This is a genomic window from Nostoc sp. (assembly GCF_036917155.1).
Classification (GTDB): Bacteria; Cyanobacteriota; Cyanobacteriia; order Cyanobacteriales; family Nostocaceae; genus Nostoc.
In genome coordinates this window covers 1-48,602 of sequence record NZ_JBALDZ010000242.1, presented here as the reverse complement: position 1 = coordinate 48,602, position 48,602 = coordinate 1, and the positions used below count along the sequence as shown (strand labels likewise).

Below are 48,602 nucleotides of genomic sequence, written 5' to 3'. Positions count from 1 at the left end.
TGGAGTTTGGAGTTTGGAGTTTGGAGTTTGGAGTTTGGAGTTTGGAGTTTGGAGTTTGGAGTTTGGAGTTTGGAGTTAGGAGTTAGGAGTTAGGAGTTTGGAGTTTGGAGTTTGGAGTTTGGAGTTTGGAGTTTGGAGTTTGGAGTTATTATTCTCCCTCATCTCCCTCATCTCCCTCATCTCCCTCATCTCCCTCATCTCCCTCATCTCCCTCATCCCAGAACGGTTCATTAAATAAACACCAAAGGTTTATCTTTTAAGGGAGCAAAAGCTTCAGCGTCAAACTTATACAAGCTAGCTGGACGACCAGCACCCCGCGATACCTTAATTCCGGTATCGCATAAAAAACCTAACTTGAGTAGACGCGCCCGAAAATTAGAATAATCGGAAAAATTGTCACCTAAAACTGTGGCGTATAACTGATATAAATCATTCAAGGTGAACATTTCTGGCAAGACTTCAAAAGCTACTGGGCTATACTCTAATTTATTTCGCAACCGCCTATGGCCATAAGCCAGAATTTCGTTATGGTCAAAAGCTAGTTGCGGCACTTGTTTTACTGGATACCAAGCTATACCAGTCATGCGATCGGCAATTAATTCGGCTTCTTCAAATCGCACTAGGGCAAAGTAACTAACTGATAGATAACGCACACCATAACTATCAGTTGCTTCCCGTGGATCGCGGTTCGGCCCGCCAAATGTATATAGTTGTTCTAAGTAGAGATTGTTGACCTTAATTTTCTCCGCCATAATGCGATAGGCAGCATCTTCTAGAGACTCTCCTGGACGCACCAAAGTACCAGGAAGACTCCAATGATTTAAAAATGGTTCTTGCTGTCGCATTACTAGGAGAACTAACAGCCGATTTTGTACAGTATCTACAGAAAAAATTACATTATCAACACCAACCTTGAAATCGGCCAAAGGTTGTTGGTTTAACGAAGTTGGTATCTTTTTTTGTGAACGTCCTGGCATTCGTACAAATGCTCTCGATTAATATAGGCAACTACAGGGGCTATGAGGGCTTGAGAATCTCCATGTTCGCGGTACGCTGTTGAGGAAACATCTAGACCGGTCAGACTGGCGATCACCATCTTCCCTCCCAGCTTTTGCACTACCTCTGAACTAGATTCATCTATTGCATATCCGGGTCGCGGTACAATCAGTAGTTGCACTTCCTGTAACAAATCTTCAATGCGATACCAACGTGGTAGCTGACTCAGTAAATCTGAACCAATGATCATTGTTAATTCAGCATCCTCACCCCAAATAAGCTTCGCTTTTTCTACTGTTTCCAGTGTTCTAAAGCTACTCAATTCTTGTTCCAAAGCAATATTGTGCCTTGGCGCGTCTATATCCGCAATCAACAGCTGCAACATTGCCGCCCGATGTTCTAAGGGCGTTTGATGGGACTTAAATGGATTATCCGCAGCCCAAACCGCTACCCAATCATAACGCTCAGACAACCAACTCAGAATTTTTTGATGTCCAGCAGTTGGTGGATCGGCGCTAGTACCAAACAAAGCAACTCTCATAATAATTCGTAATTCGTAATTAAGACAGACTGAAAGAGTAATTATTACCTCTGTGTACTCAGCGCCTCTGCGGTAGCCTATGGCAAGCCGCTGGGGCGTCTACGTTTCTTAGTTTCCTCCGTTAACTCTTGCAGTGCGGCAGAAATCTCCACTTGCACCGAGACAGGATCATTCAAACGCCGTGTCTCTTGTGGCAAACTAGCAACTGAGGCGGCGGTACGCTGACGAATTGTTGCCAACGATTCCAACGGCTGCACCCGTTTACCTTCTTGCACTACCAACTGCAACAAAGGTTCTTCTTCCACAGAACTTTCACCTAAAAGTCCCAACCTGTCTGCTTTTACCTTACCTCCCGTAAACGAGCGAAAAACCTGCTTGCGTCCTGGATAAGTAACTTTACCACTAGACTGCTTCATCACTGGGATACCATCAATGTCTACAAGTTTATAGACTCCATTTACAGGCGAACCTGTAACTAGTCGCGTTCCCAGTCCGTAACCATCAATTTCGGCCCCAGCAGCTTTTAATCTGGCAATTTCCCACTCATCCAAGTCGCCACTAGCAAAAATTGGCACACCGGGAAGGAGCGATCGCACCTGTTTTGATAAGGTAACTAAATCTCCTGAGTCCAATCGCACTCCTGTTAATTGCATTTCCCCGGAATTTACTTTTTCAGACAAGCGCCCGGCAGCAGCAATGGTATCGTAAGTATCAATCAGCAATGGCGCACCCGGAAAATATCGATGAAATGCACTAAAGGCTTGTTCTTCAGTGCCTTCTATTGCTGACAACGCCATCACCAGGGCGTGTGCCATCGTACCACTTGGTTGTTGTCCCAGTTGTAGCGCTGCTAACACATTGGAGGTGGCATCTAAACCACCTGCCAAAGCCGCCCGCGCCGCCCACAAAGACCCTTGGGGACTAAATGCTCGTCTTGTGCCAAATTCTAAAAGTGTTGCTGATTCCCCCGCAATATCTCGCAACCGTGCTGCTTTTGTGGCAATCAAAGTCTGGTAATTAATCGTATTTAAAAGATAAGTTTCTACTAGTTGCGCTTGCCAAAGAGGTGCTTCCACTCGCAACAATGGTTGATTGGCAAACACAGCCGTCCCTTCTGGTACTGCCCAAACATCACCCGTAAACTTTCCCTCAGCTAAAAGTGACCAAAAGCGATCGCCTGCGTGAGCGAAAATTCCCGTTGCTTGTAATGCCGCAATTTGCGCGGAACTAAAGCGGATTTTGGCTAAATATTCCAATGCCTGCATCAGCCCCATTGCAATTAAATAACCAAAATCCTCTGGCAATCGTCTGACAGACAATTCAAAGCTTGCCCGTCGTTGTTCTATACCTTCACCTGTGTAACAAGCTGCCATTGTTAACTGGTAAAGGTCGGTCAGCAAGCTGTAGTCATCGGCAGAAAGGTTTAGTTCCTGGTTCTGCTGTTTATATACATAATTCAAATCTGGCAAAGTTGTCATGCAAGAGCTTCCTTACAAGATGCTTCTGCTGATTATGGTAATATTTACCATAAATAATGTCAACTCCCAGCAAGTATATTTTCTGAAGTTGCCGTAAAACAGTAGATTTAGAGGTAAATTAATACTAACTTCATAGAATACTTAATATTTTTTAATAGTAATAGCTAGCAATAATGTTAATCGGATCGGGTGGCGAAGGAAAAAACAAGATTCTGTCAGAGAAAGTTTGTTTGCCAGCCTCTTTCACAGACTGGGGTTGAAGAAATAACTATGTTACAATTAGAATCGAAGAGAAAGGTTTGACTTTTTGACAAGCTAAAGTATTGCGAAGTTATCTAAATAAACATTGCATAAATTCTCAATATATTGAGAATTTCAGCGAACCAAGAATATTAGCGTTAGAGTGGAAGCATCACAATTAAATAGACTCGAAAAAAGGAGTCAAATATGATGGCTATTTCCAATATCATTGCTAAGATAACTGAGTATATTTCCGAAGCTGCAATGCGGATTTTTGGCCCTTCGGATGATGCTTATCCTGCTACTGGGGTACAACCTTTTACAGGTGAGCCTTACGATAAGCGTAAAGATGAGAATTCGTAGGTGCTGATATAGCATTTGAAAAATATTTATGAACAAAAAGATCCCCGATTTCTTCAAGAAGTCGGGGATCTAATTCTCTCGGTGGAGAGCCAATCAAATAGGAATGCTATAGTTGCGTGACGATTGACATAAACTAATTAGCAACAGGTTGTCCAGCCGAAAATATTTGTTGTGCCGTTAGTCGCAAGTTAGGAAAGATTGAGGAAATAAGTTGATCGTTGTTTTGAAACAACTGTTTTTGATACTCATCCTCTATGAGGTTGCAAATTGTCGCCGTTGGCTGTTTAGGTTTGCCAATATATTCTCTGCCACCAATACCCAGATAATCAACAATCCAATATTCAGAAACTCCTAACAGGGCGTAATCTTCAGCTTTACGAGCATAATCGTTCTGCCAGTTTGTGCTAACAATTTCAGCAATCAGTTTGATTGAGTTTCCTGATGTAATTATAGGTTGTTGTTGCCATAAAGGTTCATGAATTAATTGAGTTTGGTCTAACACAATCACATCAGGGCGAAAAGCTGTTTCTGTTCCTAAGAGTTTGATTAGACAGCGATGGGGGATAAAGTAGCTTAGATCCTGACGATCAATTTCTACATTCAGTTTTCGCCCAATCAATGCCGATACTTGCTCGTGTGGTCCGGTTGGTTCCATCTCAATTAATTCACCATCAATTAGTTCATAGCGATCGCACTCACCGTAATGGTTAATAAATTCATCAACGGTTAGAATTTTTGAGGCTGATTGAACCATTGCGATTATTCCTCATAATTTGGTACGAGCCAGTAAGGTAAGGTGTTATAGCGATGAATTCTGTTCAATATAAGAGCGGAGAGCGGAGTTAACTAGAGATTCGTAGCCTTTTCCTTTGCTTTTAAACCAATCCAGAATATCTTGATCTAGTTGAATTAATGCGGCTTCTTGGCTAACAGGTTTTACCATTTTGGCTGTTTCCCAGAATTGATGATCTAATTCAGGAATATCTGAAATATCAATCGCTGGATCAGGGATATTTTGGAGTTCTTTAAGTCGATTGAGCGAGATACTCATAGTAGGTTCTCCTTTCTTTAGGGGTGGCTTTTCGGGCAGAGATTAAGTATTTAAACTTTTTTCCCACCGACTGCTAAGAGTTCCAAAATGACTCCATTTGTCCAACCGAAACCAACTTCGTTGGAACTATATCCAAAGGAAATATCGTCGGAAACGTTGGCAGAACAGCGTTCAACATCATATTTCTCAACTAGGGTATTGTGACGCTCGAATTCTTTGATTACCATAGCCAGGAATTTGTTGGCAATGCGATCGCCTTCTGTATGATATCCATAGCGGTGAAGTCCCTGGACGGCAACTAATGTCAATGGCGCCCAGCCAAAGGGAGCATCCCACTGGTTGCCGGTGACGTGAGTACTGGTCAAAATTCCGCCTGGGGCTTCAAATAAAGAGAGATTTTTGACGACGCCTTGGGCTTGGGCTGGTGAAGCAATTCCCAGCCATAGGGGATAGAAGGTGGTCGCAAATTCGTAGCGGCGGCGTTCTCCACTCTGGAAGTGATAGTCTAAATATAATCCCTGTTCTTCATCCCAGAGAAATTGATCGATCCGATCGCGGCGGATATCTGCACGATCGCGCCATTGTTGTTCTAGTTCTTCGTTCCCCAAAATAGCGTTAATTTTCGCTAAATCTTGTTCTACCTGATACAGGAAACTGTTGAGGCACACAGGAGCGTAGTGGAGGATATCAGCACTGAAGGGGCCAAATCGGTTGGTGATATCAAAACCGGACTCGCGCATGGTGCGATCGCCCTTATAAAATAGATTGGTCAGTTCGTCATTTTCGCGATCGTAATAAAGATTAACGTCGTAATCTTTAACTTCAAAGGTTTGGTAATATTCCTTGACGCGATCGTAGTGGCTTTTTCCCTCCTCATCCCGCTCAGAAAACAAAACTTCTGGCGCGGGGCCTTCCCCAAAGGCATAAAATCTAGATAAGCCGGTTGCAGCATTTAGGTGGGGCGGTACTACCCAGTAATAATAAAATTGCTCTAACAGCGGGACGGTTGCTTTCAACCACTCTTCATCTTTGGTGTGCTGGAATAGCGCCAAAACCATCATACTGAGGACTGGGGGCTGCGATCGCGACAGCATATAAGTCCGGTTGGCATTGAGGATGGTGCCGTAATGCTTCACCTGGTACAATAATTGGTCTACCTGACTTTGTGCTAGCTCCAATTCTTCATCGTGCAAAAGTCCCAGTAATATAAAGTAGCTGTCCCAGCCATACATTTCGTTAAAGCGGCCGCCTGGTACGACATAAGGCCCTGGTAGGTATAGTAAGCCATGCTCTTCAATCGCTTCTACTGCCGATGGTAAGGTGCGAATTTCAATTCTCTGCATATCCTTGGGAGATAGCGATCGCTCCAACACAGTCTGAATGTTGGGACAATCTTCTAAGGGGGAAATGTAGACAATCCAGGGAGTATCGGTTTTGTGGTCTAGTTTGGTATCTTTGGCAGATTGTAATAAGTGTTCGTGCGATCGCGTTAGGGTTTTCCACGTTTTTTTGATATGGAGGCGCACTTTGTCTATCTGCGCGGTGGTAGGTGTTGGGGGAGTGGTCATTATTTTTTTTAAACGCAAAGGAACGCAAAGGGAACCGCAGAGGTACGCAGAGGTTTTATGAGGTTTTTACTCGGCGCTGCTAACTAATAAAGCAACTGGGAAATGGGCGAGGGCTGATCCGATAGATAGGGTTTCTGTGGTGTGTAAGGGTTGCTGTGTTATGACGTTTTTCCAGGTGTGGGGGGTTCCAGGGGGTAGTTGGAGGTGGGTATCTTGCCAAACTGACTCGCCTAAGGGGTTGTCTCCTGGCTGGATGAGGCTGGTTAAAAAGCGAGGTGCGATCGCGATCGCTGTTTGATTCCCCTCCCGTCGGGCGAAGGCGATAATATGATTGGCGTAGGTTCCTTGAAGTTCTAATGGTAAGTAGTCGCCGTCCTGGAATAATGAGACAAAGTTTGTTCTCGCTTGGAGTAATTGAGCCGTTAAAAACAGTTTGATTCTGCCGTCGGTTTTGTGGTTTAGTAACTCCTGAATTAGTCCGAGAATGTCTGTTTTTACTTGTTTGCGGATGGCGCTTAAGTAATTTCGTCGCTGTTCAAAATCCACGGGACGGCGATTGTCTGGATCGACTAGACTCAGTTCCCAAAGTTCGGTTCCCTGGTAAAAGTCGGGTACGCCGGGGGCGGAAATCTTCAGGAGAGTTTGGGAAAGGGAATTAAATATCCCATAGTCGGCAATTCGCTGTTGAAAGGGACGAAAGGCTTCTAGAAATTCACCGGAGATGGCAGGATCGAGTACTTTCTCAATAAAGGAGGTACAAGCTTCTTCATACTCGCTATCAGGTCGCAACCAGGCTGTATGCACTTTCGCTTCTCGTATTGCCTTAATTATATAGTCTTTTACCCGTTCTAGGAAGGATGCCTGTTCGTATTCGGTAAAGGGAAACGCCCCTACCAGGGTTTGATAGAGAAAATACTCATCGTTGCGATCGGGTATCGCGAACCCTTGGCGATGGCTACGATGTCCTCGATTAATGGCACTCCAAGTATTTACCTGCTGATCCCACTCATCGGGAATTTCTGAAAGGACATTCAATCTGGCCCGCACATCTTCGCCGCGTTTGGTATCGTGGGTGGCGGTGGTGTTCATTGTGTGGGGCCAAGTTGCTTGGTGCTGTTTGTTAAAACTGTGGAAGTCAGCTACAGAAATCCCAAAATGACCGGGATTACCTCCGACTTCATTCAACGATAGTAAGCGATTGTAAACATATAATGTGGTGTCTTCAACGCCTTTCGCCATTAGCGGGCCGCTGTATTGCTGCATCCGCAAGACAAAATATATCCACTGTTCGCGTTCTGTTTGAGTTAGAGAATTATCAAACTCTAGAAGCATTAACTTTTCAATAAAGGTTAGTTCGTGCTGCAACAGAGGCGTTTGTTCTTTGGCTTGGTGAATTACTTTCTCAATGGTAGCGCGATCGCTATCTCCAATTCCATCGGGCGTAATGTAGGTACGGTAAATTGGGAACAGGGTCAAAACTTCTGCGATCGCTCTTTTGAGTCCATTCAGGGTAAAATCATTGCCATAGCGATATTTGCTGGAAATGTTCTTTAACAAAAGAGCCAGATTGTCAATATCACCAGCTAAATTCTTTTCCAGTATTAGGTGTTTTTTATCCTTCACCACCGAGGCATAATCTACCCGTGAGCCAATAAAGTTCTGGTAAACTTTATCTAGCTGTGATTGATTTTCTGTTTGACAAAATACGCCATTTACGTAGTTTAAAAAGTCATATCCAGATGTACCTTCAATTCCCCAATCTTCCGGCAAATCTTCGGTGAGTTCTAAAATCTTCTCAACGGTGATATAAACATCACCCATTTTTTCCCGCAGCCTTTCAAGATACTGAATTGGGTTATAAAGTCCATCAATGTGGTCAATGCGTAAACCTGTAAATTTACCCTCCTCAACCAGCTTTTGAATTAGGCTGTGGGTATTATTAAAAACTCGCAGTTCTTCAACTTTCACAGAAATCAGTTCATTGACAGTAAAGAAACGGCGGTAGTTCATTTCCTCCGCGCCAACCTTCCAGAAGGCGAGACGGTAAAACTGGTCATTTAATAATTCATCTAGGAGATTAAAGCTTTCGGAATTACCAGGCTCTCCGTTGAAAGTTTCGATATTTTCGTCAATGAACTCATAGATAGCATCGTTTGTGGTGTAGAGTTCCCAAACCAAGCCTTTAATAAATGCAATCTGGTCTTGTCGCTGTTTACCCGCAACCTCTGAAGGCACGTTTTTGAGAATATAGAGAATCCCCAATAGCTTAATAAAATCGGGGTGATTGCGTCCCAGTGTACGGGTGAGCTTCCCTAAATTATGGGTAATAAATTTTGTGTAAGATTCTAAGCGGAGTGGCAGTTTGAAGCTGTAATAGTTGACAGTTAAACCGTTTTCTTCATATTGCAGTTGGATGTGTCCATTTTCCAGGGATGCACCATAGAAATCTCCCAGTAGCGGCGCGAGAATTCGCTCTTGGCGATCGCCAAAGGGAGCATTCCAAGAAAGGTCGAAGTAGTCGGTATAGCTGGAATCTGGCCCATGTTCTAATATATCCATTAAGTAAAGATTTTCGCTGGTATAGGCCATGTGGTTAGGCACAATATCTTGTAACCAGCCCATACCAAGGGATTGAACTTCATCAACTAATGCCTCAAAGGATTCATTAGTTCCCAATTCTGGGTTAAGTTGAGTGGCATCGACTATATCGTAGCCATGTGTACTCCCAGATCGGGCCTTAAAAATGGGGGAAGCGTATAAATCGGAAATACCTAAATCTGCTAAATAAGCTGCGATCGCTTTAGCGTTTTCAAAGCCGAACTGGGGTGTAAACTGAATTCGATAAGTGGCGGTAGGAATTCGCATATTTTTTTCGTGGGGAGTGGGGATGAGGGGGATGAGGGGGATGAGGGAGATGGGGAGGTTGGAGTTTTGAGCTTGGAAGTTGCACCTTTAAGCCTGAAACTTTAAGTTCTAACTTTCCCCCTCATCTCCTTTATTTATAAATTTTGAATTGTTAACTCCGTCATTCCCCTTCATACAGGACTAGACTAGTAGCTTTTACTGTCAGTCCTTGACCCGCAGACAGATGTTCCGCTGCTTCAGAACCAAGGCCAGACCATGAGGTATCTGCTGAGTCTAATAGTTTATGAACATCGTGTTGACTTGGCAAAGTCAGCGTCACTGGAGACGAATTGAAATTCATCACAAATATTAGTTCACTCGATTCACACCAACGACGCACGATGACCAACTGTTTATCTTCATCGCTAGTAGCTTCGATGAAATTGCGGTCTTGGTTGAGAAGCGCTGGATGCGTCTTCCGTAAATTAATTAACTGGCGATACCAATCCCACAGAACTTTGTGCTTACCTTCATTGCGTAATTGCCAATTGAGTTTAGAACTTAAAAAAGTTTCTGCCGATTCGGGATCTGGGGGATCATCTGCATAGTGAAATGCTTCAAATTCTTCTTTGCGTCCGGATCGAACTCCTTGAATTAAATCAGGATGGGAGTGACTGACAAAGTAAATAAAGGGTGCTGTTTCGCCATATTCCTCTCCCATGAATAACAGGGGTAAGTAGGGCGATAGTAACACAGCGCCAGCAGCTAACTTTAATCCTTCAAAAGAGATCCGTTGGCTGAGGCGTTCTCCTTTCATTTGATTGCCGATTTGATCGTGATTCTGAATGCAGACTGTAAACTGTGATAGGGAGCGATCGCGGCAAGATACACCATGAAATCGTTTGCGATCGGGCGAGTATTTCCAATCGTAGATAAAAGTATCATTGTAAGCTTTTGCCAAATCAGCCAACTGCCCAAAATCTTGATAATATCCTTGGCGATCGCCTGTCAAGAGTGTATGCAGTGCATGGTGAAAATCATCACTCCATTGGGCATCAATTCCATATCCACCCAATTCTGCTGGACGAATGATTTGCGGATTATTTAAGTCACTTTCAGCAATTAAATGACGTTTCCATTTTTGCCCTTGTTGTGAAAAATGATGAATTGCTTCCGCCAATTCCCATAAAAAATGCTTGGCTCCCAAATCGTAAATTGCTTGAATAGCATCCAGGCGCAAGGCATCAATGTGGAACTCACCCAACCAGTAAAGCGCATTTTGGATAAAATAATTTCGCACACCCTGACTATGGGCGTCATCAAAATTCAGCGCTTCGCCCCACGGCGTTTTATAGGTTTGGGTAAAGTAGGGTGCGAACTGACTCATATAGTTGCCTTCTGGCCCAAAGTGGTTATACACCACATCCAGCACAACGGCGATATTATTTTGGTGACAAGCATTTACCAGTTGCTTAAGTTCGGCTGGGCTACCGTAGGAATTTTGAACAGCAAAAGGATAAACGCCATCATAACCCCAGTTGCGGTATGTCAGAGCAGCCTCAACATGAGTGTCTCCCGGAAATTGGGAGATAGGCATAATTTCAATGGCGTTAATTCCCAGTTCTCTCAGTTCTGGTAAACGAGGAATAATGGCGGTGAAAGTTCCTTCAGGCGTGAATGTGCCAACATGAAGTTCATAAAAAATCATCGACTCGACAGGAATACCCGCCCATCCTTCATCAGTCCATTCAAAGTGATGATCGACAATTTGCGACGGACCATGTACCCCTTCCGGTTGATACTGCGATGCGGGATCGGCAAAAGTATCTTGACCATTCAAGACATACCGATAAAGCGTACCTGGATACACATCGTTGACCTTCGTGTGCCAGTATCCCTCAGACTGAGGCTTGAGGGGAATTAACTGCGGTTCTGGCGTCAAAACTTGTACCGTAACGCTATCCAATAGCGGAGACCAAACTGTAAATTCACACTCTCCGTTCCCCAAGTAGTTAGCACCAATTCTCACGCAGTATCCTCCCATCAGATTCTATGTTGTGGCGAATTGCAGCGCGATGGCGTACCCGCCTCGCAAATGTCATTGATTCCACAATGTTTACAAACACGCCAGATAGCATAATGCTTGGTCTACCGGGCTTTTTGCTAGCATCTGGAGGTGGATTTTTGACTAGAAAAAATTCTATCTAATGACAAATAAGCAAGCAGGGCAATACGGTTCGGTTAAGGTTTTTTGATAAAAATTCTAGCTCGCCAAGACCCAATAAATCGCCATATTCTTGTAGAGACGGCGATTCATCGCGTCTTTTGCCTTACCCAACAGCATTGGGAGCCAGGAATTTTGAAACCCACGGAGCTAGGATAAAGCCTAGTATAGCTGTGGTTTATTTAACTTAAGTTGGCTTGCAGTTCCCATCCACACAGTACGATGATTCATACGTGTTAGAACGCTTGCCAAAGAGTCCATAGCGATTATCGCGGATTTGTTCGTAAAAGCGATCGCCTGTCCATTTCATCCCCGGTAATGCTCGATAAGCGTCTACAAATATACTTCCTACTGGCAATAACCACCCAATTTTTTCTATTGCATTGCTACCTTGCCAACGTCTCTGAGGTTCATTGCCATCAATTAAAATCACCCCTTGTTCGCAATCTTGGGCTGTAATTCCCCATCCTAAAAGTGTCTGCTCATCTTGCATCGGAACGTAGCGAAATAACTTTCCCTTATCTAAAGTTTCTAGCGATCGCACTAGGGTAACGCAGAGATTACAATTCCCGTCGTAGATTACGTAGTAGTTCATTAAAATAACGGCTCTTTGGCAATGACAAATTATATGTGTATAAACACAACTTTAGTATTTTAGTTTAGAAAATCGTAGCTATAATGTCGTCGAGTTTAAGTTGTAAATTTGGGAAGAGATCAGACGAAATAGTATCTCCTAAGCGATATCGTTTTTGCTCGTACACACCGTTTACTAACTGGCAAACAGTGAATGTCGGTTGTTTGGGATTGCCAATAAACTGCAACCCACCCAAACCACGAAAGTCCACAATCCAATATTCTGGGATATTAAGAAAGGCATATTCTTCTACTTTTCTGGCATAATCGTCTTGCCAATTAGTACTCACAACTTCAGCAACAAGTTTGATCGTATTGCCGTTACAAATAATCGGTTCTTTTTGCCAGAGTGGTTCTTTGCTAAGTTCTGCTTTATCTAAAACAATTACATCAGGACGCAGTGCTGTGGCTTCAGCCGCAGGTAGTTTAATCAGACAAGTTTTTGGAACTAGCCAGTTGAAATTAGAATTAAAAATTTCGACATAGATTCTACCAGCAATACTACCTGCAATAGCTTCGTGTGTCCCTGTAGGTTCCATGTCTCTTAATTGCCCATCGATTAATTCATAGCGTGTATTATCACCATATTGGGCGATAAAGTCCTCGAAGGTAAGTAGTTTGGGCGAGGTGTAAGTCATGATCTCTTGTTTTGACTTTATTGTAGCGAAGGCGTTGGGTAGGGAGAGTTAAAATTTGAAGTTTCACCCTCAGATGCTCAAGTTTTAAGTTTTAATTCCTCCTGAATTTTGACTCTTGAATTCTGAATTCTGCTGTATCATTCCTTTGGAACGATATTTGCTTAGTTTTTTCATTAAGGAGAAAATATTCATGAAATACAAACTCCTGGGCAAAAGCGGGTTAAGAGTCTCTGAACTCTCCTTAGGAACCATGACCTTTGGTGAAGATTGGGGATGGGGTGCATCTGTTGACGAAAGTCGTAAAATTTTTGATAGCTATGTAGAAGCAGGGGGAAATTTCATTGACACCGCCAACGGTTACACCGATGGTAGCAGTGAAAAAATTGTCGGTGAGTTGATTGCTAAAGAACGGGAACGCTTTGTAGTTGCGACAAAATATTCCTTTCCCTTGCGGATGAATGACAAAAAGGGCGATCCTAACGCCAGTGGAAACCATCGTAAGAATTTAATTCAGTCTTTAGAAGGTAGCCTGAAACGGCTGAATACCGATTACATTGATTTATTCTGGTTGCACGCTTGGGATTTCACAACACCGATTGAAGAAGTCTTGCGATCGCTTGATGATGTCGTCCGTCAAGGTAAGGTACTTTACATCGGTATTTCCGATACTCCTGCTTGGATCGTTTCTCAAGCAAATACCATCGCCCATTACCAAGGATGGACACAGTTTATCGCCCTGCAAATTGAGTATAGTTTAATTCAGCGAACACCAGAACGAGATTTATTACCACTGGCCAAAGCCTTTGATTTAGCAGTAACACCGTGGTCGCCTTTAGGTGGTGGTGTGCTGACAGGTAAGTATAATCAGCCTCCTCAAGAGGGTAGCGAACAAGGACGATTAGCAAATGCAGCTTTAGGAACTATTTCAGAACGAAATTTAGCGATCGCTCAAGTTGTCAGTGAAGTTGCAGGAGAAATTGACCATACACCCTCACAGGTAGCATTAGCTTGGTTAAACGCTCAAAGTGGTGTGATTATTCCGATTATTGGGGCACGTAAATTAACGCAGTTTCAAGATAACTTAGCTTCCTTAGATGTCCGCCTCTCGCCAGAACATCTGCAACGCTTAGATGAAGTGAGTAAAATTGAATTGGGTTTTCCCCATGACTTTTTGCAGAATGATGCAATTCGCGATCGCCTTTTCGGTGGCACATTTAACACCATAGAAAACCATCGCAGTTAACCCAATAGTCATTAACAGTAACACATTCAGGCGTTAATATAATCTGTCGTCAGAGAGTTTCGCACAGCCAACCAAAATCTGTAAAGTTAGATATAAAAGGCATTAACTTAGAACTATGACCGACAACACCATTTCATCACGTCTGTACCCCACCCGCATTGACATTCCCGCCGAAGCGCGAGTGCAAATCGTGGTACTTCTCAACCAAACCTTAGCAGCCACTTCGGATCTAAAAACCCAAGCCAAGCAAGCGCACTGGAATGTTAAAGGAACTGACTTCTATCAGCTACACCTATTATTTGATGAAATTGCTGGGGAATTGGAAGAGTTCATCGATCTAGTAGCTGAACGCGTCACAGCTTTAGGTGGATACGCTTTTGGGACAGTTCGCGCCGCAGCTAGTAATTCGATCCTGCCAGAATACCCCTTAGATATTTTGGATGGCAAAGACCATGTGACAGCCTTGGCAGATCGCTTTGCATCCTATGGTAAACATCTCCGGGAAGCGATCGATAAAACTGATGAATTAGGCGACCTGGATACTGCCGACCTTTACACCGAAATTTCCCGCACCATTGACAAACGACTCTGGTTCTTAGAAGCTCATCTGCAAGTAGCAGAAATTAAGGCAGAGAATGGCAAAGCGGGTACTACTAAAACTCAAAAGATCCCTGCTGCTGTCAAATAAGCACTTTTGAGAAACACTAGATTTAGTAGTAGTCTGTCAATTAAATAAGTGATGGGTAAATTGCTTGTAGAGACGGCGATTTATCGCGTCTCTCTAACCATCAAAATGAATTTGACAGACTAGTGGCGTGTCAAGCAAAAAAATTGTAGGTTGGGTGGAGGCTTTGCGTAACCCAACATTCTGATATGTGTTGCGCTCCGCTCCACCCAACCTACGTCTAATGCACTATTTTAAGCTTGCCACGCCACTAGCAGCTAATCTTGTTGTTCACAAATTGAAATTGCAGTAATTTAGTTTTCAAAGAGTGTATCCCATTCAATTGAAAACATCTGTTAAATCTCACTAGAGAACCCTGACAGTATCTTTTTAGTAAGTACGCCACTTTTAAGTGCGTACTTTTTATTTTATATGTATATACTTTACTATTTAAATAGTTACAAATTAGGTCTAATCAATCAGAATTCTCAATCTAAATTCTTCTAAAAACAATTAACAACGAGGTAAACTTATGTCTCAAAATACAATTACCCACTTAATTCACGATCGCAATGCTCGCGGTCATGCTCAAATGGGCTGGCTCGATAGTTATCACACATTTTCATTTGGTAGTTTTTACGATCCCAACCGGATGGGATTTCGCTCTCTGCGCGTGATCAACGACGATCGCGTTGCTCCTGGTGCTGGATTCCCTACCCACAGTCATCGTGACATGGAAATCCTCACTTATATCTTAGAAGGTGCTGTAGAGCATAAAGATAGCTTGGGTACTGGATCGGTTATTCGCCCTGGTGATGCCCAAATTATGAGCGCTGGAACTGGGATCAGCCACAGTGAATTTAATCCTTCACCAACTGAACCACTGCACCTACTACAAATCTGGATTCTCCCCGATCGAGAAGGAATAACGCCAAGATATGAACAAAAAACTTTTCCTCTGGAAGAAAAGCAAGGCAAACTCCGCTTAATCGCTGCTAAAGATGGACGCGATGGTGCTGTGACAATTCACCAAGATGTTGATTTATACACATCTGTTTTAGAGTCAGGTGATGTTGTTAATTATCAAGTAAAAAGCGATCGCTATGCCTGGTTACAAATAGCGCGAGGTATAGTCAACTTAAATGGCGAGGAACTCAGAGCCGGCGATGGTGTACAAATCAACGGTGAAGAACAGCTAGAAATTAGCACCAATATCGGCGGCGAAATATTGCTTTTCGATTTAGGCTAATTTAAGTCTGTTTCCTGAAAAGCTAGCTGGTAGGGTGGACATTCTCGCAATGTCCACCCTGCTATCATTTGTGGGAGACAAATTTCTCAATGGGAGTGCGGATTTGCCATTGCATTGGGAATCCTTAAGTGAGGGATACAAAACTTTTATTATACTCAGTGCCTCGGCTTAGGAACGTGGATTGAAAAAGGGACTGGGGATTAGGGACTGGGCACTGGGAAAATTGTTCGGGGATTCAGACCACGACCCAAGTTTTGTTCGCGCAGCGTTCGCACGAGAAGAAAACTCTTCCTAGCCCCCAGTCCCGGAGCGCCTGACGCGACATGTTAAATAAGATGCAAAACTTCATCCTGTTTCTAGCTTCCCTCTCCAATATATCGGAGAGGGATTGAGGGTGAGGTAAACCAGGGACATAAATTGTATGTATCCCTTTTGTAGTAAAAAAGTACTACTTTGAAAATCCTTTTACTCCAACAGAAGCACTCAATTTGCTTGCAAACCATACCTGTAGCGAAATTCAAACGGCTGTAGCAAAACATCCGAAGACTTCAGAGCAAGCATTATTAAAACTATATCTAAATCACGGTTATACTTTCTCATAAAACCAACAAAACAACTGGGCGGCAATGTCCAAAAAGTTCTTAGTTTGGGAAAGATGTATCAGACTTTAATAATTATTAGAGGTGGCTGTAATGCCGACGATTCATTTTGTGGATGGTGAAAAAGGCGGGGTAGGAAAATCTCTCTTTACCAGGACAATGATTCAGTACTGCCTGGATAAGAAAATCCCGTTCGTACCAGTGGAGACAGATAGATCGAATCCAGATGTTGCGGGAGTATATAAGGAGATATGTAAATATGCCGTTTTTAGTGAAAATGAACGACAGTCAAATAAGGCAGATAGAATATTTGAGTGGGCGATAGAGAAGCCAGTAATTGTGAATTTAGCTGCACAATCCCATAGAGCAGTACAAGGGTGGATTGAATCTAATCAATTAATTGAACTAGGAAGTTCGCAGGGAGTGACGTTTTGCAAATGGTTTGTATCCACAGGAGGATATGACAGCATCAACCTATTTACTCAGTCAGTGAATACCTACGGTGATAAAATCCCCCATATTCTGGTGAAGAATTTAGGGCTGTGTGATGATTGGGAGCATCTAGAGTCAGACTCCAACTTTCAGAACATAGTCAATAAATATCAGATAAGAGTTATGGATTTTCCGAAGTTAGCATATAGAGAAAGAAACATAATTGACCAAAATCGCCTAACGTTTGCAGAAGCTAGAGAGTATAAAGAATTTGGGATAATTGGCAAACAGAGAGTGGTGAATTTTTTGAAGCTTGCTTATGGTGCTTTTGAGAAAGTAGGTATCTGGTATGAAAAGCTTGAATAGTTTTGCCATCAGCTTGTGTTAGTAGGTTTTTGATAAGCTAAAAAACATCTAATTTGCATAATCGAATTAAACATAACTCTTGTGGGGTGGGCATCTTGCCATTAGTGTCAACTTAACGCGAAACGGGCGGTTAGAAACCGCGTCTACACAAACAAAACCCACGGAGGTGGGTTTCAAAACCTTGATTTGACCTTAGTCCGCAGAGGCGGACAATGCCAGTGTAGCCGCGAATTCCATGACTCTGTTGGCGAATTAATAGGGGGTCTAACCCAATACTGCTCGGATAAGCAGGGGAAGCAAAACTCAACGCCAGCCTCCATTTCTCCCCCGGCTATTGAACAGCTTGCCTCAACCAAGAAATTCCAAAACCTACGCAGTATTGGGGTCTAACCCATCATTCCTCATTACTCTGATTTGGGTCCGTTGAAACGGACCCAAGCTCTTAGCCCGAAATTTATTTCAGGGGGGGAAAGCAACGCCAAACCAATGTTTTAGGGGTGTGGGGAGTGTGGGGAGAATGAGGAGGAATTGAGACACTGCGCTTCATATCGAGCGCTTTGTGCAACGCAGCACCTCCCACACCTCCCACACCTCCCCACCCAAAAGCGTGACAAATTCGGGGAAACTCTATCTTCCCCCTGTCTCTTGTGAATTTGACTACAATCCTTAGAAAGAGTAGTAAAAACCTAAATGTCTAAAAAGTCCGATTCTCAGTTCCAAAATCTCTTTAGTTCACCCAAATCAAGCAACTGGGACGAAAGATTAGCCCAAATAGCCTATCGCTTTAACCGCGAGTATCAACGTGAAACCTTTGAACTCCCAGAAGAAGTACAAGCGATGCCGATATTCCGCGAGTGGATTGCTGGGAGTTTCTCAGGGAGAATTGCTTCACCTTTCTGGGAAATTGCTAAACCTCAAAAAAACCAGCACTGTATAGATATTGGCTGTGGGATCAGCTTTTTAATTTATCCTTGGCGGGATTGGCAAGCATTTTTTCACGGGCAAGAAATCAGTAATGTGGCACGGGATACCCTTAATTCCCGTGGGCCGCAGTTGAATTCTAAGCTGTTCAAAGGTGTTGAGTTGGGAGCCGCTCATCAGTTAAACTACTCACCAGAGGAATTTGACATTGCGATCGCCACAGGATTTAGCTGCTATTTTCCACTCGAATATTGGGATGCTGTACTAGCAGAAGTCAAGCGGGTATTAAAACCAGGCGGACATTTTGTGTTTGACGTTCTCAACCCAGAACAGCCCTTAGCAGAAGATTGGGCAGTTCTAGAAACCTATTTAGGTGCTGAAGTGTTTTTAGAGCCTTTGGCTAAGTGGGAAAAAACCATTAAAGCGGCTGGTGCTAAAATAGTGACGCAGAAATCAGGGGAATTATTCGAGTTGTATAAGATCCGATTTTAAAAATCTTACAGCAGATTTCAAATTGGTGAGGTACACAAGCTAAGTCTATTACCCAAGTATAAAGCGTGTTTTACTCTTGAATTCTGTTAGCGCAGGGGGGCGTAGCCCATTCTGAATTCTGAATTCTGCTGTATTACTCAGGGATAAGTGGACTCATGGGATCTAAAGAAGTTGTAAAAACAAAATAGATTACCCCAGTTCCGAGAATCATCACAGCCAGACTGAACAGCAATACCCAACGGTCTGTTGGCTCATAAGTATCTTCTTCGATATCACGACGGACAGCGAAATAGTGTGACGTTGAGAGCCAGACTGTCAGTAAACCCACTAGCGAGAAGACTAAACCTAACTTCCAGCCGTTACCTGGACGGGGTACTAAAGGTACTTGGAAGGCACGCAAACGCACGATAACCACGCCAAAACCCAAAAGAGCAATCCCTGTCCGCATCCAAGCGAGGTAGGTACGCTCATTTGCCAAATGATCTCGCACTCTGGACGGATTCAGTCTTCCTGGCTTTTTTTTCTCTTTATCTTCTTCTGTAGGTTTCAATTTTAACTGCATCAATAACACCCTTATCCCCAAAGCGGCTCTTATCAAAAAAATGCGAAGGTAGTAGGAAATCTCTTTCCAAATAACTCGCACAGAGCGCAATATTTGCGCTACTGAAATATGCCTGTTGTGATTGTACATTTTTTTCAAAATTTATTTTAATGCAGATATCGAAAGAAAACAAGCCTGACTGAATAATTAGACATCTCCAGAAATTAAATATGCGTTATCCAGAATCCTTGTAGAGACGTAGCAGTGCTACGTCTCTACATTCATTTTCACCAGATGTCTATTCGGAATTCGTAATTGATGGTACAGAGCAACTGTCAGTAATCAGAGGTCATAAAAAAACAGCCAAGATCAGAGAGATTTTTCACCAGTATTTGTCCTGTTTTTTCTCTGAAATTGGCTGTTACCCTGTTGAAATTGAGAATAATCTATAAACATTTACAGTCTAAATCACCTATCATACGCTTAGTAACTGTTTAGTGTTCAATGATTTAAGACTTCATGGTAGGTGCATTGGGAACGCGTGTATCTATTAGAGACTGTGATACATTCGGGATAAACCAGTTAACCTCATTAGCTTTGACAATTTGAGCATTAGGAACATTGATTTCAATTGCAGCATTATCTGGATTAGTCTGAATCGCTAACTTGCTACCATCAGGTATCTTAATAGCTACTGGCTCTGTAAATTCTTGAGCTTGTCCGTCTGCGGTTAAACCTGCAATTATGACATCATTTGGGAGATAGAAACCATCACAATCCCAGTTATTTTTAGTGGACTGACCATCAGCGAGAAAATAGAGACCGTTGTCGTATACGGCATCTTCATTCTCTTCGCCATTTGGGACTTTACCATAGACTGCTACGGTATTACCTGTTTTGTTTTCGCATTGACCCCAGTTGATTCCCGTCTCTAAAGCATATTTTTGGAATGCTAAATCATCGATTTTCTGCTGAATTTCTTCCGGGGTGACGCCTTCTACTTGAGTTTGGGCTTCTTTTGCCTGAGTCAATTCATTAATTGCTTTCGTGACTTCGATGTAATCAGGGTTTTTGCTAAATTTTGGTCTATCAGCAAAAGAAGGTTGAACAAAGGCAAGATTGGCGATAATTATTAAGAGAATTAGCAGAGATTTCCAGATTTTCATGTTTTCATTCCTGTTGATGGGTAAGATATTTTGCAGTTTTAGATTTATTTAGACACTTAACTTTTCTTGCTCTTCACTCGACTGTTGAGTATTGAAGCCTAAAATCAATGAGAATATATAACTAGAAACTACAGATAAAAGAGTCCAAGTAACATTTTCGGTGACAATAAACACGCCCAAACCAATCAAGATACAAGGTACAAAAGTGTTACCATTTTCAGTTAAAAAGTTGGCGATCGCAGGCAAGTAGGTTAACTTATAAGCGGTATAACACCATACACCAACCATTGTAAAAAATACACCTAGTATTACCAGCAGACTATCTAATTCTGAGTTGGCAAACAAAGGCACATAGACGCTGATATTATCACTGCCATTAGCAAAGGCGATCGCGGCTACATTGCAAGTTTGTGGAGAGAGAAAATTGCTAATTATAGAAGGACAAGACGGCTCAGTTTCTTCTTCGGTTTCCTCTGCTGAATCCTCTTCGCCTTTTAGTAAACTGCTTACACCAATGATTATTGGCATTAAGCCAAGTAGTCTAATCCAGTCCTGCGGTATGATGAGTCCACCGAAGAAACCAGGAAGGCTAGCAACGATCAATGCTGCAAAACCGAGATACTGACCAGCCAGGATATGACGACTACGGAACGTTTTACTTATTTGTGAAAAAAGCAACGTCAGAATGACAATATCATCGATGTTGGTGGCAGTGAATGCGGTAATCCCTGTGGTAATTGCAGTTACTAAATCGCTCATTTTTGGAAATCCTTATTTTGATGCTTGGGCATTGGGCATTGGGCTTGGGGCATTTGGGCATTGGTTATTCTCCCTCATCTCCCTCATCTCCCCCTACTCCCCCTGCTCTCTACTTGGCCGTTTGAGTCCGTGCCGAAGCCTTGATTTATACTTTAGTCAAATTAACCGATAGAATCAAATGCTTTTATTTGTCAAAATGATAAATGAAAGTGATTAAAATTTTGACACCAAGTTGTAGGGATACCATAAATGGCAGGAATGACGCTTGAGCAGTTAAAAATCTTTCTAGCTGTGGCGCAACACTTACACTTTACTCGCGCAGCCGAGGAACTTTATATTACACAACCTGCCGTCAGTGCAGCGATTCACAACTTAGAGCAAGAATACGGTGTGAAACTGTTCCATCGGATTGGTCGCCATATCGAGATTGCTGAGGCGGGTAAATTACTGCAAGTAGAAGCGCAGAAAATTCTCGATCAAGTTTCCTTGACTGAAAGGGGATTGCGAGAATTGAACAATCTGCAACGAGGTGAATTGAAATTAGGGACGAGTCTGACAATTGGCAACTACTGGCTACCAAGTAAGATTAGTGAGTTTAAGAGCCAATATCCTGGTATCCAGATTGACTGCACCCTTGCCAATGCCGAAACGATTTGTGTCGGTACAGCGATGGGACAGTTTGATTTAGGTTTGGTGGAAGGAGATGTGAAGCCAGCGCTTCAGAATACTCTGGAGTACGAAATAGTGGGGAGCGATCGCTTGCAAATTGTGGTTGGTCAAAAACACCCTTGGTTTGAGTGGGGAGAAGTTGATTTAAGCCAACTAACTCAAACTCCTTGGGTGATGCGGGTGCGGGAATCGGGAACACAGCAAAGGTTTGAGGAAGCGTTGCAAAATTGGGGGATCAACCTCAGTGAACTGAATATAATTTTAGTATTTACCAGTGGCGAGATGGCAAAAGCTGCAATTGAAAATGGCGTCGGTGCAACTGGAATTTCTGAGTTGATGGTAAAAAAAGAAATCCAGTTGGGAACTCTGCGGGCAATTCGAGTTATTGATAATAGAGAAGGCAACGGTGCGATTGCAGAAATAGTCCGACCTTTTTTTAAACTCAAGCATCGTCAGCGTTTTCAAACTGCTCTTTCTAAAGTCTTTGAACAAATGTTGATATCGTCTATGTTAGATGGCTCATATCAGCATTTATCAAAATCAGTAAACATCTCCCAAAATTAAATAATGCATTACCTGAAACCCTTTGTAGGGACAATTCATGTAGACGCCAAGCGGCTTCCCGCAGAGTATTGTCCCTACGCCAATTCTTTAGATGTCTAGTTATTTAACGTTTTAACAAGAAAGAATTCAGAAATTAGAAGCCAGAATTCCGAATTGAATTCTGTGTGACTGGTGGACGCTGACGTGAATAGGAGAGGCTGTGCCAACGACATTAAGTCTAGGCTAATCCTCCCAAGCGAGAGTACGTTTCACAGCTTTTTTCCAAGTAGCAAAGTTGGATAAGGGAAAATCGCTCTTTGGCTCAAACACATACTCAATCTGTCGTTGTCCCACCAGTTCTTCATAGCTCTCCCAAAATCCTACAGCTAAACCTGCTGCAAATGCTGCACCCTGAACGGTCGTATCACGCATGATCGGACGTTCAACTGGAATACCTAACACATCAGCCTGAAACTGCATCAGGAAATTGTTCTCGCAAGCACCACCATCTACGGTTAATCGACCAACTGGAGTACTGCTAGATGCATTTATCGCTTGCACCACCTCCAGAACTTGATAGGCGATCGCTTCCAGTACGGCGCGAACTAGATGCTCTGGTTGTACGCTGGCGGTAATGCCAAAAAAGGCTCCCCTCGCGCTCATATCCCAGTAAGGGGCACCCAATCCACTAAATGCAGGCACAAAATATACTCCGCCATTATCTTTTACCTGATTTGCCATCGCTTCAGTTTCAGCAGCGGTTTTAATCAGTTTGAGGCGATCGCGCAACCATTGGATACAAGCTCCACTAGTAAACATACTGCCTTCTAGAGCATAGCCTACATCTAAATTTCCGTTTGGCTTTCTTTGTGTCCAGGCAATGGTAGAAATAAGTTGATGGTGCGATTGCACAATTTGATCACCTGTGTGAGCAACCAAAAAGCTACCAGTTCCGTAAGTACATTTCATCAAACTGGGGCGATCGCAGCCATGACCAAATAGAGCAGCTTGCTGATCTCCCAAAATGGCAGCAATGGGAATTTCAACGCCCAACAAGTTACTATCAGTAACTCCAAATACTCCTAAACTGGGCTGAATCTGGGGCAAAATATGAACCGGAATTTGAAACAGATCCAATAAAACTTCATCCCATTCACAGGTTTTGAGATTCATTAGCATTGTACGACTGGCGTTGCTGTGGTCAGTAGCATGGACTTTCCCACCTGTGAGGTTCCACAACACCCAGGTATCAATAGTGCCGACTAAGACATTCTTCAGGTTAACATCGGTAAACTTGTCTAAGAGCCATCTGAGCTTGGTAGCAGAAAAATAAGCATCGATAATTAATCCAGTGCGATCGTAAATTTCTTCAGCGTAGCCTTGCTGTTGTAACTGGTGGCAAAGGGGAGCAGTGCGGCGATCTTGCCAGACGATCGCTCTATGGAGTGGTTTACCAGTAGTTTTGTCCCAAATTAAACAGGTTTCACGCTGTACAGTTAGTCCCAAGGCTGCGATCGCTGATGGAGCAATTTGGGCATTCTCAATTGCAGTTTGCATCACCCAACAGGTATCCTGCCATATTTGTTGAGGATCGTGTTCTAACCATCCAGGCTGAGGATAATGCTGAGTTAGTTCTTTGTATGCCTGCCCAACAATCTTGCCGTCTGCGTTAAACACAAAGGCGCGGTTGCCTGTCGTACCTAAGTCCAGTGCTAAGATGTAGCCCGATGATGGAGTTGTGTTGCCAAGTGTGTACATAGCCGCTTTGAATGCTGCGTAGGCGTAGCCCGTCGTAGGCAATGCGTTCAACGAAGAGGCAGGGGGAAGGGGGCAGGGAGCGGGGGGAAATGACCCCTGACTCCTGCGGTGGAGCGGAGCGGAACATGTTCTTACGTCCCCCAATAAGAGTTAAGTGGTTCTCGTACCCTGCGGGAAGCTAACGCAACAGGTGGGGTCGAATCCCCCTTTCTGTTCCTTCTCCCCTGCTCCCTGCTCCCTTGCCTCTTTTTCAATCAGATATACATTATTTTGGGTACATTTTGAATTCCTTATTTGCATCGCATTGCCCTTACATTGCGTCCCTGTACATTTATAGTAAGGCAGTTATTGCGCCCTGCTTCCCCTGCTTCCCCTGCCTCCCCTGCCTCCTTCCTGCCTCCTTCAACGAATGCCATCATTATCAATAGCGCTGTAGCTGTCGCTGGGGAAAAGACCTAACCAAGGGTCAGAACTAGGAGTTAAAAATAGTTGGGCGTATACTTTGTCATTGAGCGCTTCCACACTCCTTGTTTGCTTATCCTGTATAAACCATTGATGAATTTGGCTGTGCAGCATGTATTCATTTCTGACTGTATCTAAAGCCATTGTGGCTTCAAATTTTTTTACTATTATCGGCAAGTTATCTTCCTGAGTGTTGGCAGATTGAGACTTTTTAGCTCTGATTAGAGAAATGCTGTTCTGATCTAGCTTGACATCAGTGGCATAGAGTTGAGCGATTTTGTCCCACACTTTTTGATCGGTTATTTCCGCTAAGGCGTTTTGATTCCGTTCAGCATCAGACTGTAAAGCACTTAGCATTGGCGTTTCAACTCTCATTTTAGAAACTGCTAGAGAGCTTGCTATTGCCGCTGTCGGTGGCTGACTGGGATTTTTCGGAATTTCCACCAACTTAGGGGGAGACTGGATACCTAGGCGAGATAAATCTGCAACCCATTGGGCTTGGATTGAATTCAGGCGATCGCTATGGTATTTTTTTAAAAAAGACTCGCGATCGCTTGGTGTAAGTTTGCTGTAACTTTTCACTGCTATTTCAGCCTGCTGTAGCTGGCGCAAAAATTCTTTGGGACTATATAACCCTGGAATTGCATCGATTGGACGACCTGATGCATCCAATATATAATGAATGCTATTGCCTGTAATCGTTCGCTCCAACTTGCGTCCGTCGCCAAAATCAATAGTTACTTTGGGTACAGGGCGCACTGATTGCCAGTGCAAAATGAAGCGGTCTTGAAGCAGTTTAGAAATTTCAACATTCGGATACAGTGCGACTCTGAAGAACCTACTATTCGCACAACTCAAATCTTGATCCAGCCTGCCCAATAACCGTAGAGATAAAATGGGTTTACCACTAGTTCTAGCAGCAGCTTTGGCTTGTTCTATATCAGTGTACCAGTACAGACGAGAGGCGTAACAGTCTCGTTGCTGGCAGAGTTCATCTAAGGCTACACGGAGTACAGGGGAAGGTAGAACTGTACCTGAAGAATCGCTATTTAAGTTATTGGCATGGGATTTGAGAAATACTTGTAACCCTGTTGGGCCTTGTTTCCGAAGTACAGAAACTTCTTGAGATAGCTTGGAGATTTCAGCTACAGGAGTTTGAGCATCAGCCGTCTGCAAAAAACTGAAGCTGATTAACATGAGTGCAAAAGGATATTTGAAGGTTCTAAATTTCATATATTTTCAGAGGTTACTAATATTTGATATGTGTGCTAATGGTTTTTATGAATCATTTTCAAGACCTTTATTAAAACCTTGTAAATTACAAATTCTGCAAATTATATTTTTTGGAATTTGTAATTTTTATAGTGTATCTGTACTATAACAGTCCTAAATCATTCGTGGCAATTAGAGGTAGAATTTTTACTGAGCCACCAATACGTGGGATGCTGGGGAAGCATCTGAGTGAAAGCAAATATACCTGGCAAATAGAAATCGCGGTTATACAAACTTTCGTCCGCCTGCGCGGACTCAAGGAATTTAAAGCCCACGGAGGTGGGTTTTGTCTGTATAGCTGCGTTCGCCCTTGGCGTGCCGGAGGCATCATTCTATTCGCCAGGGCTAGATATATTTTTACAAAAGTGAGATGCTCCCGGATGCTGGTTGATGATTAGTGAGTTTTACCAATGTCTGTTGTTTCTAGTATCACTGTTACTGTTCCCGCCACAACTGCTAATTTGGGGCCTGGTTTTGATTGCATCGGTGTAGCTTTAAAGCTATACAACCAATTCAAGTTCACTCGTCTAGAAGAGGGTGGGCTAACTATTCATGTTACTGGTACGGAAGCTGAACGAGTCCAAACTGATCAGAACAATCTCCTCTACCAAGCATTTGTCAAGTTCTATCAACATATAGAGCAAACGCCGCCCATTGTAAAAATAGAGATTAAGTTAGGTGTTCCGTTAGCAAGGGGTTTGGGTAGTTCGGCCACAGCAATTGTTGCTGGCTTGGTTGCTGCTAATCAACTTGAGGGTACGCCGATCAGTCAGTCACAGGTAATGGAGTTAGCGATCGCAATGGAAGGACATCCTGATAATGTAGTTCCAGCTTTGTTGGGAGGATGTCGTCTCGCTGCTACCAGTGGTACAGCTTGGGAAATTTGTGATGTTCCCTGGCATAAAGATGTTGTCGCAATTGTGGCTATTCCTGATTTTGAACTTTCCACTTCCGAGGCGCGGGATGTTCTCCCAACAGAGGTAAGTCGTGCCGATGCGATTTTCAATACGGCGCATTTGGGGTTATTGTTGCGCGGTTTAGAAACTGGTAACGGACAATGGTTAAAGACTGCTCTACAAGATAGATTGCATCAACCATATCGTAAAGCTTTGATTCCTGGTTATGATGCTCTTAACATCGCAGCTGTTAGCGCTGGTGCTTATGGTATGGTGATTAGTGGTGCGGGGCCAACACTGTTAGCTTTGGCAGATAAGTTACACTCAGAGGCAGTGGAGGCGGCGATGTTAGCTGCTTGGCAAGAAGAAGGAATTACAGCCGAGGTGCGATCGCTTTCTCTCGATACCCAAGGCGCAAAAATCTTTTAAAAAATCAGATAACTATTTTACTCAGCACTTAAAAGTCGATTTATGGAGCAAATTCAGGCTGAAATGGCGGCGCTTAACTCCCAAATACAGATTCTTTTAGAAGAACGCGCTGCACTCACTATTAATAATGTCATCTCTGGCGAGAGTGATTCACCCCAGGCAATGGTGGAAGCATACCGCCGTCAAGCCAGAGAAAATGCCCAATTATCAGTTGAACTCCAGGGCATAGATGCAGCGATCGCCGCCTTGGAAGCCCAGATCAAACAAAAACAAGGTAAGTTAGTGCGATCGCAAGGTGAATCAAAGCAACTTATCCTCCAGCAGCAGCTAGAGGAGGCGAAAGAAGTGGCACAGGTTCATGCTGAACGCATTAATCAACTAGCGGGAGAACTGGCCGCAGAAGTCCGTTTTCTTAAGGCTTGTGCCAATCAACTGAGTCCAATGTATTGGCAGATTTATTACAAGCCCTTCATTACTGGGTTTAAAACAATCTCTGTTCCCTATGTCCGCTCAGATGGGGAAGTGTGGACAATTGTCAACCGGATCGTTTAATGTCAGCATTTCTAAACTAGAAATACTTTACTAACATTAATTTTTTCAATAGACATCTCCAGAAATTAAATATGCGTTATCCAGAATCCTTGTAGAGACGTAGCAGTGCTACGTCTCTACATTCATTTTCGGAGATGTCTAATAACCATTTGACATCACAAGACAGTTGGTGAAGAAGGCAGAAGGCACGATTCCTTCTGCTTTCTGCCTTTCTTGCTAAAATCGTCCATATCGAGAGACTTTAACCCATGACGCAAGATTTTGCACTTTTAAAGCGGATATACAATGTTTTCGACCCATTTCGACCGACCAAGCACTAAAAATTCAACCTGATAATTACGAAGTTTGGAACAATCGGGGCAATGTGCTAGGAAATTTAAAAGGGAACAGGGAACGGGCAACAGGGAACAGGGAACGGGCAACAGGCAACAGGGAAATCCCCATAATTAAAATCAGGGGATTTGTACAAGGACACATTGAAACATCGTGGCTGACGCCATCTCGTTTCAAATATTTTTATCTCTTTTCATAAATAAATTTAGGGGCTTTAAACCCTGTATTCGGGGCTAATTTTTTTTCTGTTCCCTGTTAAGAGTTCCCTGTTCCCGCCCCGAAGGGGCTTGGTAACGATTTTGTAATGGTGACTTTAGCTACCGTTTTTTGTTGACGTTGCAAAAGTTTACATTTAAAATGGAAAACGTCAAAATCCGATAAGTATTTATTCTTATTTATCCTGAAAAACTGACATTTAATGAGTATATATTCTTGTCGAGAAGCAAAAATTTAATCTTTCAGAGTTCAAGAAAGGTTACAAAAGTACGAATTCCTTAATATAATGTAACTAAAAGCGAGAAAGCAAATTGATTGTCAGAAGTGATGAATGCTATTGAATTTCCCTGGCTAACAGCCATAATCCTCTTACCCTTGGTGGCTGCCTTAGCCATCCCCCTAATCCCAGACAAAGAAGGTAGAACTGTGCGGTGGTATGGTTTGGGAGTTGCGATCGCCGACTTTGCACTGATGATTTATGCCTTTTGGCATAACTACGACTTTCAGAGTTCAAAACTCCAACTTGTAGAAAACTATCCTTGGATACCGCAGTTAGGTTTGCATTGGGCTGTGGGGGTTGATGGTTTATCGATGCCCTTACTACTTCTGACAGGCTTAATAAATACCCTCGCAATCTTCGCGGCTTGGAAAGTTACCACCAAGCCGCGATTATTTTATGGTTTGATGTTAGCGATGTATAGCGCCCAGCTTGGTGTATTTGTCGCCCAAGATTTGCTGTTGTTCTTCCTAATGTGGGAAATCGAGTTAGTGCCGGTTTACCTGCTGATTTCCATCTGGGGAGGACAAAACCGCCGTTATGCAGCTACTAAATTCATTCTTTACACCGCCGCCGCATCAATATTTATCTTGATTGCCGGCTTTGCAATGGCATTCTCTGGAGATACCGTCACCTTCGACATGGCAACTCTGGGAATGAAAGAATATCCCAAAACCTTGGAATTATTAGTTTATGCAGGTTTCTTGATTGCCTTTGGCGTGAAGTTACCGATTTTCCCCTTACACACTTGGCTACCTGATGCCCACGGTGAAGCGTCCGCACCCGGTTCGATGATTTTGGCTGGTGTGCTGTTAAAAATGGGTGGTTATGCCCTCATCCGCTTCAATGTGGAAATGTTGCCTAATGCCCATGTGACTTTTGCGCCAGTGTTAGCGATTTTGGGTGTGGTGAACATTGTCTACGGTGCTTGCTGCGCCTTTGCCCAAACCAATCTCAAACGCCGCTTGGCTTACTCTTCAATTGCCCACATGGGGTTTGTGCTGATTGGAATTGCCTCTTACACAGAGTTAGGTATCAGCGGTGCAGTGCTACAGATGGTTTCTCACGGCTTGATTGCTGCTAGCTTGTTCTTCCTATCCGGCGTGACTTACGATCGCACTCACACCTTGATGATGGATAAAATGGGCGGTATGGCCAAGGTAATGCCCAAAACCTTTGCTCTGTTTACCATTGGTTCAATGGCTTCTCTCGCCTTACCTGGAATGAGTGGTTTTGTGGGTGAGTTGATGGTATTTCTCGGTATCGCCACCAGTGATGTTTACAGTTCTAGCTTCAAAGTTGTAGTAGTGCTATTGTCAGCCGTTGGCGTGATTTTGACACCGATTTATTTACTGTCGATGCTGCGTCAAGTGTTCTACGGTGAGCAAAATCAAGAGTTGCACTTGGATGCTGTAATATCTGATGTCAAACCCCGCGAAATATTTATCACCGCTTGTTTGCTACTGCCAATCATCGGAATTGGTTTCTATCCCAAGTTGGCAACGCAGACTTATGATGTAAAGGCAGTAGAATTAGCCACCCATGCTCGTCAAGTTCTACCAGTTGTTGCTCATCAGCAACCATCAAGTCTGTACTCGCGGATTTTCTCTGCACCAACATTGGCTAATTCTCAAGTTGAAAGTTCAATTAATATTTCTGAGTAAATTAACTTCCCATTAAGGGGGCTGCAAGTAAATTCTAAATATTCACGGGAATAAAGGGGTGGTTGCGAAACCACCCTTAAACTTTTGGAATTATTGAGTTGAAGTAGGAGCAATTCATGAATTGCCCCTACCGTGTGGTTCAAAATTATTCAAATTTCAGAGTTCCGTCAATATTGGTAATGTGTTCATTAAGATCAATGTATGTTCCGAGAGATGTCTGTCCGTCAGCTGTTTCGCATTCAGCACGGAGTCTGCTAGCACCAGCTAAACCAATATTGTCGCAGGTCAGAGCAAATTTATCTCCCTCCCAATCTAATGTTCCATCAAGATTGGCGATATATGGATTTAAGTCGATGGAAGTTGTAGAAGGAGTATATCCATCAGCTTTTTGGCAAGTAGCTGTTAAGGTTGAGCCATCAACACTAATATTTTTACAGGTTTGAGAAAATTGACCAGTTCCCCAAGCGTTACCCATGACTAAGTTAAAGCTCAGAAAGATAGCACACAAAAAAGTTGCACAAATTTTCAGCATTAATCCTCCGTTCTAAAGTAGATAATTGGTTAAACTAACCAAGAGGAAATTTTATCCTGTTGTATTTTTATTTATTTAAAGATAATAGTTCTTAACTATACCTGATACTCTACGAGACACTACGCAAATGGAAAGCAACTCTTGGAGACGCTACGCGAATACTAACGCACAATACCAACCCATCTATCGACTCAACCACACGTTGGGAAGCGATACCAGGAGAACTGCGAAAAAAATTTGCACCGATTTGTCCTGAGTTTGTGATTGAATTGCGTTCTGAGAGTGATAACTTGCGAATTTTGCAAGATAAGATGCAAGAGTATATTGATAATGGCACACAACTTGGTTGGTTAATTGATAGAAAACAACGCCGAGTTTTTATTTATCGTCCTAATATTGCGGTTGAAGTATTGAATAACCCTAAGACTCTGAGTGGTGAACTATTGCTACCTGGGTTTGTTTTAGATTTAAGTCAGGTTTGGTAGGGAGTAAGCTAGTCTTATAGTACCGAAAAAGACTGACATAGATACAATATCAGTCTTTATACGAATGTTTTGTTAGAGTTAGGCTCAAACCTGGATTTCTCACCAGATTTATCAAACCGAAGTGCAGAGGTCGTAGGGGCGGGTTAAGCGAGACATTCATGAATGATAGATCATATCTGTTAACCCGCCCCTACTGGTTGTGAGAAATGCGGGTCAAAGCATGACCAAAAAAATGCTAGGAATCTATGGCAGCGAAAGACATATTCTATGATGCTGTAAGACGCGCTTTGGAGAAAGAGGGTTGGCTCATTACTAATGACCCGCTTTTCCTCCGTTTTGGTGGTTTGGATATGTATATCGACCTTGGTGCAGAGAAAGATTTGGCAGCTGAACGAAATCAAGAAAAAATTGCGATTGACGCCAATGAACTTATTAGTCGAGGTATACCCAAAAAAGATATTGTTTTGGCTTTTCATTCCCCATTTAAACGACAATTTACCGAGTTTGCTGTTGGTTAAATTCATTTCAATCGCTAAACTTTTCGTGATTTAGGATATAGCCAAAAGCTGAACAAACGGCTAACTCTAGGCATGACAACATAAGTTAATAGCAAAACCATAGTAATGGTAACGATCAACGAAATAATTAAGGGGGGTAAGCCGCGAATCAGGGGTGTTATAAACGTATTCAACAAATTAATCAACACAAATACCGCTCCCCAAGTTAGCAATGCTGTTTTATAGCGTGGTGGAGTTTTCAGTGGTTGACCAGGAAGAGAAAACCAAGCTTCTAATCCACTGATTTGTTGAACATCAGGATCAGATTCCACCAAATGTTTACCTTGATTCAGGCAATATTCGCGATCGCGCGATGTCATCCACACCTTCAAACTTTCATAACTGTCAAACCGAAAGATGATCACATATTCGTTTCGCACCCCAAGTTGAGGACGAATCACATTTGTTCCCAGATGACCTATATAGGTTCTAGAAACTCTGGTAATTTCTTTCAACCAAGCCTCATAAGCAGTTTCACATCCTGGTTTGACAATTTGTGTAATGACTACGGTTACAAATTGATCGTCCTGTTCCATCTCCATTAGTTATTTCAATCAATTTTGGATTTTAGATTTTAGATTTTTTCGTGTAGCTTGTTTTTTGGGGAGCGAATATCAATTTGCTTTCTGTAAAACATTTTGAAATTTTGGACTTCGAGTGACTTGTACTTCGACAAACCTCAGTACAAGTCACTCGAACGCTTTTCAATTCAAAATCCAAAATTTAAAATCTAAAATTCGGATATCCAACTTTTCCAACCTCAAGCCGAACAACATTAGCAGGAACTACACCTGTACGCGGAGGTAAAAACATTCCACCATTGGTGACAACATAAATCGCGGTGCGATCGCTTTCATTTTGACCAAAAGCCACGGCTGTGCTACCAATTACACCTGCCTCAGCTTGAGCAATAATAGTAGTAGTGCGATCGCTTGCAATTCGTACCACACTATTGTATATGTGAGTCGCCCCGTAAAGATTGCCTTCCACATCAAAGGCAAAGTCATCAATATTAGTTTGCTCAACAAAGATTTCCGGTTCACCTGGTTGATTTGCGGTATCAACGGGAATCCGCAACAACAACATTTTTTCCGTATTTGAAACGTAGAGGAAATCACCAAAACGCTTCAAACCATTTGCCGCCGGAGTGACATTTTCCGAATTGCTACGAGCAAGTAAAGGATGTTCTAGCCAAATTGATCCATGACGTTGAGCGATATCAATCAGCCAAATTGCACCCCGATATGAATCTGCTGTCAAATATTGAGTGCCAGAAAGCGGAGTGATGCCATTGAGAAATATTGCATCTGGCAGTTTCAGCAAGGTTTCCACTGTCCCATCATTGGCGACTAAAGAAACTACTGGTATAGACTCAGCATTCCAACCTGTTGCTACCAAACCCCCGTTGGCAGTGAAAGCAAGACCACTCACTTTGCCCTCAACAGTAGCATGAATCTGCTGATTGCCATCTGGACTAATGCGAACAATCTTGCCAACTTCGTGGTTAGTTACAAAGATTGTGCCATCTGGTGCGATCGCTAGATTTTCCAAAAAAGTATTGACAGGAAACGAGGCAATAACTTTAACAGGTGCCAATTCAATCGGCTTATCTGCATAAATAGACGGTAAACCTGCGGAATTTCCCATATTCACCTAATGCTGTAATTGAATGGGCCTACCAAATTTTCGCATCTCTGCAAAAACTCAAACTGCTTTTAAGTTTACTCCCTAATAGGGATTTTGATGAATTGCAATCAGAACGCCCTTTATTCTCATCATCATTGCTAATTGCAGTTTCAATCCCTAATAGGGATTTTGATGAATTGCAATTCATATCGAGCCGTGGCACTGTGCTGCTTACCGCGTTTCAATCCCTAATAGGGATTTTGATGAATTGCAATGCTGTGGAGTCTTTACCGCCACTGTATGATAATGTTTCAATCCCTAATAGGGATTTTGATGAATTGCAATCATCATCAATTTTGGCAGCACTGGCATCTGGGGAGTTTCAATCCCTAATAGGGATTTTGATGAATTGCAATTCAATACCCGATTTATATCGCACAAGCTGCAAAGTTTCAATCCCTAATAGGGATTTTGATGAATTGCAATTGGAAGGTCAATCCTAAGTAATCGCCCCAAAAACGTTTCAATCCCTAATAGGGATTTTGATGAATTGCAATTATTATAAATAATTGATTTTGAAGGCTTGTAAATGTTTCAATCCCTAATAGGGATTTTGATGAATTGCAATAGCGGCAGGCTGAAAGCCAAGCTATATTTAGTTTTCAAGGTGCAGTTGCGCGAATCTAGAGTAATCATAGCATTAGAGAATTTCTTTGGGAAGAGTTTCGGGAAAGATTGAAGGCTGACACCCAGTTTTTGTAAGCATTTCAAAGATTGCGCGGATGACGATCGGGTCATTAATGAGGTGAAATGCTTGCTGGTGTTGAGATAGAAGCACTTTTTTGAGGCTGTGGAATTTTTACACCTACCCTTCCGCGCATTTTTAGATACAGGAAACCTGTGAGATGATGCGATCGCTAAAAATAACCTAATGGTGATGGGGGGCACGATCGCTGCTTTCAGAGCCAGAAATCCCAGTCTTCATATACTTATAGCCTCCCACATCACACGCAACAATAGTAATACTACTCTTGAGACTCCTCAGAGACGGATTCTGATTCGGTTTCAAGTTCTTCTGTTTTGACTTTGGGGGCTGGAAGTTTAACGGGTTTTGGGCCACGCGCTAGGGCAGGATTTCCCTGCTGCCTGTTTTCATCCCCTAATGATTTTTTCCCTTTATCAGACGAGCGATTACGGCTCGGTTTTGAGTTTTTGGGGTTGGATTCAATCGGAGTTATAGAATCCGTGTTCTCGGAATTTTTGTCAGTGCTTTCTTGGGACTGACGTTCCGATTTTTTGATTGGGCGTTCTACCATTGTTGATTTTTGTAAATTTATCTGTATAGTACATCGGTTTGGTGGCTATCAAACTGTTGAGTAGCATTTTTTAAAGATTTTATGAGAAAAGAATTCAGGAGTCAGAATTCAGAATTGAAGAAGAATTCAGGAGTCAGAATCAAGACGAAACTCGAAAATACTCGCTAATGCTGCGCTATCAGTCGTGGTTCTAAATCCACGACTGAATTGTTGCCCCACCAAATATAAAAATGGGTGCGTTAACGATCAATACGGTTCAGATAAGCTTTTTTCTCCCCCTGCATCCCCTGCTCCCCCTGCCTGCCTCAACGGATAAATTTCTTAACCCAAGCGTATTGCGTTAACGATAGCTGAACGCACCCAACAACTATTTAACAAAATCAGGTCGTGCCTGTTGCCTTGATTTAAACTTTTCTTCTAAAACTGTCCAATTTTCTTGCTCGATTAAGTTAGTCAACTCATCGAGATGATGACGATATTGTTGCAGCGATCGCAGCAAAGCTTGACGATTATACCGCGCCATCATCACACCCAACTCTGGATTCCCGCCTCCCACACGACTGGTATCCCGAAAACCGGAACTAGCTAACTTTTGGGCTAGTTGCAAAACATCGGGGTCACTTTCACTCAAACAAGCAGCAATCAACGAGGAACTGACCATTACAGGTAAATGGGAAATCCAACTCACCGCACGGTCATGTTGTTCTGGTTGACAATAGTAGATATTCGCTCCCAGCGCTCGCACAATTTCTTCCACAACCGTAATTGCACTAATTGGTGTTGTAGTCGTTGGTGTTAGAACATAAGGTTTATCGACAAATAAATGCCGTTGTGCAGCTTCTATGCCATTGTCTGTTCTTCCAGCCATTGGATGACCGCCGATAAAATTATCCCAAAGGGGGGAAATTTCCTTAACTATCTGTACTTTCGCCGAACCCACATCAGTTACGACTGTTGCCACAGACAAATGAGCGATTAACTGCTCAAATTGGGGCACAATAAGGGCTAGAGGTGTACAAATAAATACAACTTCTGCGGCTGCTAACAGGCTCAGATCAACAGATGCTTCATCAACACTGCCGAGACTAACTGCCTTTTGACAGGTGGCTTCACGGCGACTAACTCCTAAGATATGATGTCCTTGCGATCGCAAATCAAAACCCAAAGATCCGCCAATCAGTCCCAATCCTAAAATTCCAATATTCATTTTTGATTTTGACATTCTGTTTTTATGACTTTACCAACTATTAAAGTTGGCATCCAAGGGGTAGCATCAATGACTGTAGAGGAATTACTAGAAAAATATACAGCAGGAGTCTTAAACTTTAGTGGTGTTGACCTTGCAGAAGCTAACTTGAGTGGGGTCAAACTCAGTGGTGTGAATCTTAGCGATGCTAATTTGAGTATAGTTAACCTGAGTGGCGCGAATTTGAGTGAAGCTAACTTGAGCAATACCAAGCTAAATGTAGCTAGACTGAGTGGCGCGAATCTATGCAGCGCTATTTTGAACAATGCCAGTCTCAACGTCGCTAATTTGATTCGAGCGGATCTCAGTCGCGCTCAACTAAGAGGAGCCTCATTGATCCGCGCCGAGTTAATTCGCGCTGACCTTAGTCGCGCTGACCTGTTGGAAGCTGATCTCACCAGTGCCGATTTGCGAGAGGCGACACTCCGCCAAGCGAATCTCCGTCACGCTAACTTGAATGAGACCGTCTTGAAAGGTGCTTCTTTGACGGGAGCTAACTTAGAGATGGCTAACTTAAACTCCAGTGACCTGAGTCGTTCCGATCTAAGCGGTGCAAATTTGCGAGAAGCTGAACTCAGACAAGCCAATCTTAGCCATACTAACTTGAGCGGGGCAGACTTGAGCGGCGCAAATCTCCGGTGGGCAGACTTGAGCGGTGCAAATCTTCGGTGGGCAGATTTGAGCGGGGCAAAATTGAGCGGCGCTGATTTAATTGGCGCAGATTTAAGCAATGCCAATTTAACGAATACGAGTTTAGTCCACGCCAACTTAACCCAGGCAAAATTAATTAGAGCAGAATGGGTCGGTGCTGACTTAACAGGAGCAACTTTAACTGGAGCCAAGCTTTATGCCACCTCCAGATTTGGTTTAAAAACTGAAGGGATGATTTGTGAATGGGTTGATCTTAGTCCAAATGGCGATCGCTCCATTATCCAAAACTTCCATTCTGAAGAGTCACGAGATTTTTTTAACGAAACACCCCCAACAATAAGGATTATCGTTGATGCAGCCCTAGAACACGAAGCCAATTTTGCGATCGCAGGCGCTTACTACCAAATTGCTCAAGAATATCGGCTCCTAAAACAACCCCCAAGCATCGAAAGTGGTCGTCGTCGAACTATTTTCACCTTTCATGTAGATAGCGACGAAGCATTATTCCCCACTGCTTACATTGTGATTCTTCCCTTTTTAGATGCCGCATCTACTCAAAAAAATATTTCCAGCATGGTGGAAATGATTAATAGTCAACTTGTTGGGAACCAAGATTTAAAATCACCCGATATGGTGAAACAATTAAATATTCTTTTAGAACAAGCCATAAGTCAGGCTACAACAATTAAACAGGTGAAAAAAAATATTGAAGTAGCTGCAAAGTTAAATTTTTGTAAAGCCCCAACCCAAATAATTTTAACAAATTCCAGCGCCCACATTTTGATTGTCCATGACCATCCCTACTTTGGGAAAAGATTTATTAATCGTTCTGCTCTCAAGGCTTCAGCTTATGATGATATATCCAGTGAACCAACAAAATATATATTACCTTCCTTAGACATGATTATAGATTTTATCAAAGGATTTCACTATATTAGTCATTAGTCATTTATCATTAGACATCTGGTGAAAATGAATGTAGAGACGTAGCAATGCTACGTCTCTACAAGGACTCTGGATAACGCATATTTAATTTCTGGAGATGTCTATTTGTCATTAGTTCAATGCCTCATGACTAATAAAAAAAAGATAGAGGAAGAAAATGAGCAACATTTTTAATAAAATGATCGGTCGAACTCGCTATGTAGTATTCCGCCTATTTCTGCACTTAGGGGGAGGCGAAGTAGCGCCAATTTTGGGACTATTAAATAGTGCTGGGCGAGATGCGATTGATGCCGATGGTGACTTAGAAGTTTTGGGAGAAGGATTAGTAGAAATTAGCCAAACCCTGCTGCAATATGATGAATATTGGCTTTCTGCTGCTAACGAAGGTGATGTCTTTTGGAGTGAAGGCGAGGCGGGAGATTACGTCAATGAATTATTTACGAACTCTGCCGAAAGATATCTCAGTGAACCAAATTACAGTTCTGACTCTGAATTGAATGAACCTTTATCAATACCTGTAACCCGTAATGTCATTGTGATGCTTACAGTAGCTTATGAAGGAGAAGTACCAGAGTTAGAAACTGACCTTTCTAACGTTCAGGCACTCAAGGAAGCTTTGAAAGCCTTAATCAACCTACACTATAAACATAAGCTCCAGGCAATCCAGGTACATTTCTCGCCAGCACAGTTAGGCGATGAACTTACTAGCGATCAACTTTTGCAATATTACCCAGAATTGATTCCTTTGTAATCTGTTGGGTAGTCCGTACTTACTACTCACATCGAGAAATTGTTAAGCTCAGAGGTAGGACAATAATCCAATGATCATGACCATAGTACGTAAATTTACAGCCGTTTTTTTAGCTCTGAGTTTGTGTATCACAACTGTCGCCTGTGGTGGCGAAAACCAAACCAACTCTTCAGCTAAGAACGTTAACCAAACCTCTAATACCACTAAGCTGAGTGACGGGCAGTATCAAATACAACAAGCTACTTATGATGATGCAAGTGGTGAGTACAGCTTGTTTTTACTTAATAATAAGCCACCGACATTTTCAACCGAAAATTTGCAAATGGCACGGTTAACTGATGATGAAATCAAGCAGGGTAAGAAGACCTATCTAAAGGTAGAAAAAGGACAACCGATTTTATATCTAACGGAAGACTTTAAAATTGAGTATGTCCACAACGTTACCGAAAATAAAACCAATCCCCAAACAGGACAACAAGAGGCGGTTGTAGTCCGTCGAGAAAATAGCTTCTGGGCCCCCTTTGCTGGGTCTGTAGCTGGTAGCTTGGCGGGTCAGGCACTTGGTAGTCTGTTGTTTAGACCCCAGTATTATGTACCCCCTGTCTATCAACCAGGACAAGGATTAAGTGGCTTCGGTGGATATGGCGGAAGCTATGGCCAAGCAGTTCAAAACTATCAAACTCGCTACAACACGCCACCCGCAGCCGTGACAAACCGTACTGCGTTCCGCAATACAGGGACAATCAGAAGGTCATATCCTGGAAATTCAAATGTACCCAATACACCGCGTAGCACTACAGGTAATAACCGTCCTTCTGGTTCTGGTTTTGGCGGTAGTAACTTAAGACCCTCTGGTAACTCCAGCACTACCAAACGCAATTCTGGTAGCGGTTTTGGTAGTGGGCGTAGTACAGCACCCCGTCGTTCAACTGGTTTTGGCAGCAGACGCCGTTAGGAAATTCCAAGTTAAATAAGTCGGGCGACTAGAAGTCGCGGCTACACAAGCAAAGTCCACCTCCGTGGACTAATGCAAAATCAAGGGTTTTTTAATCTGCTTAGATGGGTTTTACCTGTGTAGCTGTGATTTCTAATCGTCAAGTTTCTTGTAATAATTAAGCAGTCTTAAAAAATCGAATGATTTCGCGGACATGATCGAGAAATTGCCCGTCGGTGGAAAGTTGCGCGATCGCATTTCTGGCTTCTCTTGCCAAACGCTCATGTTCGGTTTGATTTGTCGCCCGTAATTCCTCTAAGTTAGCCGCAATTCGGGCTAAGTCTCTGCGAGTCTCTTCAGCAAAGCGTTGTTGAGTTGCAGATAAGGAATAGGGCTGTTCTGGGTTGAGTTGATCTTCCAACGACTGAATTTTTTGTTCCAATGTAGAGAAGCGATCGCGCAGTTCAAAAATATCTTCGCGGGGATACTTCCATTCTTGGCGAATCATCGCTAGCCGTGCATATAAATACTCATAAGCGCGAATCGCGGGACGCAGAATTGTTAATAACAAAGCTGCACCAGAACTTATATATCCCACCGTACTAATACCTGTAGCAGCCAGAGTATAAAGACCAACGGCTGAGAATAAGTGTAGAGCAATGGCAACCCAGAGCGATCGCTTGGCCAAAAGTGTGACATACTTCACTTGTTTCCCATCGACTGGAATCCCTTTCTCAGTTGATTGTGCTGCTTCTGCTAAGACTTCTTTGGCTTGAAAATGCACATTCCACGGTACGGTAACAATTACCAACAGCCACCAAAAACTTGCACCACCAATCACCCAATCAAGAAAGTTACCCGCAGGGATGTGCAACCATTGCAGTAGTCCAAAAGCCGCCAGCACTACAACTACAATTCCAGCTATAGAACTGATGAAAAAGTTAATATACATCTTGCCCTGTCTCCGGTGAAACTATTACCTCGATCATGACTGTAACCCAGCAGTTATACGTAAATTATTGTGATGGTTTTTCCCTTTGCACACACCAGCTTTTCGATCAGATAGCTACGCCAATTACAGCAATTTTCAGGTAAATGGTTTCTAACCGCCGATTTAACTACCTTTTTATGGAAAATAGCGACAGAAAGGATTGTGATGATTTTTCTAGTTGCACATACCAGCTATTGGATGAGATAGCTACGCCAAATTGATTGAGTATTTTTACTGCCTTTTTCTGGAAGCAGCAATCGCCAGGTTTTACCTTCTTGCTGAATTTGCAGGTAAACGTCAAAGGGTTTTTGTGGTTGCGTCAAGCTTCGTTTTGGTAGCTTAACAATCAAGTCGTAGGTTCCCCGAACGCGGAAAGCTGGTAAATTTTCAATGGTTAAGGGTTGTTCCTGGGTAATTGATAGCCGCTTAATTTCAAATCCTTGAAAATCTAGATCCAATTGTTGGCTAAGTTTTTGTTGAGTTTGTTCTAACCCAAGTGCGATCGCTTTTTGCACTAACTCGCTAGTCGGTAGCAGTCCAATACTGCCACAAGCTGTTACTAACACTAGCAATATTGCTGTCAAAACTAACCGCACCATGTTATTCCTGAAATTCCACTTATCAGCGATAGTATAACTGTAGATTCTCTTAATTTTCTCATCTACCATGCCAAAACAGTCTATAGGTCTTGATAACCAACTCTACAATTATCTTTTATCCGTTTCGCTGCGGGAACCAGAGATTCTTAGGAAGTTGCGCCAAGAAACTGCTAGTCACCCCAGGGGTGGAATGCAGATTTCACCAGAACAAGGGCAGTTTATGAGACTTCTGATACAGTTAATTGGAGCCAAGAAAACCCTAGAAGTTGGAGTGTTTACAGGTTATAGCTCACTTTCTGTAGCTTTGGCACTATCGGCTGATGGGAAAATCATTGCTGCGGATGTGAGTGAAGAATTTACTGCGATCGCCCGTCGATATTGGCAAGAAGCTGGGGTTGCCGATAAAATCGATCTACGATTAGCACCAGCTTTAGAGACTTTAGATCAATTATTGGCAACTGGGCAAGCCGAGACATTTGATTTTGCTTTTATTGATGCCGATAAAGAAAATTATGATGGATATTATGAGCGATCGCTGCAATTAGTCCGTCCAGGTGGATTGATTGCGATTGATAATGTTTTATGGTCAGGAAAAGTTGCCCAGGAGCAAATTCAAGATGAAAGCACCCAAGCACTCCGGGCGCTCAACAAAAAGTTACATCATGACGAACGAGTAACACTCTCCCTTGTCCCCATCGCCGATGGACTTACTTTAGCCATCAAGCGACCTTAGAGTGCTGAGTATGGTATAAAGGAGTTCGGAAATATTGAGGGGTTGATGTTGGGTTTCACTACGTTCCACCCAACCTACGAATGATTAAATTCCATACTCTTTTTGTAATGGGCTGGATGAGTATTCTGAATTCTGACTCCTGTTTTATTAGAGAATTCAGGAGTCAGGAATCAGAATACAGTTGGATATTATGGACTAGTAGTCTGTCAATAAATAATTGATGGATAAATTCCTTGTAGAGACGGCGATTTATCGCGTCTCTCTAACTGTCAAAAGTTTTGATAGGTGAATCAAATTTCAATTTCTCTTCTTTCCTTCTTCCTTTGCGCTCTTCTCTGACGAGACGCTGCGCGTAGCTTGCTTCTTTGCAGGAGTATGCGGTTCGTTCTCTTAACCCTCAAATTTAATGGAGCAATGCTGTGCGCTTACGACTGGCGCGACGCTGAGAGAATCAAAGTATTTTAAGACACGCTCCATACAGAATTTTTCTGTTCAGAACACTTAGCAGATGGGAACTCTAGTTAGTAAGCTTAATTAATTACAGTATCCCACCCAAGACTACCAATCATGTCCCATTTTGCTCATTCCACTTTGGGCCAATCTCCTTACCCTCGCTTAACTAGAAGCCTGAGTGCTGTTGAAAGTTGGGGTTTTGGTTTGACGGCTCATATTTCTTGGACAGCATTGGTTCCAGCAATTCATGCTGCTCTCGGTTTCCAAGCTATTTTTGTTTGGATACCTGCGGTGATTTTTGGAATGCTACTCAACTATCAAGTAAAACGCTTGGGTATACATTTTATGAATGTGGCTGGAGGAACACCTAACTATGCTACCAAGCTACTGCAACACTACCCAGGACTAGCTCGCTATGCAGCAATTGGATACCTTCTCAACTGGGTTTCTTACCTGTCAGTTAATACAATCGTACTCAGAGATTTAATTAAGGTGAATTTGGAGGCGCTGGGTATTACCTGTCCAGATATATTTTTGGATTTGAGCTTTACACTGTTGCCTTTTATCGTGGCGTTTAGTGGGACTCGCGCCCTAAGTATTTTACATTTGTTTTTTGTAATTCCAGCCTTTGGACTGCTAATAACTTTCTGTGTGCAAGGTCTAACTTGGTTAGCGTTTTCTCCCGTTAGTCCTGGGTTTTTTCCTAATAATTGGTCATCCTTGAGCTTTGTAGATTGGGCAAAGTGGTTCTTTTTCGTCACTTATGCAACCTACAGCTGTGAAACGGCTTCTTCTTTTGTCGCTGATAGCCGTCAACCCACCCAGACGCTACGCTTTCTAGACGTTGCCGCTTGGATGATGCCACCCATCTTTTTGGGTGGGTCTTGGGTAGTAATGCGGTTAGCAACAGATCCCAACCTTAAAGATAATGCTTTTCTGAATCTTGTGGCAGCTTCCCTGCCCTTTTGGGGAAGATTTGCTGGTTTAAGTGTTTCTTTTTTGTTAGTCGCTGCTTGTCTACTAGGTTCGGCAACGGTGGTTTCTAATTGCCCGCGAATTCTGTATCAATTGTCCTTAGATAACCACATTTCACCAGTATTTTCCGTTGTCTCACGTCGGGGTGTGTTTGTTCCAGCTTTGACATTGACACTGGTATTATGCTTAGTCTATTTGATTTGGGGAGATGTCGCGCGAATCGTTGCTGTTGGTAACGTCGGTTGGTTTGTCTCCTTTATGTTACTGCATCTAGGGCTTTGGCTTGGGCGCGATCGCCCAGAAGTTTTGTTCCCTCGCATATCTCTAGGCATTTTTCTATTAGAAGTTGTAGTGCTGTTGGTGGGCGGATTTGCCTGGGGTTGGCTTAATTTACTGATTGGGTTATTGTTTCCTATTGGTGTCTTAGGAATTGATGCAGTAATTCGCCGTGTGAATTTTGCTCCCTTCCATACCAGTTGGTGGCTGCGGCGATATCGCACGCGCTCTGTGGTAATCATCAAAGATTCAGTAATTCTTCAGGTGAGCATCCTGATTTTTTTACTGTGTAGCGCAGTGGCAGTTGGCTGGTTATTTGGTGTCAAACTTAATAACGTGGCAATTGCGGGGGGTGAGAATATATTTGTGGTGTTGCTGATGAGCGTGGCATTTGTAGGCGTAGCGATCGCTTGTTGGACAACTATACCGCAAGTGGTGGCGATCGCAGAAGCTCGAGAATCTGCCGAACACCTGTTTACTGTTGCCCAAGATGGTATTTTAGTCGTAGACGATCAAGGCATTATTCGGCAAGCTAACCCAGCCACCAAATCATTCTTTGGTGTCAACCCATCTGAGTTGCGGGGAAATCACCTCAACAAATGGCTACCCGCATTAGTCTACTATCCAGACCAGTGGACAAAGCGTAGCGAACAACCCTTACTCAGTAATGGGAAAAACAGAACTCTGGAAGTTTCCATTTCAGACCGACCTCATCAGGATTTTCAGGAATACGTTGTTATTCTTCACGACATTACCCAGCGCAAACAAGCAGAGCAGATATTGCGATACTCAGAAGCACAATTGCGCCAAGAGGCCAAGCAGTTAGCATCTCAACTGGTGCATAGTGAAAAAATGTCCAGTTTAGGGCAGTTAGTCGCAGGTGTAGCGCATGAAATCAACAACCCAGTCAATTTTATCTCTGGCAATATCGGCTATGCGAATCAATATATCCAAGATTTATTGAGACTGCTGCAACTATATCAGCAAAACTATCCTCATCCAGCCACAGAAATTCAAAAAGAAACAGAAGCTATTGATTTAAATTTCCTGATTGCAGACTTGCCCAACTTGCTAACTTCGATGACCGTTGGTGCCGAACGAATCACTGAAATTGTCTTATCTCTGCGAAACTTTTCCCGCTTAGACGAAGCAGAGATGAAAGCAGTGAATATCCATGAAGGTATAGATAATACGTTGATGATTCTAGAACATCGCCTCAAACTTAAATCTAACCATCCAACCATTGAGGTGATTAAAGAGTACGGCGATCTGCCATTAGTAGAATGTTATGCTGGACAACTGAATCAAGTATTTATGAATCTTCTCGCAAATGCGATCGATGCTTTGCAAGAGTCAGTAGAGAATATTGAGTGGGGAGTAGGAGAAAAAGCGCTCCCGACTCCCCAGATACGCATTCAGACTAAACTCACTGGCGAAAATCAGGTAGTTATTTGCATTGCTGATAATGGTACAGGCATTCCAGAAAAGGTACAAAAACACTTGTTTGAACCATTTTTTACTACTAAACCAATTGGTAAAGGTACTGGGTTAGGTTTATCTATTAGTTACCAAATTATCACCCAAAAACATCAGGGAAAATTACAATGTGTTTCTGCTCCTGGTCAAGGGACAGAATTTGTAATTGTAATTCCGCTGAATCAGCAAAGTAATTGAACTGGGGATTGGGGATTGAGAAGATTTGAATGGGGATTCAAACCCCAAGAAAATCTTACTCATACAGGACTTACGCAAAATACCTCTCAAACTCTTATTTCTCCGTGTTCTCTGTGTCTCTGTGGTTCGATTTTCCGTTACCTGTGCGTAAGTCCTATCATATTTTCTTGCCCAGTACCCAGTAAAGCAATACAGTTCAGAATGAGCAACAAAACCCTCAATACGGTTTTAACTGAACCGTATTGGGAGCAGTTCGACCACATCATAAGGAAGGATGCGATCGCGATCGCGCTCGGCAGCTCCCAAAGCAATAAAATCGAAAAGGGTTTGGAGTTCTGGAGAGTTCGCGGTGACAGGAGCCGAGAACTGAAATGTGGAGTCTAGAACTTTTTCTTCAATCTTGATCATTGTTTTTCTCTCCGATATATATGGCATTGAAAATTGATACCAGAACGCGAGCGCGATGCTAATCTTGAAGCTGGCGTTGATAAAATCTTTAACTTGAAAGCGACAAATAATTGATTCAGTTTCAAGAAGATAAATGTTACAAAATAGTTAGTAAAAATATCTGCGATTGCTGCTTGAGACTAATTACAAAGACTCTCAATAGATTACAAAACCCTATAATTAAATAGGCATTTATTCTGTTCAAAAACACAAAAATATGCTTTACTCACATACTATTTTCGTTTATTAAACAGACATGGAAGAAACTCCCAAAGCTAAGATAGGTTACAAAGTACTGTAAATCTATCGGATTACGGGAGTTAATGAGATGATAGGAAATATCCTACAAGGCTAGATAAGGCAAGTCAAGCTTTTCTTGAAGAATCTCAGATTTTGATGTTGAGGCACTTAGTAATAAAATGTGCTGCCATTGATGTAGAGGTGAAAACAACTCTCAATCTTGACACTATACCTCTTGCAAAAGTCCCTAACACCTCACCCCTTAATCTCCCCGATATATTGGGAGAAATCAGAAATCTCTTTCCCTCCTCTTTCTAAGGGTTAGGGTTAGGGTGGGGTAATTCGACAGACTAGTTCTGATTCGATAACTATCGCTAGTCCCGACTTATGTGAGTTTGGGTTGAATCGGCTATCAGATTAATCTTCCCCTAGAAAGCAAAGAGTCTAACCTAAACCGGGTTTATTGATGGAATTCTCCAGTAGCTTCACAAAATTTAAAGATCCTATGTTGAGCCTCTTTTCTTAATCCTCTTTAATCCAATACGCCTAGGTTAGCGCCAAAAACCTTAAGTTATGTTGGGTTGAGGAACGTAGACGCATACTCCTGCAAAGAAGCAAGCTACGCGGAGCATCTGTCTGCGACACGCTGCGCGAACGTAGATAAGTGGCTTCCCGCAGGGTAGCCCAACATTTTCATAGCTTTGTTGGGTTGTGCTTTGCTTCACCCAACCTACAATTTTTCACAAAGCCAAGCGTATTGCTCTTTAATCACTTTCGGGAAAGAATAATCTAGAATCCTGAAAAAATAAGACTTTTAGCAAAAATATTGATTTTAGGCGTAGGTTGAGGAGCCACTGCGCCCTAGCGCTTTACCGACTTCCCGCATCTCTCAAGAGAAGAAGAGTGTGTGGAGCATGTCACAGATTTGAGCATCTTACTAGTACAACACGGCGTAAATAAACCACCCATTTAAAATAGCCAGAAAGCTTACAAAATAAGCATTCTTTCTTTTTACTTTTGCCTTTTTACTTTTGCCTTCTTGTACTAGGTACATTTGTCATAGCTTTCTACTTTTACAAAGCGTTATTATCTGAATAACGGAGACAATCGCGGTATTTCAATTTATTGCAAAAATTAACTTGTTATTTTCGATTTTGGTAACCTATAATAGTTGTGTTTTTGGTTACGATATATCTTGTGATTAGTGGATTCTACCACACAAGATTTCCTGTTCAGGTTCACGCAAAAATTTAATTTGTTTACCAGCGTACTAATGCTTAAAATAATTCGATTGTTGCTAACAAGTACTTCAACAGATTTATTAACAAAACTTTGTCTTTATAATTAGAAGAGTTTTGGACTAGTGTAAAAATAAGTAAGTTGAGGATGAAATCATGAAATTTGGAATTGATAGTGGGCACAATTGTCCACCAGACACAGGAGCTAATGGAATTAGATTTGAGGATAATTTAACTCTAGATGTAGGTAATAGAGTTATAGCCAAGTTAAGAGCTTTAGGAAACGAAGTCGTAGTATGTAGACCAAGTAGTGCCCGTACAGTAACGGAATCGCTTTCAAAAAGATGTTCTACAGCGAATGCAAGCAAAGTAGATATTTACGTCGCGATTCATTTTAACTGTTTTAATGGACAAGCTAACGGCACAGAAGTATATGCAACTAGCGATACAGGTAACAAAATCGCTAAACCTGTACTAGATGAAATCATCAAGTTAGGATTTTTTAATCGCGGCATTAAGAGTGGTTCCCACTTGTATGTTCTGAAACATACAGATATGCCTGCGATTCTTGTAGAAGGTTGCTTCATTGATTCGCAAAAAGATATGAATCTTTTTAATCCTGAAGCAATGGCTAATGCGATCGTTAAAGGCTTAACTGGGAAAGCGTCAAGTGTTCCTGTTAAGCCCGTACAAGATGAAGAAAATAATGTAGACGCGACTATTCTCAGATTGCAAAAGGCCTTAAATCAACTAAAAATAACTGATAAAAATGGTAAGGCATTAGTAGAAGATGGCTTCACCGGGGCTAGCACCAAATCTGCCGTAGAAAAATTCCAGACTATTATCGCAGTTCAGCCGACTGGAATTGCTGACGAAGCTACATGGAATGCCATAAATCTAATTTTGGCAAAACGAATTATCAGACCAAACCATGCTGGTGGTGCAGTTGTCAGATACTTGCAATACCGTTTAGGTGTTGATAATGATGGCGTCTATGGCCCACAAACAGAGGTTATAGTTAAGAACTTTCAAAAGCAAAATGGTTTAGATGCCGATGGCATTATCGGGCCTTCTAGCTGGCAGAAATTAATTGGTTAGACTGAATTATTTGTGCGATCGCCTGAAGCTGTTGAGCTAAAATAATTAAAAGAGATAACCAGGGCGTAGGAAGTCACTTATGCTGCTGACAGGGATATGTTCAGCTTAACCAAGTTGGCGTTTGACTAAGTATCAATCGCATTTGGTCATAAGTAATTTCCTATCGCTCTGGTGCTTTTTTGGCGGTGAAGTTTCGCCAAAAGTATAAAAGTAAAGGGCTTTTCAACTCTATAACAATCATTACTGTTTTGTTGTATGAATGGACACAATTTTTGCTAGCTTTCAAGTCAGAGGAAGGGGGAGATGATCTCATCCTCCTGCTGTGGAACTGGGCAGAGCCTCCACAAGAGCATTACAAGGGAGAGCCTTGTAATGAGAGGCAATCCACATTGGCTGTCTCTATCATACGTAAGTTCTATAGGAATCATATTTGATTGTTGAAATACACGTAGGGTATGAAAGCAAAAAAATTGTGCATTAGACGTAGGTTGGGTGGAGCGGAGCGCAACCCAACATATATCAGGATGTTGGCTTTGGCAAAGCCTCCAACGCCACTTGCTACAACGCTCTTAACCCGCGCAACGCAGTGGCTCCCCAACCTACAATTTTTTTACAACATTTTAGCCTTGTCACACTACTACATATACTTATACTTAGATTTTTTGTAACTGCCTAGCTAGTAGTAATAGAGGAAAGGAAAACAGAGACATTACCTTCTAAAGCATCAGTAATAACTTCGAGGAGATTAAGACCATG

Annotated in this window: 40 protein-coding genes, 1 pseudogene and 1 CRISPR repeat array; of the genes and pseudogenes, 18 read left to right on the top strand and 23 right to left on the bottom strand. The window is 42.5% G+C overall.

Translation table 11 applies throughout. From position 1 onward, the window contains the following. Positions 1-230: 230 nt before the first annotated feature. The 3 genes from V7K67_RS32800 to V7K67_RS32790 all read right to left on the bottom strand — a co-directional run bounded on the left by V7K67_RS32800 (position 231) and on the right by V7K67_RS32790 (position 3,015). Positions 231-977, bottom strand: coding sequence for an NUDIX hydrolase (locus tag V7K67_RS32800; protein ID WP_099101948.1), 747 nt, complete (start codon positions 975-977; stop codon positions 231-233). Further along, entirely contained in the window at positions 938-1,537 is a 600-nt protein-coding gene (locus V7K67_RS32795; RefSeq protein ID WP_334733660.1) for a nicotinate-nucleotide adenylyltransferase, read from the bottom strand. Before V7K67_RS32795 ends, V7K67_RS32800 begins: the two co-directional genes overlap by 40 nt. A gap of 77 nt (positions 1,538-1,614) precedes the next feature. Continuing rightward, complete coding sequence (locus tag V7K67_RS32790; RefSeq protein WP_335170151.1) at positions 1,615-3,015, bottom strand: nicotinate phosphoribosyltransferase; 1,401 nt, start codon at positions 3,013-3,015, stop codon at positions 1,615-1,617. A gap of 447 nt (positions 3,016-3,462) precedes the next feature. Between V7K67_RS32790 and V7K67_RS32785 the strand changes: the two genes are divergently transcribed. Then, positions 3,463-3,618 (top strand): hypothetical protein, encoded by a 156-nt coding sequence (locus V7K67_RS32785; protein WP_335170155.1) that lies wholly within the window; start codon positions 3,463-3,465, stop codon positions 3,616-3,618. 133 nt (positions 3,619-3,751) lie between these two features. Here the strand turns inward: V7K67_RS32785 and V7K67_RS32780 are convergent, their stop codons facing one another. From V7K67_RS32780 to V7K67_RS32750, 7 genes are all read right to left on the bottom strand, one after another. Beyond that, entirely contained in the window at positions 3,752-4,372 is a 621-nt protein-coding gene (locus tag V7K67_RS32780) for a Uma2 family endonuclease (RefSeq protein WP_334733662.1), read from the bottom strand. A 45-nt stretch (positions 4,373-4,417) separates the two neighbouring features. Continuing rightward, positions 4,418-4,669: a BrnA antitoxin family protein gene (locus tag V7K67_RS32775; protein WP_334733663.1), complete on the bottom strand. Its 252-nt coding sequence runs from the start codon at positions 4,667-4,669 to the stop codon at positions 4,418-4,420. Between the two features lie 50 nt (positions 4,670-4,719). Next, positions 4,720-6,237, bottom strand: a complete 1,518-nt coding sequence (locus tag V7K67_RS32770) for a trehalase family glycosidase (RefSeq protein ID WP_335170148.1) — start codon at positions 6,235-6,237, stop codon at positions 4,720-4,722. 66 nt (positions 6,238-6,303) lie between these two features. Further along, the gene (gene treY, locus V7K67_RS32765; protein ID WP_334733665.1) at positions 6,304-9,102 is read right to left on the bottom strand and encodes a malto-oligosyltrehalose synthase; all 2,799 of its coding nucleotides are present in this window, start codon (positions 9,100-9,102) and stop codon (positions 6,304-6,306) included. Positions 9,103-9,262: 160 nt separating this feature from the next. Beyond that, positions 9,263-11,110, bottom strand: coding sequence for a malto-oligosyltrehalose trehalohydrolase (treZ, locus tag V7K67_RS32760; RefSeq protein ID WP_335170146.1), 1,848 nt, complete (start codon positions 11,108-11,110; stop codon positions 9,263-9,265). A gap of 382 nt (positions 11,111-11,492) precedes the next feature. Next, the gene (locus V7K67_RS32755) at positions 11,493-11,900 is read right to left on the bottom strand and encodes a thiol-disulfide oxidoreductase DCC family protein (RefSeq protein WP_334733667.1); all 408 of its coding nucleotides are present in this window, start codon (positions 11,898-11,900) and stop codon (positions 11,493-11,495) included. 64 nt (positions 11,901-11,964) lie between these two features. Further along, positions 11,965-12,576 (bottom strand): Uma2 family endonuclease, encoded by a 612-nt coding sequence (locus V7K67_RS32750; RefSeq protein WP_334733668.1) that lies wholly within the window; start codon positions 12,574-12,576, stop codon positions 11,965-11,967. 190 nt (positions 12,577-12,766) lie between these two features. On the opposite strand from V7K67_RS32750, the gene V7K67_RS32745 reads away from it, so the two are divergent. The 5 genes from V7K67_RS32745 to V7K67_RS32725 all read left to right on the top strand — a co-directional run bounded on the left by V7K67_RS32745 (position 12,767) and on the right by V7K67_RS32725 (position 18,542). Beyond that, positions 12,767-13,819, top strand: a complete 1,053-nt coding sequence (locus tag V7K67_RS32745; RefSeq protein WP_334733669.1) for an aldo/keto reductase — start codon at positions 12,767-12,769, stop codon at positions 13,817-13,819. Positions 13,820-13,934: 115 nt separating this feature from the next. Next, positions 13,935-14,507, top strand: coding sequence for a DNA starvation/stationary phase protection protein Dps (gene dps, locus V7K67_RS32740; RefSeq protein ID WP_334733670.1), 573 nt, complete (start codon positions 13,935-13,937; stop codon positions 14,505-14,507). Positions 14,508-15,015: 508 nt separating this feature from the next. Next, positions 15,016-15,732, top strand: a complete 717-nt coding sequence (locus tag V7K67_RS32735; RefSeq protein ID WP_334733671.1) for a pirin family protein — start codon at positions 15,016-15,018, stop codon at positions 15,730-15,732. 692 nt (positions 15,733-16,424) lie between these two features. Beyond that, on the top strand, positions 16,425-17,129 hold the full coding sequence (locus tag V7K67_RS32730) for a mobilization protein (protein ID WP_179063605.1): 705 nt from the start codon (positions 16,425-16,427) through the stop codon (positions 17,127-17,129). Positions 17,130-17,819: 690 nt separating this feature from the next. Beyond that, positions 17,820-18,542, top strand: a complete 723-nt coding sequence (locus V7K67_RS32725) for a class I SAM-dependent methyltransferase (protein WP_334733672.1) — start codon at positions 17,820-17,822, stop codon at positions 18,540-18,542. 133 nt (positions 18,543-18,675) lie between these two features. Here the strand turns inward: V7K67_RS32725 and V7K67_RS32720 are convergent, their stop codons facing one another. The 3 genes from V7K67_RS32720 to V7K67_RS32710 form a co-directional block, all read right to left on the bottom strand. After that, entirely contained in the window at positions 18,676-19,104 is a 429-nt protein-coding gene (locus tag V7K67_RS32720) for a YidH family protein (RefSeq protein ID WP_334733673.1), read from the bottom strand. Between the two features lie 488 nt (positions 19,105-19,592). Beyond that, positions 19,593-20,249 (bottom strand): hypothetical protein, encoded by a 657-nt coding sequence (locus tag V7K67_RS32715; RefSeq protein ID WP_334733674.1) that lies wholly within the window; start codon positions 20,247-20,249, stop codon positions 19,593-19,595. 48 nt (positions 20,250-20,297) lie between these two features. Beyond that, a complete protein-coding gene (locus V7K67_RS32710) occupies positions 20,298-21,008 on the bottom strand; it encodes a cadmium resistance transporter (RefSeq protein WP_334733675.1) in 711 nt (236 codons plus the stop codon). Positions 21,009-21,257: 249 nt separating this feature from the next. Here V7K67_RS32710 and V7K67_RS32705 point away from each other — a divergent pair, with 249 nt between their 5' ends. After that, entirely contained in the window at positions 21,258-22,241 is a 984-nt protein-coding gene (locus tag V7K67_RS32705) for a LysR substrate-binding domain-containing protein (protein ID WP_334733676.1), read from the top strand. Between the two features lie 222 nt (positions 22,242-22,463). Here the strand turns inward: V7K67_RS32705 and glpK are convergent, their stop codons facing one another. Both glpK and V7K67_RS32695 read right to left on the bottom strand, forming a co-directional pair. Next, complete coding sequence (gene glpK / locus V7K67_RS32700; protein WP_334733697.1) at positions 22,464-23,978, bottom strand: glycerol kinase GlpK; 1,515 nt, start codon at positions 23,976-23,978, stop codon at positions 22,464-22,466. A gap of 402 nt (positions 23,979-24,380) precedes the next feature. Next, positions 24,381-25,673, bottom strand: a complete 1,293-nt coding sequence (locus V7K67_RS32695; RefSeq protein WP_334733677.1) for a hypothetical protein — start codon at positions 25,671-25,673, stop codon at positions 24,381-24,383. Between the two features lie 449 nt (positions 25,674-26,122). On the opposite strand from V7K67_RS32695, the gene thrB reads away from it, so the two are divergent. The 3 genes from thrB (at position 26,123) to V7K67_RS32680 (ending at position 30,079) form a co-directional block, all read left to right on the top strand. Beyond that, entirely contained in the window at positions 26,123-27,037 is a 915-nt protein-coding gene (gene thrB, locus V7K67_RS32690; protein ID WP_334733678.1) for a homoserine kinase, read from the top strand. Positions 27,038-27,079: 42 nt separating this feature from the next. Further along, on the top strand, positions 27,080-27,589 hold the full coding sequence (locus V7K67_RS32685) for a hypothetical protein (protein WP_334733679.1): 510 nt from the start codon (positions 27,080-27,082) through the stop codon (positions 27,587-27,589). A gap of 876 nt (positions 27,590-28,465) precedes the next feature. After that, entirely contained in the window at positions 28,466-30,079 is a 1,614-nt protein-coding gene (locus V7K67_RS32680) for an NAD(P)H-quinone oxidoreductase subunit 4 (protein ID WP_334733680.1), read from the top strand. Between the two features lie 145 nt (positions 30,080-30,224). On the opposite strand, the gene V7K67_RS32675 is transcribed toward V7K67_RS32680, so the two are convergent. Further along, positions 30,225-30,611 (bottom strand): CVNH domain-containing protein, encoded by a 387-nt coding sequence (locus V7K67_RS32675; RefSeq protein ID WP_334705786.1) that lies wholly within the window; start codon positions 30,609-30,611, stop codon positions 30,225-30,227. 197 nt (positions 30,612-30,808) lie between these two features. Here V7K67_RS32675 and V7K67_RS32670 point away from each other — a divergent pair. Both V7K67_RS32670 and V7K67_RS32665 read left to right on the top strand, forming a co-directional pair. After that, a pseudogene (locus V7K67_RS32670) lies at positions 30,809-31,096 on the top strand (Uma2 family endonuclease); the annotation flags it as partial. Positions 31,097-31,341: 245 nt separating this feature from the next. Next, positions 31,342-31,614 carry an element excision factor XisH family protein gene (locus V7K67_RS32665; protein ID WP_335170140.1) on the top strand — a complete coding sequence of 91 codons (273 nt, stop codon included), beginning with the start codon at positions 31,342-31,344 and terminating at the stop codon, positions 31,612-31,614. Between the two features lie 14 nt (positions 31,615-31,628). Here V7K67_RS32665 and V7K67_RS32660 read toward each other — a convergent pair whose 3' ends face one another. The 4 genes from V7K67_RS32660 to V7K67_RS32645 form a co-directional block, all read right to left on the bottom strand. Beyond that, positions 31,629-32,189 (bottom strand): antibiotic biosynthesis monooxygenase, encoded by a 561-nt coding sequence (locus tag V7K67_RS32660; protein ID WP_334733684.1) that lies wholly within the window; start codon positions 32,187-32,189, stop codon positions 31,629-31,631. Between the two features lie 187 nt (positions 32,190-32,376). Continuing rightward, the gene (locus tag V7K67_RS32655; protein WP_335170138.1) at positions 32,377-33,300 is read right to left on the bottom strand and encodes an SMP-30/gluconolactonase/LRE family protein; all 924 of its coding nucleotides are present in this window, start codon (positions 33,298-33,300) and stop codon (positions 32,377-32,379) included. Positions 33,301-33,371: 71 nt separating this feature from the next. Continuing rightward, a CRISPR array of direct repeats spans positions 33,372-33,907; the repeat unit is 37 nt; unit sequence GTTTCAATCCCTAATAGGGATTTTGATGAATTGCAAT. A gap of 397 nt (positions 33,908-34,304) precedes the next feature. Beyond that, positions 34,305-34,595 carry a hypothetical protein gene (locus tag V7K67_RS32650; RefSeq protein WP_334733687.1) on the bottom strand — a complete coding sequence of 97 codons (291 nt, stop codon included), beginning with the start codon at positions 34,593-34,595 and terminating at the stop codon, positions 34,305-34,307. Positions 34,596-34,962: 367 nt separating this feature from the next. After that, entirely contained in the window at positions 34,963-35,802 is an 840-nt protein-coding gene (locus V7K67_RS32645; protein WP_334733699.1) for a prephenate/arogenate dehydrogenase, read from the bottom strand. 69 nt (positions 35,803-35,871) lie between these two features. On the opposite strand from V7K67_RS32645, the gene V7K67_RS32640 reads away from it, so the two are divergent. The 3 genes from V7K67_RS32640 to V7K67_RS32630 all read left to right on the top strand — a co-directional run bounded on the left by V7K67_RS32640 (position 35,872) and on the right by V7K67_RS32630 (position 39,143). Continuing rightward, positions 35,872-37,437: a pentapeptide repeat-containing protein gene (locus tag V7K67_RS32640; RefSeq protein WP_335170153.1), complete on the top strand. Its 1,566-nt coding sequence runs from the start codon at positions 35,872-35,874 to the stop codon at positions 37,435-37,437. Between the two features lie 157 nt (positions 37,438-37,594). After that, a complete protein-coding gene (locus tag V7K67_RS32635) occupies positions 37,595-38,188 on the top strand; it encodes a DUF1517 domain-containing protein (RefSeq protein WP_334733688.1) in 594 nt (197 codons plus the stop codon). Positions 38,189-38,258: 70 nt separating this feature from the next. Then, positions 38,259-39,143, top strand: coding sequence for a hypothetical protein (locus tag V7K67_RS32630; RefSeq protein ID WP_334733689.1), 885 nt, complete (start codon positions 38,259-38,261; stop codon positions 39,141-39,143). Positions 39,144-39,300: 157 nt separating this feature from the next. Here V7K67_RS32630 and V7K67_RS32625 read toward each other — a convergent pair whose 3' ends face one another. Next, positions 39,301-40,074 (bottom strand): hypothetical protein, encoded by a 774-nt coding sequence (locus V7K67_RS32625; protein ID WP_334733690.1) that lies wholly within the window; start codon positions 40,072-40,074, stop codon positions 39,301-39,303. A 230-nt stretch (positions 40,075-40,304) separates the two neighbouring features. Further along, complete coding sequence (locus tag V7K67_RS32620) at positions 40,305-40,712, bottom strand: hypothetical protein (protein ID WP_335170135.1); 408 nt, start codon at positions 40,710-40,712, stop codon at positions 40,305-40,307. A gap of 67 nt (positions 40,713-40,779) precedes the next feature. On the opposite strand from V7K67_RS32620, the gene V7K67_RS32615 reads away from it, so the two are divergent. Both V7K67_RS32615 and V7K67_RS32610 read left to right on the top strand, forming a co-directional pair. Further along, positions 40,780-41,445, top strand: a complete 666-nt coding sequence (locus V7K67_RS32615; RefSeq protein ID WP_334733692.1) for a class I SAM-dependent methyltransferase — start codon at positions 40,780-40,782, stop codon at positions 41,443-41,445. A gap of 567 nt (positions 41,446-42,012) precedes the next feature. Further along, positions 42,013-44,823 (top strand): ATP-binding protein, encoded by a 2,811-nt coding sequence (locus V7K67_RS32610; RefSeq protein ID WP_334733693.1) that lies wholly within the window; start codon positions 42,013-42,015, stop codon positions 44,821-44,823. Between the two features lie 228 nt (positions 44,824-45,051). Here the strand turns inward: V7K67_RS32610 and V7K67_RS32605 are convergent, their stop codons facing one another. Then, entirely contained in the window at positions 45,052-45,231 is a 180-nt protein-coding gene (locus tag V7K67_RS32605; RefSeq protein ID WP_334733694.1) for a hypothetical protein, read from the bottom strand. Positions 45,232-46,904: 1,673 nt separating this feature from the next. On the opposite strand from V7K67_RS32605, the gene V7K67_RS32600 reads away from it, so the two are divergent. Further along, positions 46,905-47,846 carry an N-acetylmuramoyl-L-alanine amidase gene (locus V7K67_RS32600; RefSeq protein WP_334733695.1) on the top strand — a complete coding sequence of 314 codons (942 nt, stop codon included), beginning with the start codon at positions 46,905-46,907 and terminating at the stop codon, positions 47,844-47,846. The last annotated feature ends 756 nt before the right edge of the window (positions 47,847-48,602 follow it).

Bases quoted from the DNA above. Each gene is read 5' to 3' on its own strand.
- V7K67_RS32650 (WP_334733687.1), bottom strand. From the start codon at position 34,595: ATGGTAGAACGCCCAATCAAAAAATCGGAACGTCAGTCCCAAGAAAGC.
- V7K67_RS32730 (WP_179063605.1), top strand. From the start codon at position 16,425: ATGCCGACGATTCATTTTGTGGATGGTGAAAAAGGCGGGGTAGGAAAA.
- V7K67_RS32655 (WP_335170138.1), bottom strand. From the start codon at position 33,300: ATGGGAAATTCCGCAGGTTTACCGTCTATTTATGCAGATAAGCCGATT.
- V7K67_RS32615 (WP_334733692.1), top strand. From the start codon at position 40,780: ATGCCAAAACAGTCTATAGGTCTTGATAACCAACTCTACAATTATCTT.
- V7K67_RS32630 (WP_334733689.1), top strand. From the start codon at position 38,259: ATGATCATGACCATAGTACGTAAATTTACAGCCGTTTTTTTAGCTCTG.
- V7K67_RS32635 (WP_334733688.1), top strand. From the start codon at position 37,595: ATGAGCAACATTTTTAATAAAATGATCGGTCGAACTCGCTATGTAGTA.
- V7K67_RS32620 (WP_335170135.1), bottom strand. From the start codon at position 40,712: ATGGTGCGGTTAGTTTTGACAGCAATATTGCTAGTGTTAGTAACAGCT.
- V7K67_RS32755 (WP_334733667.1), bottom strand. From the start codon at position 11,900: ATGAACTACTACGTAATCTACGACGGGAATTGTAATCTCTGCGTTACC.
- V7K67_RS32645 (WP_334733699.1), bottom strand. From the start codon at position 35,802: ATGAATATTGGAATTTTAGGATTGGGACTGATTGGCGGATCTTTGGGT.
- V7K67_RS32665 (WP_335170140.1), top strand. From the start codon at position 31,342: ATGGCAGCGAAAGACATATTCTATGATGCTGTAAGACGCGCTTTGGAG.
- V7K67_RS32720 (WP_334733673.1), bottom strand. From the start codon at position 19,104: ATGCAGTTAAAATTGAAACCTACAGAAGAAGATAAAGAGAAAAAAAAG.
- V7K67_RS32605 (WP_334733694.1), bottom strand. From the start codon at position 45,231: ATGATCAAGATTGAAGAAAAAGTTCTAGACTCCACATTTCAGTTCTCG.
- glpK (WP_334733697.1), bottom strand. From the start codon at position 23,978: ATGTACACACTTGGCAACACAACTCCATCATCGGGCTACATCTTAGCA.
- V7K67_RS32775 (WP_334733663.1), bottom strand. From the start codon at position 4,669: ATGAGTATCTCGCTCAATCGACTTAAAGAACTCCAAAATATCCCTGAT.
- V7K67_RS32735 (WP_334733671.1), top strand. From the start codon at position 15,016: ATGTCTCAAAATACAATTACCCACTTAATTCACGATCGCAATGCTCGC.
- V7K67_RS32800 (WP_099101948.1), bottom strand. From the start codon at position 977: ATGCCAGGACGTTCACAAAAAAAGATACCAACTTCGTTAAACCAACAA.
- V7K67_RS32660 (WP_334733684.1), bottom strand. From the start codon at position 32,189: ATGGAACAGGACGATCAATTTGTAACCGTAGTCATTACACAAATTGTC.
- thrB (WP_334733678.1), top strand. From the start codon at position 26,123: ATGTCTGTTGTTTCTAGTATCACTGTTACTGTTCCCGCCACAACTGCT.
- V7K67_RS32600 (WP_334733695.1), top strand. From the start codon at position 46,905: ATGAAATTTGGAATTGATAGTGGGCACAATTGTCCACCAGACACAGGA.
- V7K67_RS32705 (WP_334733676.1), top strand. From the start codon at position 21,258: ATGGCAGGAATGACGCTTGAGCAGTTAAAAATCTTTCTAGCTGTGGCG.
- V7K67_RS32685 (WP_334733679.1), top strand. From the start codon at position 27,080: ATGGAGCAAATTCAGGCTGAAATGGCGGCGCTTAACTCCCAAATACAG.
- dps (WP_334733670.1), top strand. From the start codon at position 13,935: ATGACCGACAACACCATTTCATCACGTCTGTACCCCACCCGCATTGAC.
- V7K67_RS32750 (WP_334733668.1), bottom strand. From the start codon at position 12,576: ATGACTTACACCTCGCCCAAACTACTTACCTTCGAGGACTTTATCGCC.
- V7K67_RS32640 (WP_335170153.1), top strand. From the start codon at position 35,872: ATGACTGTAGAGGAATTACTAGAAAAATATACAGCAGGAGTCTTAAAC.
- V7K67_RS32795 (WP_334733660.1), bottom strand. From the start codon at position 1,537: ATGAGAGTTGCTTTGTTTGGTACTAGCGCCGATCCACCAACTGCTGGA.
- V7K67_RS32790 (WP_335170151.1), bottom strand. From the start codon at position 3,015: ATGACAACTTTGCCAGATTTGAATTATGTATATAAACAGCAGAACCAG.
- V7K67_RS32680 (WP_334733680.1), top strand. From the start codon at position 28,466: ATGAATGCTATTGAATTTCCCTGGCTAACAGCCATAATCCTCTTACCC.
- V7K67_RS32770 (WP_335170148.1), bottom strand. From the start codon at position 6,237: ATGACCACTCCCCCAACACCTACCACCGCGCAGATAGACAAAGTGCGC.
- V7K67_RS32695 (WP_334733677.1), bottom strand. From the start codon at position 25,673: ATGAAATTTAGAACCTTCAAATATCCTTTTGCACTCATGTTAATCAGC.
- V7K67_RS32625 (WP_334733690.1), bottom strand. From the start codon at position 40,074: ATGTATATTAACTTTTTCATCAGTTCTATAGCTGGAATTGTAGTTGTA.
- treY (WP_334733665.1), bottom strand. From the start codon at position 9,102: ATGCGAATTCCTACCGCCACTTATCGAATTCAGTTTACACCCCAGTTC.
- V7K67_RS32725 (WP_334733672.1), top strand. From the start codon at position 17,820: ATGTCTAAAAAGTCCGATTCTCAGTTCCAAAATCTCTTTAGTTCACCC.
- V7K67_RS32785 (WP_335170155.1), top strand. From the start codon at position 3,463: ATGATGGCTATTTCCAATATCATTGCTAAGATAACTGAGTATATTTCC.
- V7K67_RS32745 (WP_334733669.1), top strand. From the start codon at position 12,767: ATGAAATACAAACTCCTGGGCAAAAGCGGGTTAAGAGTCTCTGAACTC.
- V7K67_RS32610 (WP_334733693.1), top strand. From the start codon at position 42,013: ATGTCCCATTTTGCTCATTCCACTTTGGGCCAATCTCCTTACCCTCGC.
- V7K67_RS32675 (WP_334705786.1), bottom strand. From the start codon at position 30,611: ATGCTGAAAATTTGTGCAACTTTTTTGTGTGCTATCTTTCTGAGCTTT.
- V7K67_RS32710 (WP_334733675.1), bottom strand. From the start codon at position 21,008: ATGAGCGATTTAGTAACTGCAATTACCACAGGGATTACCGCATTCACT.
- V7K67_RS32780 (WP_334733662.1), bottom strand. From the start codon at position 4,372: ATGGTTCAATCAGCCTCAAAAATTCTAACCGTTGATGAATTTATTAAC.
- V7K67_RS32715 (WP_334733674.1), bottom strand. From the start codon at position 20,249: ATGAAAATCTGGAAATCTCTGCTAATTCTCTTAATAATTATCGCCAAT.